The organism is Pseudomonas sp. KCJK8993 (assembly GCF_046230915.1).
Taxonomy (GTDB): Bacteria; Pseudomonadota; Gammaproteobacteria; order Pseudomonadales; family Pseudomonadaceae; genus Aquipseudomonas; species Aquipseudomonas piscis.
Genome location: NZ_JBJJLO010000019.1, coordinates 1 through 54778 on the forward strand (window position 1 = coordinate 1; position 54778 = coordinate 54778).

Consider the following 54778-nt stretch of genomic DNA (forward strand, 5'->3'; position numbering starts at 1 on the left):
CGAACGGCTGCGCGATGAAGTTCCGGACCTGCAGATCCAGGCCCTGGTGGATGGCTTGAAAGCCGCGTACCGCGGCAAGCCGCTGGCGCTCAAGAGCGAGCGCATCGAGCAGATCCTCGCCCAGCACGACGCGCAGATCAGCGAGCAATCGGCCAAGTCGCAGATCGAAGCCGCACTGGAAAACGAACGACGCTTTCTCGACGAGGAAAAGGCCAAGCCGGGGGCCCGCCAACTGGCGGACGGCATCCTGCTCACCGAGCTGGCTCCCGGCAATGGTACAAAACCCAACCCCAACGGCTCGGTCCAGGTGCGCTACACCGGCCGCCTGCCCGATGGCACCGTGTTCGACGAAGCCCGGCAGCCACAGTGGTTCCGCCTGGACAGCGTGATCGCTGGCTGGCGCAGCGCCCTGGCGCAAATGCCTACCGGCGCCCGCTGGCGCCTGGTGATTCCATCCAGCCAGGCCTATGGCACCGAAGGCGCCGGCGACCTGATCGCGCCCTATACACCCCTGGTATTCGAGATCGAGTTGCTGGCGGTCGCCGACTGAAACCCGGAAACGAAAACGGCACGCCTTGGCGTGCCGTTTCATGTACCACCGGACCGGCTCTCAGGCCTGGGCCACCGTCTCCTGCTTGTGAGCGTTGTGCAGCACTTCGATCAGGCAATCTTCAAGCTCGAAGCGCTCGTGCAGCAGGCCACCCAGCTCCTTGAACTTTTGCGCCACGCACTGTCCGGCGTCGCACAGGTCGTTGAACGCCAGGAGTTTCTCGGTGATCACGTCGATGCGCGGGTAGAGGGTGTCGGCCAGCTCGAGACCGCGCTTGTCGCCAAAGGCCTTGGCTTCGCTGGTCAGCTGTTCGTAGATCTCAAAATGACCGGCGGAGACATAATCCACCAGGATTCCACAGAACTCTTGCAGGGGTTTCTTGCTCTTGCTCAGCGCCTCGGGTTCGGCGCCCAGCACATCATAGGCTCGAACCAGTTCATGACGCGCCTGCAACCAGCGGTCGATCAACAGGTGAACTCCACCCCAGCGTTCCTGAGCATTCTGACAACTTTCGAGCATGGTGATCTCTCTTCCCTCAAGGGTCATGTCATTGACCGCCGTCCCCCATGGAGACCCTGGATCAGGTCAGGCGCAACAGCATCGAGCAAGCGAATTAGAGTGACAGGTGCGGGCCAGATTATGCCCGCTCGACAACAGCTTCAAGGTACGCAGGAGATAAAGTTCATACAAGCGTTTAATCCGTTGTGCCCCGCCAAACACTGACTCAGGGCAATGCCCCAGCCTGGCGCGCAGCCCGTAGCGAGCGCTGCAGGCGATAACCGCTCAAGGCCAGGAGCAGCAGGAAAAACAGCAGGCTCCACTCCGGCAGGCTCATGTCGAGCAGGGTCCAGGATACCTCCGCGCAGTCCGCCGTCCCCATGAAGACCAATTGCAACGCTTGCCACCAAGATAGGTGGCGCAGCATGAATGGCATGTCCGGCAGGCACGCCAGCAATTGCTCGGAAGGAATGTTCTGCAGCAGTACATGGCGCCCTGCGGTGATCACCCCCAATACCCCCAGCAGCAGGTTCAGCCCCCAGTACAAGGGGCGCCCCCAGCGCATGGGACCCTGCAACGCAGCCAGCAAGTTGGCGCCGGCGAGCAGCAGCATCAGCCCACGCTGCACGCCCCACAGCGGGCACGATTCCAGGCCACCCCCGGCTTGCAGGTTGAAGGCCGCCCACGAGGCAAAGGCCCCCACCAGGAACACTAGGGAGAACAGCGAGCGAGAGCCGGCCAGCGACATGGGATATCCGCAACGGAAGAAACAGGCAGCCACGGTAGAGAAAGCGCTCGCTCCTTTCAAGGAGCGCCAAGCCATGGCCGCTCGAAGACCGATCGGCCGTGGCTGGCCAAGCGGGGTATTAAGAAAGGCCGGTTGCCCGCGACGGGCAACCGGTCCAGGGCGCATCAGGCCCGTGCCGGAACCGGCAAGGGAGCGGCCAACAGGCGCTCGTCCAGTAATCCCAGGCCCTCCTGGAACAGCTGGTTGCTGCGCTCGGTATCTCCCAACTGAGCCAGCAGGCGGGCCAGTTCGGCGCAGGCTTCGGGATTGCGCTCCAGGCGCAGGCTGCTCTCCAGGTAGTCGCGGGCCTTGCCCCAGAGACTGTTCTGCAAGCTCAGGCGGCCCAGGGTCAGCAGCAACCCAGGATCATCCGCATGTTCCTTGAGCAAGTGCTCGGCCGTTTGCAGCTGACGTGCAGGGTCGCTGCCACGCACCAGGCCATATAGCCGGGCAAGGTGGCTTTCGTACTTGCGCTTGATCGCCGTGCGCAGCGTCTCCTCGGCTTCGGCCCCGGCACCCAGTAGACGCAACTGCTCGGCATAGGCCAGCACCAACTGCGGCTCTTGGCGTTGGGCGGCGGTCAATTGCTGCCAGGAGCGGTTGAGCGACTGCAACGACGTGGCCTGGTCTTCTTCGCGGCGCGCGGCCAGTCCCAGGTTCTCACCCCAGGCGCGGCGCTCCAGCTCCTGCAACTCGCTGGCCGGCAAGGCCTTGCCTTTGCGCAACTCCGGCAACAGGCGGATCAGCGCTGGCCAGTCGCCACGCTGTTGATGCAGGCGTTGCAGTTGACGCAAGACCTGGACGCTATGGGGATGGCGCTCATGCATGGCTTGCAGGGTGGTCAGCGCACCTTCGGTGTCGCCACGGTCGGTCTGCAATTGGGCGTGGCTCAGAGCGACGGCCAATTCAGCCTGGGGCTGACGGGTGAGCGCCCGCTCCAGCAGGCTATCGCACTCTTCGTAGTGGCCCTGTTCGTTGGCCGCCCGGGCCGCGCCGAGGTAATACAACAGCGGTTGGCGCTCGGCCTCCGCGGCACGGTGCAGGTGCTTCTGGGCGCTGGCCCAGCGTCCTTCGGCAAGGTCCATCTGGCCTTGCTCGATGGCGATCTGCACCCGGCGGCTGCGATTGCGGCGCGACCATGGATTGACCACGCCGCCGGAAACCATCACCAGCTCCACCAGCAGCTTGATGCCCCAGATCACCAGCCACACCAACGCTACCAAGGCCAGGGTCGCCCACAGGCTCGATTCATAGCGGAAGTTGCTGTAGGCGATCAGCACGTAGCCTGGGTGTTCGGCGATGGCCAATCCCAGCAGGCCGATGGCGGCGATCAGCAGCAGGACGATCACATAGGCGCGCTTCATGGACTGGTCTCCCGGGCGGTATTCGCCGCAGGCTTGGCCAGGGGCTTGACCGATTCTTCGACGCTGAGGCTACGCCGCTCCAGATAGGCCTGGACCGTGCTCAGGGTCTTGGCCAGGTCCGGGGTGACCACGGTCACCGGCTGCTTGCTCAGTTCGGCCAGGCGCTCGAGCATGAGCTTGCTCTGCGGATTGTCCTGGTTGAAGTGGCCGGTCAGCACGTCACGAGCTTCGGTCAGGGCCTGGGTATAGACCGCTGCCTGGCCGTTGAGCGCCGCCCATTGCGCCTGCTCCAGCGCCAGGCTGAGGGCCAGGCGTACCTGGGTCAGGCCCTGGCCGGCCAGCAGCGGACGGATGTTCTTGTCGGCATTGAAATCGATGCGGAAGTAGCGGGAAACCTGATCCCACCACTGCGCCCAACGGCTGGCGCCGTCGCCGTCGGCGGTGAGGCCCAGTAGCGAATCGCCCCGGTCCTTGTATTCCGGCGCCACGGCGCTGAGTTCCAGGACCTGGTCACGCAGGGCACCCAATTGCAGGAACAGGCCCGTACGGTCCGGCTGCTCGGTGCTGCGCAAGGCCGCCAGGCTCTTGGCCAGTTGCTCGCGGGCAGCGAAGGCGCCCGGGTCGTTCTGCTCGCGCAGGATATCGTCGGCACCCTGGACCAGGGCCTGGGCACTGCTGATGTCCTGCAGGGCCGACAAGCGCAGGCTGGCCAGGCGCAACAGGTGCTCGGCCTCGGCCAGGCGCCAGTCCTTGCGGCTGGCGCCGAGCACTGTCTCCAGGCGCTGGCTCAGGCGCTGCTGGTCGCCTTGCAACTGCGCTACCAGGCGGCGGCGGTCTTCCAGCTCATCGGCCGCGGGCAGTTGTTCCAGTCGTGAGCTCAAGCGCTGCTCACTGAGCTTGAAGCTCTGGGCCTGGTCGCCCAGTGCCTGCAATTGGCTCAACTGTTGTTGGTTGCTGGTCTGCAGGTTGCGCACCTGCCAGACTCCCCAGCCACCGACAGCGACCCCTGCTGCCCCCAGCAGCAGGGCCAGTATCGCCAACCCGTTGCCACGACGCTCGACGGTTGGGGTCGTGGGTTGCGCCGGCGTCTCGGGCACCGGCTGGAGTTCATCTTTAGGCAAGGCTGTTTCGCTCACGTATCCATCCTTTGCGTTTAGAGAACGGGCACGGGATGCTCCCGTAACGCCGTTAGCAAAGCCGCGGCACTGGCGCCGCGGCAATCCACAACTATTTCCGCCCCGGCGGCGCGCGCCATGTCGGCGACCCGAGGGCTTGGAACAAACAACGGCATCTTCGCCAACTGCGGCCAGGCCTGGCCGGCCAACTGCTGCAGGTGACTGAAACCCTGTCCACTGCTGACCACCAGCCCGTTCAAGCGTTCCCCCTGGATCCGCCGCCGCAGCACATCCTCGGCATAGTGCGGCAGGCAACGGCGGTAGAGCTCCAGATAATCGACACTAGCACCTTGGCTGCGCAAGCGCTCGGAGAGCAGTTCGCGACCACCCTCGCCCCGCACGATCAACACCCGGGGTTCTGGCTGGCCGATAGCCTCGCGCAACTGGGGAAGGTCAAGCAAGGCTTCGCTGTCGTCGCCGGCCTGGGGATAGAACACCGGCAGCCCGGCATCCGCGAGAATCTGGCCGGTGCCGGCACCCACGCAGAACCAGCTCTGGGCCGGAGGCTGCGGCCAATACTGACGCAGCAGTTCAAGACCAAGCTTGGCCGCCGGCTTGCTGACCACGATCACCGCACAATAACGATCCAGCTCGAGCAGGATCGACCGCCGTGCCTGGGTCACGGGCAGGGGCTGGATCGCCAGCAACGGCAGGCTGGCGCTGGCCACTCCGGCCTCGGCCAAGGTCGCCGCCAGTGCAGCGCAATCCTCGGCTGCCCGGGTCAGTAGCAGGCGCCAACCGGTCACTCCTGCCCCGCCTCGCCATAGACCGCGCGCAGGATATCGCCGGCGCCCTGGGCCAGCAGTTCGTCAGCCACTTGCACGCCCAACTGGGCCGCACTGGCTCGCGGAGCCCGGGCCTCGGCGCTGAGCAACACGCCACCACTGGGCTCGCCCACCAGGCCACGCAGCCAGAGCTGGTCGCCTTCGAGCACGGCGTAGCAGGCGATCGGCACCTGGCAGCCGCCATTCAAGTGCTTGTTCAACGCACGCTCGGCGGTCACCCGGCTGGCGGTGTCGGCATGGTGCAGGGGCGCCAGCAGCGCATGGATTTCGTTGTCGGCGCTACGACACTCGATGCCGACCGCGCCCTGGCCACCGGCGGGCAGGCTGTCTTCGACGCTGATGGAGGAACGGATGCGGTCTTCGAAGCCCAGGCGGATCAGGCCCGCAGCGGCCAGGATGATCGCGTCGTACTCGCCGGCATCCAGCTTGGCCAGGCGGGTATTGACGTTGCCCCGCAGGAAGCGGATCTGCAGGTCAGGCCGACGGGCCAGCAACTGGGCCTGGCGGCGCAGGCTGGAGGTGCCGACCACACTGCCGGCCGGCAGTCGCTCGAGGCTGGCGTAGGTATTGGAGACGAAGGCATCGCGCGGGTCTTCACGTTCGCAGATGCAGAACAGGCCCAGGCCTTCGGGAAAGTCCATGGGCACGTCTTTCATCGAGTGCACGGCAATATCGGCCTGGTTCTCCAGCAGGGCGGTCTCCAGCTCCTTGACGAACAGGCCCTTGCCGCCGATTTTCGACAGCGGCGAGTCCAGCAGCTTGTCGCCACGGCTGACCATGGGCACCAGGGTCACGACAAGACCTGGATGGGCCTCCTGCAGACGGGCTTTGACGTATTCGGCCTGCCACAAGGCCAAGGCACTTTTGCGGGTAGCGATGCGGATTTCGCGAGAGGACATGGATCAATCCGTACTGAATAAATACGGCAGATGATAACAGCTCAGCCAAAGCAGCTTTGACTTGTATCAGGTACCCGGTGCCCTCCCGCTGCCAAGCTTCCTCGCTGGCAGGCCTCGTCCCGCGCCCTAGAGCTGCTGCATCATCTTGCGCACGCCAGCCACATGGCGCCGACTGACGATCAGCGCGTCACCATTGAGCCCCTTGAGGTACAGCTGGAAGTGCCCCAGGGGCGTTCGTTGCAAGCGCTCGATACGCTCGCGGGCCACCAGGGCATTGCGGTGGATACGCACGAAGCGCTCGCCGAATTCGTCTTCCAGGGCCTTGAGCGGTTCATCCAGCAACACTTCGCCGCTCTCGTGGCGCAGGGTCACGTACTTGTGGTCGGCAATGAAATACACCACCTGGCCCAGGGGAATCAGCTCGATGCCCTTGCGGGTACGCGCACTGATATGGCTTCGCGGGCCACTGCCGGTTTCCGCCGCAGGCCGGGTCAGGGCAGCCAGCTGCACGCGGGTGGGTTTCTCGGCCTTCTTCAACGCTTCCAGCAACAGCTCGGAGCGTACCGGCTTGACCAGGTGGACCACGCTGCTGTCATTGAACGCCTCGAGGGCGAATTCATCCGCAGCCGTGCAGAACACCAGCGCCGGAGGCGTTTCGCGCTCGCACAGCTTGCCGGCGACCTGCAGGCCATCCAGGCCTGGCATGCGCACATCGAGCAGGACGATATCCGGCTTCAGGCTGTCGATCAGGCTCAATGCCTCTTCGCCATTGGTGGCGCTGGGCTCCAGGACACTGTACCCCTCGAGTTCGCCGACCATACGGCTCAGGCGCTCGCGGGCTTGGGGTTCGTCATCAACGATCAGGACATTCATATTGCGCTGGATTCCTGCGTGAGTCTCGCACAAGGATAGCGTAGACAGGTGGAGTGACGTCCGTCACGGCGATCCACGCTAAGACTAGTGCGAAGGTCAAAAAGTGCCGCAAGTCGGGCACCAATATTTACCCGTACCTGCCCGGTGCCGCGTCGGGCCGCTGGATGCGCGACAAGGTCGCAGGGAATGCTGGAACTCAACACTAAGCCTCCCTCGTTTATGGCTGGCGTCCAACCTGGCCACGCCCGCCTGGTTTCCTGGACGGGTTGCATGGCCCTGCGCGGTATGAAATCGATGGCCAGCCCATCGCGGCGCCCCCAGGGTTGCCACACGATTGCGCCGTGCCTCTTGTCCAACTGTAGACGGTTGCCAAGACGATATTGCTCAATCGATAAATATCGTTTGATCGATATCATCTTCGGCACTCAGGCAACCGACCTCGCCCAGGCGCGCCGGTTCCAGTCTCCGCGCCGCCAGGACCAGCACCACGCACTCTCGCAGTCGCGGGCCAAAAGCTGCCGACCAGTGCCAGCGACAGCCCGGGCAACCCTGCTATCATCGACGCCTGTTTTTTCACGCCATCTTCCTTCAGCAGATCACGAGCGAATTCATGAGCACTGACAAGACCAATCAGTCCTGGGGCGGCCGCTTCAGTGAACCCGTCGACGCCTTCGTCGCCCGCTTCACCGCCTCTGTCAATTTCGACCAGCGCCTGTATCGCCACGACATCATGGGCTCCATCGCGCACGCCACGATGCTGGCCAAGGTCGGTGTACTCACCGACGCCGAGCGCGACAGCATCATCGACGGGCTGAAGACCATCCAGGGCGAGATCGAAGCCGGCAGCTTCGACTGGCGCGTGGACCTGGAAGACGTGCACATGAACATCGAGGCGCGCCTGACCGACCGCATCGGCATCACCGGCAAGAAACTGCACACCGGCCGTAGCCGCAACGACCAGGTGGCCACCGATATCCGCCTGTGGCTGCGCGACGAGATCGACCTGATCCTGGGCGAGATCACCCGCCTGCAAAAAGGCCTGCTGGAGCTGGCCGAGCGTGAAGCCGACAGCATCATGCCGGGCTTCACCCACCTGCAGACCGCCCAGCCCGTGACCTTCGGCCACCACATGCTGGCCTGGTTCGAAATGCTCAGCCGCGACTACGAGCGCCTGGTGGACTGCCGCAAGCGTACCAACCGCATGCCCCTGGGCAGCGCCGCACTGGCTGGCACCACCTACCCGATCGACCGCGAGCTGACCTGCCAGTTGCTGGGCTTCGAGGCCGTGGGCGGCAACTCCCTGGACAGCGTGTCGGACCGTGACTTCGCCATCGAATTCTGCGCCGCCGCCAGCGTGGCGATGATGCACCTGTCACGCTTCTCCGAAGAGCTGGTGCTGTGGACCAGCGCCCAGTTCCAGTTCATCGACCTGCCCGATCGCTTCTGCACCGGCAGCTCGATCATGCCGCAGAAGAAGAACCCCGACGTGCCGGAGCTGGTGCGTGGCAAGAGCGGGCGGGTGTTCGGCGCGCTGATGGGCCTGCTGACCCTGATGAAGGGCCAGCCACTGGCCTACAACAAGGACAACCAGGAAGACAAGGAACCGCTGTTCGACGCCGCCGACACCCTGCGCGATTCGCTGCGGGCCTTCGCCGACATGATCCCGGCCATCAAGCCCAGGCACGCCATCATGCGCGAAGCGGCGCTGCGCGGCTTCTCCACCGCCACCGACCTCGCCGACTACCTGGTACGCCGCGGGCTGCCGTTCCGTGACTGCCACGAAATCGTCGGCCATGCGGTGAAGTACGGGGTAGACACCGGCAAGGACCTGGCCGAGATGAGCCTGGAGGAACTGCGCCAGTTCAGCGACCAGATCGACCAGGACGTGTTCGCCGTGCTGACCCTGGAAGGCTCGGTCAACGCCCGCAACCACATCGGCGGTACCGCACCGGCCCAGGTGCGTGCCGCCGTGGCTCGCGGCCAGGCCCTGCTGGGCAGCCGCTAAGCCCCCCGTGCCGCCCTGGCCAGCGCCCGGGCGGCACGCCTTCAGCTTCTTCGCGCGGCCATCAGCGCCGCCTTGTCGGCGGCGATGCGCCGGGCATGGGGGCGTTGCTCCAGGCGCTGCAACAGCGCCCTGGCCTCGGGCATCCGGGCCAGGAAATCGATCCCGAACACCTTGTCCCCAACCACCAGGGCAAGGCTCACGCTGTACTGGAAATACAGATCGGCGATGCTCAAGTCGCTGCCCGCCACATACGGATCGAACCGGGCATGGCGCTGTAGCGCGGCGAAACCCTGCAGCAGTTCGATCCCGGCCTTCTCCTTGATCGCCTCGGGCACGCCCACGCCAAAGAACGCTTCGGGAAAACAGGCACGCGCCGGCAACTCGATGTACAACTCGATTTCCCGGGCCAGCGAAAGCACCCTGGCCCGCTCGAAAGGCTCCTTCGGCACCAGCGCGGGTTCGGGCCGGACCTGCTCCAGGTAATCGAGGATCACGCTGGTCTCGCTGATGAAACCCTGCTCCACCTCCAGCACCGGCACCTTGCCCCGGGGGCTGATGGCCAGGGCCTCGGGACTCTGTCCGGCGTAGAACAGCACCTCTTCGAAGGGCAGGCCCTTTTCCAGCAGCGCCAACTTGACCATGTTGTAGTAGTTGCTGATGGCGAACCCATAAAGCTTGAACATTCCATTGCCTCCAGGCCGCGCGGGGTCGGCTGTTTTATAGAAGCTTAACCCTCCGGCCGCCAAGCACCCGGCCCCGGAATCCGGGTAGACTGGCGCCTTTCCTTGAGGAGCCTGCCATGAGCGAGCCAACCGATATCGACAACGACGAAGAAGAGTTCGCCGAAAACACCCTGATCGAGGCGATCGAGAACCAGATCGCCAGCGACAACCCGCCAGCGGCCAAGGCCACGTTCAACAAGCTGACCCTGGTGGGCTACGAGCGCGAAGAAATCCTCAACCTGATGGCCCATGTCCTGGCGATCGAGATCGATGCGATCCTCGAAGAAGACCGCCCCTTCGACACCCAGTGGTACGAAACCGCCCTGCGGGCCCTACCGCAGCTGCCTCCCGAGAAGCAGTGACCCTCGCTTGCCGGGGCGCCACCTCATGCGGTGCCCCACCCACCCTCCAGCCGCTGGCTACACTGCAACCACCCTGCGGCCAAACACCGCTGTCCCGGGCCGCAAAAGAACTCAGCGAACGCTGGACACACCGCCGCCGTGCGGTCACCTTAAGAACGCTGACCTTTCATTCCTAGAAAGTCTGGAGTCCTTATGTCGTATACCCCTGAGTTGGTTGCCGAACTGGAAATCCTCGCACTGTTCAACCTGGACAGCTCCCAGGAAGGCCTGAAGATCCATCAGACCGCCGCCCCTTCCGCCATCGCTGCCGCCCAGCGCCTGTACACCAAGGAGCTGATCACCCAACCCGATGGCGGCTACCTCACCAGCCTTGGCCGCGACGCCGCCGAGCATGCCCAGGGCCTGCTGACCATCCTCACCGTCGCTGAAACCGCCTGAAGTCTTCCCGGGCCTGCGGGACTCCCGTCTGTCGGGATTCCGTAGGCCGTCTCGCGCCAATGCGTTAGAAATCCGGCGTCAAAAAATAAAATCGGCTTAAGGCTCAACCCGTCTGCCGGTAAACTGCCCCGACCCTGAACCTCGCCACGTTCGAGCTCCGCTTGAAATGCCCCATACCCATGAAATCCGTCCCGACCTGGATGAAGGAATCGACCGCAAGGTTCTCAGTCAACTTCGCGCGCGCTTTCTGACCCTCAACGAAGGACGCATGGCCCGGGCGATGGAGGGGCTGTCGGCGCGCCAGCAACTGGTCCTCAACCTGCTGCCGCTGTTCTTCCACGTCAATCACCCGCTGCTGCCCGGCTACGTCTCCGGGGCGACGCCGGCGGGCTTGTCCAACTACGAACCCGCCCCCCAGGTACTGGCCGAAGCCCAGCGCCTGACTCGCTCCTTTTCCTACAAGGCCCGCCACGGCAACCCGCCGCGACCGATCCATGGACTGTTCCTGATGGGCAGCCTGGGCACCCTGGCCCAGGCCGACCAGAGCGACATGGACGTCTGGGTCTGCCATGCCCCGGACCTGGACGAGAACGAACTGGCCGAACTGCAGAAGAAGTGCCAACTGCTGGAGGCCTGGGCCGAAGGCCAGGGCGCCGAAGCGCATTTCTTCCTCATCGACCCAAGCCGCTTCGTGCGCGGCGAACGCGATACCCGACTGAGCTCGGACGACTGCGGCACCACGCAGCACTACCTGCTGCTGGACGAGTTCTATCGCACCGCCATCTGGCTCGCCGGACGTACGCCGCTCTGGTGGCTGGTGCCGGTGTACGAGGAGCCGCGCTACGAGCAGTACATCCATACGCTGTTGTCCAAGCGCTTCGTGTCCGCCGAGGAAAACCTCGACCTGGGGCACATGGCGCGCATTCCTCCGGGGGAGTTCATCGGCGCGGGGCTCTGGCAGTTGTTCAAGGGCATCGAGTCGCCCTACAAGTCGGTGCTCAAGCTGCTGCTGATCGAGGTCTACGCCAGCGAGCACCCACGGGTCCAGTGCCTGAGCCTGCGCTTCAAGCAGGCGGTGTTCGCCAACCGCCTGGACCTGGACGAGCTGGACCCCTACATCGTGGTCTACCGGCGTATCGAGGAATACCTCAAGGCCCGCGGCGAACCCGAGCGCCTGGAACTGGTACGTCGCAGCCTGTATCTCAAGGTCAACCGCAAGCTGACGACCGGCAACGGCGCCCGCAGCCCGAACTGGCAGCGGGCGCTGCTGGAGCGCCTGGCCGAGGAATGGGGGTGGGATCAGCGCCAGCTGGCCCTGCTCGACAGCCGCAGCCAGTGGAAGGTGCGCCAGGTCGGCGCCGAGCGGCGCTCGCTGGTCAACGAACTGAACTACAGCTATCGCTTCCTGACCCAGTTCGCCCGCACCGAACAGGCCGCCAGCCTGATCAACAAGCGTGACCTGAACGTGCTGGGACGGCGCCTGTACGCGGCCTTCGAACGCAAGGCCGGGAAAATCGAATTCATCAACCCGGGCATCGCCCCGGACCTGGCCGAAGACACCCTGACCCTGGTGCAGTCGCCGAATCGCAAGGAGCCCGGACAGACCCACTGGGGCCTGTACAACGGCAACCTGACGGCCCTGGAGTGGGAACACTTCGCGCCGATCAAGCGCAGTCGCGAGCTGGTGGAGTTGCTCACCTGGTGCCATCGCAACGGCGTCATCGACAGCAGCACCCGCCTGGCCCTGCATCCCGGCAGCAGCGACCTCAGCGAGTTCGAACTGTTCAACCTGCTGGGCAGCCTGCAACAGACCGTGGCCCTGCCGCTGAACACGGTCAGCGAGGACCAGTTGCTGCATGCCAGCGTCCCCAGCGAGGTGCTGGTGCTGGTGAACGTCGCGGTGGACCCGCTCAAGCACCATCGCGAGCTGAACATCCACATGACCACCGAGCGCACCGACTCACTGAGCTATGCCGGGGTGCGCGAGAACCTGGTGCTGACCCTGGACCAGGTCACCCTCAACAGCTGGAACGAGGTCATGGTGGGCCGCCACGATGGCGAACATGCGCTGCTCGAGTGCCTGCGCGACTACCTCAACAACCTGCCGTCGGGCCCCCAGCCACGGCTGCGGGTCCGCTGCTTCTGCCACAACCGCGCACAGTTCATCGCCCGCCGGGTGGAGGAGTTGTTCGAGACCGCGCAGGACCTGCTGCTCAGCCAGCTCAACTACCGCTACCTGATCCAGGTGCAGCAGCACTACCACGTCCTCGAACTGCTGCCTGGGCAAGTCCGGCATCGGGCCATGGCCAGCCCCGCGGCACTGCTGGAGTACCTGGGGCAGGAGCAAACCCGCTACAGCCCGCTGCACCTGGACCCCATGGCCCTGGAGGAACACGACCTGGCGCTGGTCCTGCCCATGGGCCAGCCGGACTGCATCCAGGTGTTCTACCGGATCGTCGAGGGCCAGGCCGAGCTGTATGTCCTGGATGAGCACAACGCCCTGTGGCAGCAGACCCTGCCCTACCACGATGAACAGAGCTTGCTGGTCCCACTGCAGCGCTTCTTGCAGTCGATCCTCTACCGCCGCGAGGCCCTGTTGCCCATGGTCAACAGCCCCGGCGAGAAACCTCTGGATACACGCTATTTCCAGATACTGCCGTCAGGCACTGGCCGGGCGCGCCGGGTGGAGTCTCGACCCGCCCCGCTGACCCCGATCGACAAGGGGTTCTACGACGTACAGGCGATCATCGGCAAGGCCGCACCGGGACAGGTGCAAGTCTCGCTGTACTGCAATCAACGGGAGTTTTCCGAACTGGAATATGGCGACCAGTTGTTCAGTGCGGTGGTCCGGGAAATCGTCGAGCAACGTCGCGAACCGGAGCGCTACCGCTGCTACATCACCGACCTGGACCTGTCCGGCCTGCTCGGTGATGGGCAAAGCTCGAGCATTCTCTACCTGCGTTACAAGGCCAGCCTGGAGCGGGCCCTGAACGAGGCGCTGGAGCAGGTCTAGGCAGGTATCAGAGGTGGAAGTCGCCTGCGGCTTCCGGCTGGTATTCGACTTCCAGCAAGGTCAGTTTCAGGGTCTTGCCGCCCGGGGCCGGCCAGTCGATGTATTGACCGACCTGCAAGCCCAGCAGCGCGCTGCCCACCGGCGCCAGGATAGAGATCTTGCCTTCGTCGGCATTGGCATCCTGTGGATAGACCAGGGTCAGGTGATAGTCCTTGCCACTGCTTTCTTCACGGCAGTGCACCCGCGAGTTCATGGTGACGACACCGGCCGGAACCTCATCGTGCCCCACCAGCGTTTCGGCGCGATCCAGCTCGGCTTGCAGGGCAATGACGCCTGGCAGCGAGTCGTCCAGACTATCGATCAGGCGCTCCAGACGCTGCACGTCAAGGCGGGTAAGGATGATGGATGGTGCAGTACTCATGATCCTGGCTGACTCCTGTTTTTTCTGCACAAAAAAGCAAAACCCCGCCAAATAAGACGGGGTTCTCACCGGCCTCGAGGTAGCGAGGCGAAGTCGGACACTATCACAGCATTGGCAATAAACAAACTGTGCGGATAGGCGCTACAGGTCCCTCGATGCCGCGGCCTGTTTGCGCTGCAGCGCCTGGGCGCAGATCACCCGGCGACGCTCGTCGTCGGCCGAGCGCCATTCGCGGATGTCCTCCACATGCCGGAAACAGCCGCGGCAGACCTTTTCTTCATCGAGACGGCACAGGCTGATGCACGGCGAACCCACGGCAGGACTGACGTTGCTGTAGAGCGGCTTGGGCGGACGAACCGCGGGACTCTGGCTCACCACTCAGAGCCCGTCGAACTCGAGCTTGATGTCGGCCTGCTCGAAGACGATGCGCTCAAGCATCTCGCCCAACTGCTCGGCACTCTTGTCGCACACCCAGCGCTCGCTTTCGTCGTCGTAGTCGAAGTGGAAACCACCGGAGCGCGCGGCCAGCCACAGCTGGCGCAAGGGCTCCTGGCGACTGAAGATCACCTGGCTGCCGTTGTCGAACTTGACGGTGAGCACGCCGGCCGAGCTTTCCAGGTCGATGTCCAGGTCGCTCTCGTCGAAAATATCCTCCAGCGCCTGCTGGGTGGCGTCCACCAGGTCGTGGAAACGGGCTTCGGTCAAACTCATTGCGGGAACCTCGAAAAGTGTCTAGTCACGCTCAAGCACCGCAAGATACGGGCGCCACCCGGTGAATGCAAAGGATACAGAACCGGCGGCCACCCGGGACAAGCAATCCGCCGGCAAGCCCCGCAGCCATTGACGAAGGCTCTCCAGGCGGGATTTGCCTTGCATAGGCAAGCTGCCGGGTGGCCGGTATACTCGGGCGCAATTTACGCATTCTCAAGGATTTCGCCATGAAGCGCCTGATCTCCGCCCTTGCTGCGCTCGTCGCGGTTGCCTGCCTTGTAACCGCCTGCGGCCAGAAAGGCCCGCTTTACCTGCCTGACGACAGCAAATCCCCTGAAGAGCAGTCCAAGGCGCACAAGCACGACACCTACGATACCTACTAAGGGCCCGCCATGGACGCTTTCAACTACCGCGACGGCGAGCTGCTCGCGGAAGGCGTAGCCCTGTCCGCCATCGCCGAGCGTTTCGGTACGCCCACCTACGTCTATTCCCGGGCGCATATCGAGGCCCAGTACCAGGCCTATGCCGACGCTCTTGCCGGCATGCCGCACCTGGTCTGCTTCGCGGTGAAAGCCAACTCCAACCTGGGTGTGCTCAATGTCCTGGCGCGCCTGGGCGCCGGCTTCGACATCGTCTCCGGCGGTGAGCTGGAACGGGTGCTGGCTGCCGGTGGCCAGGCCGACAAGGTCGTCTTCTCCGGCGTCGGCAAGACCCGTGACGACATGCGCCGGGCCCTGGAAGTGGGCGTCCATTGCTTCAACGTCGAATCCGCCGAGGAGCTGGAGCGCCTGCAACAGGTGGCCGCCGAGCTGGGCGTGCGCGCCCCGGTGTCGCTGCGGGTCAACCCCGACGTCGATGCAGGTACTCATCCGTACATTTCCACCGGACTCAAGGAAAACAAGTTCGGCATCGCCATCGCCGCCGCCGAGGATGTGTACATCCGCGCGGCACAGCTGCCCAACCTGGAGATCATCGGGGTCGACTGCCACATCGGTTCGCAACTGACCACCCTGGCGCCCTTCATCGACGCCCTGGACCGCCTGCTGGACCTGGTGGATCGCCTCGCCGAATGCGGCATCTACCTGCGCCACATCGACCTCGGTGGCGGCCTGGGCGTGCGTTACCGCGACGAGGAGCCGCCGTTGGCCGCCGACTACGTCAAGGCGGTACGCGAGCGCCTGGCCGGTCGCGACCTGGCCCTGGTGTTCGAGCCGGGCCGCTTCATCGTCGCCAACGCCGGCGTGCTGCTGACCCGCGTGGAATACCTCAAGCACACCGAACACAAGGACTTCGCCATCGTCGACGGCGCCATGAACGACCTGATCCGCCCGGCGCTGTACCAGGCCTGGATGGATGTCAGCGCCGTCCGGCCCCGGGATGCCGAACCCCGTACCTACGACATCGTCGGCCCGATCTGCGAAACCGGCGACTTCCTCGCCAAGGAACGTTCGCTGGCCCTGGCCGAAGGTGACCTGCTGGCCGTGCATTCCGCCGGCGCCTATGGTTTCGTCATGAGCTCTAACTACAACACCCGCGGCCGTGCCGCCGAAGTGCTGGTCGATGGCGACCAGGCTGTGCAAGTGCGTCGCCGCGAAACGGTGGCCGAGTTATTCGCTGGCGAAAGCCTGCTGCCGGAGTAAGACCATGCTGCTGCGTTTTACCAAGATGCACGGCCTGGGCAATGACTTCATGGTTCTCGACCTGGTCAGCCAGCACGCGCATATTCAACCCAAGCACGCCAAGCAATGGGGGGATCGCAATACCGGGATCGGTTTCGACCAGTTGTTGATCGTCGAGGCCCCGACCAACCCGGACGTGGATTTCCGCTATCGGATCTTCAACTCCGATGGTTCGGAGGTGGAACAATGCGGCAACGGTGCGCGCTGCTTCGCACGGTTCGTACTGGACAAGCGCCTGACCACCAAGCGTCGGATCCGCGTGGAGACCAAGAGCGGTGTGATCGAGCTCGATGTGCGCAACGACGGCCAGATCAGCGTCGACATGGGTCCACCACGCCTGGTGCCGGCCGATATCCCGTTCCAGGCACCAGCCCAGGCCACCAGCTATACCCTGGAGGTCGACGGACGCCAGGTCGAGCTGGCCGCAGTGTCCATGGGCAACCCCCATGCCGTGCTGCGGGTCGATGACATCAACAGCGCACCGGTCCACGAGCTGGGCCCGAAGATCGAGCACCACCCGCGCTTCCCGGCCCGGGTCAATGTCGGTTTTCTCCAGGTCCTGGACCGTCAGCGCGCGCAATTGCGGGTGTGGGAACGCGGCGCCGGGGAAACCCAGGCCTGCGGAACCGGCGCCTGTGCAGCCGCAGTGGCCGCGATCAGCCAGGGGTGGATGGATTCGCCGCTATTGATCGACCTGCCGGGCGGACGCCTGTCCATCGAGTGGGCAGGCCCTGGCCAACCGGTGCTGATGACCGGCCCGGCAGTACGCGTATACGAAGGACAGGTGCGTCTATGAGTGAGCGAAATCCATGACCGACCAGCCGCAGGTTCCCAGCACAACGCCCGACGAATCCCCCACCCAGAACCTGGAAGCGGCAGCCGTCGCCGCCTACCTGGAGGCGCATCCGGACTTCTTCGTCGCCCACGAAGAACTGCTTGCGGCCTTGCGCATTCCCCACCAACGCGGCGATACCGTCTCGCTGGTGGAACGGCAGATGAAGATCCTGCGCGAGCGCAACATCGAGATGCGCCATCGCCTGTCGCAACTGATGGACGTGGCTCGGGACAATGACCGGCTATTCGACAAGACCCGGCGCCTGATCCTCGCGCTGCTGGACGCCACCAGCCTCGAAGAAGTGGTAATGAGCGTCGAGGACAGCCTGCGCCAGGAGTTCCAGGTGCCTTTCGTCAGCCTGATCCTGTTCAGCGACAACCCCATGCCGGTGGGCCGCTGGGTATCGGCAGCCGAGGCCCAAGGCGCCATCGGCGGCTTGTTGTCCGAAGGCAAGAGCATCAGCGGCAGCCTGCGCGAGCATGAGCTGGACTTCCTGTTCGGCGAAGAACAGCGCAAGCAGATCGGCTCCACTGCAGTGGTGGCCCTGGCGCACCAGGGCATGCACGGCGTACTGGCCATCGCCAGCCGCGACCCACAGCACTACAAGAGTTCGGTGGGCACTCTGTTCCTCAACTACATCGCCGAAGTCACCGGCCGCGTGCTGCCGCGCTTCACCCACTCCCTGCGCTCGGTCCGCTGAGCATGCAAGGACAACTGGACGCCTACTGCGCTCACCTGCGCAGTGAGCGCCAGGTGTCGCCCCACACCCTGGAGGCCTACCGCCGTGATCTTGGCAAGGTGCTGGGGTTCTGCGAGAAGCAGCAGATACGCAGCTGGGCCGACCTGGATATCCAGGGCCTGCGCAGCCTGATCGTACGCCTGCACCAGCAGGGCCAATCCTCCCGCAGCCTGGCCCGGTTGCTATCCGCGGTACGCGGGCTGTATCACTACCTGAACCGCGAAGGGCTATGCGATCACGATCCGGCCAATGGCCTGTCCCCGCCCAAAGGCGAACGACGACTGCCCAAGACCCTGGATACCGACCGCACCCTGCAACTGCTCGACGGCGCAGTGGAAGACGACTTCCTGGCTCACCGCGACCAGGCCATCCTGGAGCTGTTCTATTCCTGTGGGCTGCGCCTCTCCGAGTTGACCAGCCTGAATCTCGAACAACTGGACCTGGCCGATGGCCTGGTGCAGGTCCATGGCAAAGGCAGCAAGACCCGGGTCCTGCCGGTGGGCCGCAAAGCCCGCGAGGCCCTGGCCTCGTGGCTGCCATTGCGGGCCTTGAGCAACCCGCCGGACGGTGCCCTGTTCGTCAGCCAGAAAGGCCGCCGCCTCGGCCCCCGGGCCATCCAGCTGCGGGTCAAGGCCGCGGGCGAGCGCGAGCTGGGACAGAATCTGCACCCGCACATGCTGCGCCACTCCTTCGCCAGCCACCTGCTGGAGTCCTCCCAGGACTTGCGCGCCGTGCAGGAGCTGCTGGGCCATTCGGACATCAAGACCACGCAGATCTATACCCACCTGGACTTCCAGCACCTGGCCGCGGTCTATGACAGCGCCCATCCACGGGCCAAACGCAATAAAGGCGGTGAGTAATGACCATCAAGTTGATCACCTTCGACCTCGACGACACTTTGTGGGACACCGCCCCGGTGATCGTCAGCGCCGAGGCCACGCTGCGCCAGTGGCTGGCCGAGCATGCCCCGGACCTGGGCGGCGTGCCGGTGGAGCACCTGTGGGCAATTCGCGCGCAAGTGCTGGAGCGCGAGCCCGAACTCAAGCACCGGATCAGCGCCTTGCGCCGGCGCGTGCTGTTCCATGCACTGGAAGAAGCGGGGTATGAACAGGCTGAGGCCAGCCGGCTGGCCGCAGAGGGCTTCGAAGTGTTCCTGCATGCCCGGCACCAGCTGGACATCTTCCCCGAGGTGCAACCGACCCTGGAGGCCCTGGCCAATCACTTCGCCCTGGGAGTGGTCACCAACGGCAACGCCGACGTGCGTCGCCTGGGCCTGGCGGACTATTTCCAGTTCGCCCTGTGCGCCGAGGACATCGGCATCGCCAAGCCCGATGCCCGGCTCTTCCAGGAAGCCCTGCACCGCGGCGGCGCCAGTGCCGACACCGCGGTACATATCGGTGATCATCCGGGCGACGACATTGCCGGCGCCCAGCAGGCCGGCTTGCGCGCCATCTGGTTCAACCCGGGCGGCAAGGCCTGGGAAGCCGAGCGCGCACCCGATGCCGAGATCCGCAGCCTGACCGAGCTGCCCGCGCTGCTGGGACGCTGGAAATCCCTCTAGCCGCCCACCCGGCTTTTTGCATCGGCATGAAAAAACCCGCAGCGACGGCGGGTTTTTTCAGCAAGCAAGTAGCAAGGCTCAGATAGGCCGGCTGCCGTACTTGTTATCTGGCTTCTTGGGCGGGTCGGCGACCACGTTGGCCTCGACTTCCTGCACTTTGCCGCCACGGGCCAGGAACTCTTCCATGGCACGCGCCAGTGCATCGCGCTCCTTGTTCTTGGCTTCGACACTCGGCAGCTCGTCTACCGAGACAGCAGCCTTGGACTTGCCTTTGGCGGTCGGAGCGGGAACATCACCGCCATCGTCTTCCGCCACATCTTCGGCGGCCGCTTCAAGACCTTCTTCGGTATCGTCTTCGTCACCTACTTCGAGGTCGTCGTTTTCCAGATCATCGTCGCTCATGTTCTACCTCATGACTTGCGAAAAGCAGATTAGTTATAGCCCAGCTCGGCCATCTGTCGAAGGCTGCCGGAAAAAATCAACATCCACTGGTACTCAGCGGCTTATGCCTTATCACCCTGCAAGGTGACAAGGACTTTACGAGCACCGCCGTGATCACGGTGCTCGCCCAGATAAACACCTTGCCAGGTGCCCAATGCCAGCCGCCCCGCCGAGATCGGCAAAGTCAGCTGACAGCCTAGCAAACTGGCCTTGAAGTGGGCCGGGAGGTCGTCCGCGCCTTCGTCGTTGTGTTCGTACCCGGTCATGCCTTGGGGCACCAGGGTATTGAAGAAACGCTCGAAGTCGCGCCGGACCGCCGGGTCGGCATTCTCGTTGACGCTCAACGAGGCCGAGGTATGTTGCAGCAACAAATGCAGCAGCCCGACTCGATATGCCTTCAACTCAGGCAAGCCGGCGAGCAACTCGTCCGTTACCAGGTGAAAGCCCCGGGGCCTGGCCCGCAGGGTAATCAGGGTCTGTTGCCACATACCTATCTCCACGCTTCGGCGCGCATTCTAGCGCGCTCAGGAAAAAAACAAAGCGCCGAATAATCCTGCTTTAGTGTAAGCATTTGCCCTACGAAAAATCGTCTGGCAAACCTGCCAAGGCTCATCAGAAAAACCTTTCAGCCTTCCTCAATGACAAGCACCAGGCAAAAAAATGCCCGGCCGAAGCCGGGCTTTTTCGAGCAGGGTGCTTACAGGTTGTAACCGCGCTCATTGTGCTGGGCCAGGTCGAGGCCGACAGCCTCTTCTTCCTCGGTCACCCGCAGGCCGATGATCGCATCCAGTATCTTGAGGATGATGAAGGTCGCCACGGCGGTGTAGATCACGGTCAGGCCCACACCCTTGGCCTGGACCCAGACCTGCGCGGCGACGTCGGTCACGGTGCCGAAGCCACCCAGGGCCGGGGCAGCGAAGACTCCGGTCAGGATCGCTCCGAGGATGCCGCCAATGCCATGCACGCCGAAGGCATCCAGGGAGTCGTCATACCCCAGCTTGCGCTTGAGGCTGGTCGCGCAGAAGAAGCACACCACGCCCGCCGCCAGGCCGATGATCAGGGCCCCCATCGGGCCGACGGTACCGGCTGCCGGAGTGATCGCCACCAGGCCAGCCACCACGCCCGAGGCGATCCCCAGGGCGCTGGGTTTACCGTGGGTGAGCCACTCGGCAAACATCCAGCCCAGGGCTGCCGCCGCGGTGGCGATCTGGGTCACCAGCATGGCCATGCCGGCAGTGCCATTGGCCGCTGCGGCGGAACCGGCGTTGAAGCCGAACCAGCCGATCCACAGCATCGCCGCGCCCATCAGGGTATAGCCAAGGTTGTGCGGGGCCATCGGCGTGGTCGGGAAACCCTTGCGCTTGCCCAACACCAGGCAGCAGACCAGGCCGGCGATACCGGCGTTGATATGGACTACGGTGCCGCCGGCGAAATCCAGCACGCCCCAGTCGCCCATCAGCGAACCCGGACCGCTCCAGACCATGTGCGCGATGGGCGCATAGACCACGGTGAACCAGATGCCCATGAAGATCAGCATCGCCGAGAACTTCATCCGCTCGGCGAAGGCACCGACGATCAGCGCCGGGGTGATGATGGCGAAGGTCATCTGGAAGGTGACGAACACCGCCTCGGGGAATAGCGCCGCCGGACCGGTTACGCTGGCCGGGGTGATACCGGCGAGGAAGGCCTTGGACAGGCCGCCGACGAAGGAATTGAGATTGACCACGCCAGCTTCCATACCGCCGGTGTCGAACGCGATGCTGTATCCATAGATGAACCAGAGGATGGTCACCAGGCCAGTGATGGCGAAGCACTGCATCATCACCGAAAGAATATTCTTGGACCGCACCATGCCGCCGTAGAACAGCGCCAGCCCGGGGATGGTCATGAACAGTACCAGGGCGGTGGAGGTCAGCATCCAGGCGGTGTCGCCGGAATTGAGGACTGGAGCGGCCGCTTCGTCTGCCGCCATGGCCAGGCCAGGCATTACGAGGGGCAAAAGGGCTCCTAGCCCTGCGAATTTACGCAGAGTCATGTTGTTTTCTCCTGGGGCGTTGGGTTTGGGGCGGCTTAGATTGCGTCGGTATCGGTTTCGCCGGTACGGATGCGAATAGCCTGTTCCAGATTGACCACGAAGATCTTGCCGTCACCGATCTTGCCGGTGTTGGCAGCCTTGGTGATGGCCTCGATGACCCGGTCCAGATCCTTGTCGTCGATGGCGACATCGATCTTCACCTTGGGCAGGAAATCGACCACGTATTCCGCGCCGCGGTACAGCTCGGTATGGCCCTTCTGCCGGCCGAAGCCCTTGACCTCGGTGACGGTAATGCCCTGCACGCCGATTTCGGACAGCGACTCGCGCACGTCGTCCAACTTGAACGGCTTGATGATGGCGGTGACTAGCTTCATGAAACTCTCTCCCGAATTGGTGGACTTGCCCCAGGAAAACAAACCCGACTCAAGTCTAAGCGCAGTGCCTGGCTTTGTAACGCATCGTCGGCCCTCCTCAACCGGACCGACGCTAGCCGCCCTGACGAAACACTCCCCGCTTCGTCGGTCGCACTGCATTCGTCACAGCGACTGCATCAGTGCATGGGTCACCAGGGTCTAAGCAGAAAGCTTGCCAGGTCGGGAAATAGCAGCGATTTCATGAAGTTGCCGGCAGCCCGCGGCCAGGGGCGGGAAAACCCGCCACCGATACGCACGATAACGGTGCACGCGGTTGCGGCCCGATGCGCAAAAAACGTGCAGGCCGGACAGCGCCAAGCCCTCGGTTCGTGCGTGATACACTGCGGCCCATCAGCTATTCAGGACATTCCCATGCTCGCCCCCAAAGATCTCCTCGACGCCCTGAGCGGCCATGCCTCGCGCTTGTTCAGCGGCGAAACGCCCTTGCCGCGCAACGAAATCGAAAGCCAGTTCAAGGCCCTGCTGCAAAGCGGCTTCAGCAAGCTGGACCTGGTCAGCCGGGAAGAATTCGACAGCCAGATGGTAGTCCTGGCGCGCACCCGGGCCCGCCTGGAAAGCCTGGAAGCCAAGGTCGCCGAGCTGGAAGCCAGGCTTGAGCCGAAGGATCAATGAGCTGACCCCCTCTTCGTCGACCTGCCCTTCAGCACGGCTGAAGGACAGGCCGGCGACACATCCTGTCTGCATTGCCCAGCGCTCGCGCTGATCCTCTCGCCTATCCTTGCAACACCGCAGGACGCGGTTCCCACCGCTGCAAGGAAGAACGTCGCATGTCCCTGGCCATCATCCACAGCCGCGCCCAGATGGGCGTACAGGCTCCGGTCGTCAGTGTCGAAGTGCACCTGGCCAACGGCCTGCCGAGCCTGACCCTGGTGGGGCTGCCCGAGACCGCGGTCAAGGAAAGCAAGGACCGGGTCCGCAGCGCGATCCTCAACGCCGGCTTCGACTTTCCCGCCCGGCGCATCACCCTCAACCTGGCTCCCGCCGACCTGCCCAAGGACGGTGGACGCTTCGACCTGGCGATCGCCCTGGGCATCCTCGCCGCCAGCCAGCAACTTCCGGCCACGGCGCTGGGCAATATCGAGTGCCTGGGCGAGCTGGCGCTGTCCGGGGCCGTTCGTCCAGTGCGCGGCGTGCTACCAGCGGCCCTGGCGGCACGGGATGCTGGCCATGCCTTGCTGGTGCCCCGAGCCAATGCCGAGGAAGCCTGCCTGGCCTCGGGTCTGAGCGTGATCGCGGTCGACCATTTGCTGGAGGCGGCGGCCCATCTCAACGGGCAGGCGCCGATCCCGGCCTGCGCCAGCCAGGGCCTGCCCCATGACCGCGCGCCCTATCCCGACCTGCGCGACGTACAGGGCCAACTGGCCGCCAAGCGGGCCCTGCTGGTAGCTGCGGCCGGGGCCCACAACCTGCTGTTCTGCGGCCCACCCGGTACCGGCAAGACCCTGTTGGCCAGCCGCCTGCCCGGCCTGCTGCCGCCACTGCAAGAGCACGAGGCCCTTGAGGTAGCAGCCATCCAGTCGGTGAGCAGCCCCGCCCCGCTGGAACATTGGCCACAGCGTCCGTTCCGCCAACCCCATCACTCGGCTTCGAGCGCGGCCCTGGTGGGTGGCGGCTCGAAACCGCAGCCCGGGGAAATCACCCTGGCCCACCATGGCGTGCTGTTTCTCGACGAGCTACCGGAGTTCGACCGCAAGGTCCTGGAAGTCCTGCGCGAGCCCATGGAATCGGGGCAGATCGTCATCGCCCGGGCCCGGGAGCGGGTGCAGTTTCCGGCACGCTTCCAGTTGGTGGCGGCGATGAACCCCTGCCCCTGTGGATACCTGGGCGAACCCAGTGGCCGCTGCCGGTGCACGCCGGAGCAGATCCAGCGTTATCGCAACAAGCTCTCCGGCCCGCTACTGGATCGCATCGACCTGCACCTGACCGTCGCCCGCGAGGCCACGGCCCTGAACCCCTCGCCGCAGCCGGGCAACGACAGTGCCAGCGCCGCCGACCTGGTGGCCCGTGCCCGCAACTTGCAACTGCGGCGCCAGGGCTGCACCAACGCCCTGCTCGACCTGCCCGGCCTGGCGCGCCATTGCCGGTTATCCACAACCGACGAGCGCTGGCTGGAAGCTGCCGGCGAACGCCTGGGCCTGTCACTGCGCGCGCTCCACCGCCTGCTCAAGGTGGCGCGGACCCTGGCCGACCTGCAATCGGCCGATGCCATCAACCGCGAGCACCTGGCCGAAGCACTGCACTATCGGCCTGGTAGCGGTTGACGCCTCACTGCTGGCTCAGGTCCACCAGTGGAGTCGACCGCACTTCGGTCGGCCGCCCAGCCTGAATCTGTCCGACACGCTCCAGGGCCTTGTCCACAGCGGCCTTGTCCGCCAGCAGGCTGTAGCGGATCTGGAATTGCCGCTGCTCCTTGGCGTCTATGGTCGGCACCAGACTCAACGGACGCTGATAACGTCGGTTGTAGGAAAAGCTGGTGCCCGGCTCCAACCCGGTCACATAGCCTTGGCCCTGGGTATCGGTGTTCTTCCACAGCGAAAACACCGGCAGCTGCCGGATATTGAAGCCCAGTGACACGCCGCGGCTGCCGGCCTTGTTGTGCAGCACCGCCAGGGTCTCGCCCTGGGCATCGGCATAGGGCACGACGTTGTAGACGGTTTCGTCATAGTCGCGGGTTGGCCCGCGATAGGTCCGCCAGTCCGCGAGATCGGCCCTGGCCTTGTCGTTGAATGGCGACACCTGCTGCACCGGCGCGGCGAACTGCGCGCCCTGTTCCAGGAGCGGCGGACCGAAGTTGCTGTGATACAGCGCCTGGTACTCCTTCGGGTAGTCGCCGTTGTTGGTCAGGCGATCGTTGAGGGTGAAACTACTGCTGCCGGGCTCGGTGACCAGCTCGGTAGCGATGCCGAAATCGACCTTCTTGAACGCCTGCTCCTTGAGCTCGCCACGCAGGCGAATGGCATGGGGCGGGGCCTCGTCGATATGCAGGGTGACCTTGCTGGCAGGGATGTTCGCCGCCCGGCCGTGCAGGGTCAGCAGCTCGCCGTTGTCCATGCCCGGGTGCCCGACCCACTCGTAGCCACAGCGGGTCACCAGTTCGTTGAAGCCTTCCAGCCAGCCCAGGCCGCCACGGCCGTTGAGCTCGATAAACGCTGGATTGACCACCTCCTTGACCGGCGAATCCCAGCCCAGGCGCACATTGCCCACCGAGGCCTGCAACACATTCATGCCGCGGGTCGGCACCACCGAGAGTTTCATCAGACCATTGTCGATCTCGATGATGCTCACCCCTTCCTGGCGCCCGCCGTGCAGGGTGCGCACGGTTACGGAAAACGGCTGCTTGGTCTTCAGCCCCAACTGTTCACTGCTCAGGTGCAAGTTGTCGGGGGCCTTGTCGGTATCGAGCAATACGTAGTCCCAGGCCACGGCGTGGGACGCGGCGCTCAGCGCACCGAGGGTGACCAGCAGTTTCAGCGAAGTCATGGAAAGAAGCCTTTTTTGGAGTTGTGCAGTTTTTATAGCGCTGAAGAATCGTTTCAGCAAGCAACAAAACCTGGCTAATCGCACAATTCCGACACAACCCGCTGTTCGCCTTCAGCCTTCGAAGCCGAGCAGCAGGCCGGCCACTTCCATGACTTCCTGCAACGCCGCCCGGGCAGACTCGGGGCTAGCCCGCAACAGCAGGTCATCGGCGTAACCCATGGTCTGGGCGAACAGCTGCCTTGCCGCGCGCTCGGGGCTGGCGCAGCGGAAAGCCCCGGCCCGGACCCCATCGGCAATGATCGTCGCCAGCATCTTGCGCCACTCGCCGTTGATCCTCAGGTAGGCCTGCGCCAGCTCGGCGTCGTGCATGGCTTCATCCCAGGCATCGAGCCACAGAGCCCATCCGGCTTCGGCGGAATCGGGCAGGCAGTCCCGGAGAAATCCCTGCAGGGCATCCATGGGCGCGGCACCGCGCAAGGGTTCACCCACCGCCTCCAGCTGTTCATTGGCAAAACGCACGAATGCTGCGCGGCGCAGCTCCTTCCAATCGCTGAAGTAGTGATAGACGTGGCTGCGGGACAGACCGGCATGCTCGGCCAGGTCACGGGTGGAAACCTCGGCGAAACCCTTGCTGTGAAACAGTTCCAGGGCTGCGCCGATGATCTGGTCCTTTCGGTCGTTACGGGACATAGGCAATCGAACCTCTTGGTGCCGGAATGACCGGCCCTTGCGCTTTGAGCGATCGCTCAAGGACAATTGAGCACTCGCTCAATATTAACCGTTATCCCATCTGTGGTGCAGTCATGCCTGTCGTCACTCGTCCCGCCATCGCGGATCCAACCCAGAAACTCGGCCAGCAATCCGCCGGCCAGACCCTCAAGGCCATCGCTCGCGCATACCCGGGCAAGCTGTTCGTCACCTTGTCGCTGGTGGCCCTGGAGAATGCCCTGCTGCTGGCCTATCCGCTGTTCGCCGGGTTCGCCGTGGATTCGATCCTGCGCGGTGACACCGCCCATGCGCTGGTCTACGCCATGGTGGTGCTGGGTTTCTGGATCGTCGGCGCGGCACGGCGGGCCGTGGATACCCGGACCTTCACCCGCATCTATGCGGACCTGGCCGTTCCGGTGATCCTCAACCAGCGCCAGCAACAGCAGAACACCTCGACCGCGGCGGCGCGGGTGGTACTGGCCCGGGAATTCGTCGACTTCTTCGAGAAGCACGTGCCGGTCATCGCCACCGCACTGGTCTCGATCATCGGTGCCGCGGTGATGCTGCTGGCCATCGAACCCTGGATCGGCCTGGCCTGCCTGGCGACGCTGGTGCTGTGCGTGGTGTTGCTGCCGCGTTTCGCCCGGCGCAACCAGCAGTTGCACGAACGCCTGAACAATCGCCTGGAAAAGGAAATCGGCCTGGTGGCCAAGGTCGGCGCCCACTCCCTGCAGCGCCACTACCGCCTGCTGTCGCGGCTGCGGATCTGGCTCTCGGACCGCGAAGCCACGGCCTACCTGTTCCTCGGCGTGGTGGCGGCGGTGCTGTTCGTGATCGCCATCACCCAGCTGTCACTATCGCCCGAGATCAAGGCCGGCCATGTGTATGCGGTCATGACTTACTTGTGGACCTTCGTCAGCAGCGTCGACGAGGCACCGAGCATGATCGACCAGTTGGCGCGCCTGCGGGATATCGGCCAGCGCGTGGACCCGGGGCTTGGCGATACTGCCGAGCCCCGGTGAACGTCAGAACGGCCGAATGCGGAAACCGCCAGCCCCCTGCTCGGCGAACTTGTAGTACGCCGACAGGTTGATCTGTTCAGCGATGTGCTGGGCGAACGACACACCGTCATCGCCCCAGACCCGACCGATATGGCTATAGGCAAAGGCTTGGGTCGCCCATTTCTTGTCACCCTTGCCCATGTTGTTCATGGCCACATAACCCGATGACTGGGCAGACATGCCACTGACCTCGCCACTGACATCGTTCTGGCCGTTGGTCACCGGCGAGATGAACACTTTGGCGCTGGAGGTCCGGGCTTCGGCGTACTGCGAGAGTTTCTGGTTCTCCGAATGGTTGAGTACCAGCAGGACCTTGCCCTGCAACTGGCTGGCGGTGGGCCAGGACTTGCCCTTGAGGTTGCTCTGCAGGGCTCCGGCACTGCTGCCGATATGGCTCGCAAGCTCCTGGGGGGTATACAACTTGCCCTGGAAAATCCGGCTCACCAAGTCATCGAAGTCCTGCGGCGTGCGTCCCGAGCTGGCTTTTGACCAACCCTGCTTCTTGTCCAGGATCACGGTGATGGGGAAATGCCCCGGGTGGCCGTCACTCCAGTGCTTGATGTCGTTCAGGCAGGCTTCCAGATCGTTCTTGCCGGTGCCGTCGCCCGTGCAGTTATTGTCGTTGCCGGACTGGAACAGGGTGCCCGCGTCGTGCCGTACGAACCAATGCCGGGGCGACCCGCCGGTCGCGGCATCTTGCTGGTCCCAAAAATCCAGCTCCAGGGTGCGCACACTGTCGAGCACGCTGCTGAAGGTGCGGGCGTACTGCTTTTCATAGCAGTTGTGGCAGGCCACTTGGGCAATCCGGTTGAACGGGGTATTCCAGGACGCCGGGTCGATGAACGCCGGGCTTTCCTGGCCGAAGGCTGCCTGGCCGAGCAAAAGCGTCGACACAGCCAATAGAGGGGGAACGAAACGGGATAGACGAGTCATGCTTGCTCCTGCTGAAAGGTCAGTCCTTGAAGGGCAATCAACCGCTCATCTGTTTTAGTCCAATCATGCGTCATTGCAACCAGCGCCCTCCAACGCCGGGCCGGAGGGCAGGTGCCGTCAACGGAAGCGATCGACCTCGTGGCGCAGGTCGGCGGCCAGGGCCTCCAGCTCGCGCGCGGTGACGGCCAGGTTGGACACCACCTCACGCTGCTCGCTGTTGGCCTGGGCGATGCTCTGCAGGTTGCGGCTCAGGACCGTGGCCGTGCTGCTCTGCTCCTGGGTCGCGGTGGTGATGGCGGCGAATTGCTCGCCGGCGCTCTGGCTCTGCTCGTCGATCAAGGCCAGCGCCGCGGCCACTCCGGCGTTGCGTGACAAACCTTCCTGCATCAGGCGGTTGCCCTGCTCCATGGTCTGGATGGCATTGCCGGTTTCCTGCTGGATGCTGTTGATCATCTGCGAGATTTCCGCGGTGGCCTCGCGGGTGCGCGATGCCAGGTTGCGCACCTCGTCGGCCACCACCGCGAAACCGCGACCCTGCTCCCCGGCGCGGGCCGCCTCGATGGCCGCGTTGAGGGCCAGCAGGTTGGTCTGGTCGGCGATGGCGGTGATCACCCCGACGATCCCGCCGATTTCCTGGGAGCGCTGCCCCAGGGTATCGATCACCGCCGCCGTGCTGCCCAGGGCACCGGCGATCTGTTCAAGCGACGAGGAAGCCTGCTCCATGGACTCGCGGCCGATGTGAGTCTGCTCGGCGTTTTCCTGGGCCAGGCGCTGGGTGCTACCCATGTTGTCGGCGATGTTCAGCGAGGTGGCGCTGAACTGCTCGACCGCCCCGGCCATGCTGGTGATTTCCCCGGATTGCTGCTCCATGCCTTCGTAGGCACCGCTGGACAGCCCGGACAACGCCTGGGCCCGGCCACTGACTTCAGTGGCGGAGCGGCGGATGTGCTCGACCATGGTCGACAAGGCCTCGCCCATCTGGTTGAAGCTGCGGGCCAGCTGGCCGATCTCATCGTGGCTGGACACATTCAAGCGCGCGCTCAGGTCGCCACCGCCCAAGGCCTGGGCCTGGCGCACCAGGTCGCCCAGGGGCGCCAGCTTGCTACGCAGCAACCACACCGTGGCGCCTACCGCCAACAGCATCGCCAACAGGCTGCCGATCACCAGGCGTAGCCCCACGCTCCAGGTCACCTGGCGGATCTCGGACTTGGGCATGCTCGCCACCACCGACCAGGGGCCGTCGGCGAAAGGCATCGCCAGGCTGTAGAAGTCCTCGCCACCATCGCTCCAGAAGCGCCCCTTGCCCGGCTCCTTCGCCGCGTCCACCAGAAGCTGCGCCGCCTGATCCAGGGCCTGCACGCCGGCCGGCGGCACCAACCACTTGTGCTGTTCGTCGAGCAGGGCCAGGGAACCGCTCTGGCCGATGCGGAAGCGCTTGAGGTTGGCGAACTGGGCGTTCTGCGCGTCGGTGTAGTCGAAACCCACGAACAACACCGCGATTACCCGACCACTGCGGTCCATCACCGGGGTGTACTGGGTCATGTAGAAACGCTCGAACAGCAGCGCGCGGCCAACGTAGCCCTGCCCGGCCATGAGCTTCTGATAGGCCGGATGGGCATGATCGAGCAGGGTGCCGATGGCGCGGCTGCCATCCTGCTTGCTCAGGGAAGTGCTGACACGGATGAAGTCGTCCCCGCTGCGTACGAACAGGGTCGCGACCCCGGCGGTCATCTGCTTGAACTGGTCCACTTCATCGAAGTTGTTGTTCAACACCACGTTGCCCAGGTGCAAGCCAGGCGTCTGCACCCCGGCGACCGTCACCGGCTCTTCGGGATGCACGCTCAGTCCGCTGCGAAAGCGATTCTCGAACAGGCCGCTCAGGCGCTGGGTGCTCTCGCGCAGGCTGCCATGGAAGGTGTTGAGTTGGTCGGCCAGCAGGCGGGCTTCGCTGGCCAGGTGTTCTTCGCGGGTATCGAGGTTCGCCGAATCCAGCGAACGCAAGGCAAACAGGGTGCTGCCGCTGATCACCAGGGCGAGGACCAGGGCAAGGGCGAGCCCTAGCTGGGAGGCTATCCGGGCACGGGGTTGGGACATGATGGCTCCTGGCCGAGAAGGCGGATCATCCTGATCACGTGGCACGCTCGGCAGCAATAATTCCAAGGTTTTCTAGTGAGTCAGGACCTTCCTGGACGCTGGTTCCATATCCCAGGATTCGGCGGCGCCCGGCAATACTTGAGCGGTTTGCAAGGATATATCTCCAGCCCCGTCAACCGGGAGCTTCAACGTTTCAGCCCAGACGCTCCACCTGGGGCAATCGCATGGCCGCGACCTCCCCTTGCAAGAAGTCGCTCAGGCGCCGCAGGCGCTCGCCGCCGGGCCGGGTCCTGGGCCACACCAGATAGTAGTTCAGGCCGCTGGCCACCGCTGTCGGCCAGGGCAGGCTCAAGCGTCCCTGGGCCACGTCCTCGGCCACCATCAGCAGATCGCCGATGGACACGCCGTAGCCCCGTGCCGCAGCGATCATCCCCAGCTCCAGGGTGTCGAACACCTGCCCGCCCTTGAGCGAAACCTGGCCGGCCAACCCCATGTGTTCGAGCCAACTGCGCCAGTCGCGACGGTCCGGGGTCGGGTGCAGCAACTCGGCGCTCGCCAGGCGCGCCGCATCCCAGGGCTGGTCGTGGAGCAGGTTCGGCGCCCCTACCGGAATCAGCAGTTCCGGGAACAGGTAGCTGGACTCCCAGTCCGCGGGAAAGTGGCCGTTGCTCAGCAGGACCGCGCAGTCGAAAGGCTCCTGGTTGAAATCCACCGAGTCCACATCCATCCAGGCGCTGGTGAGCTGCACTTCGTTGCCCGGCTGCAAGTGGCGGAAACGACTGAGCCGCGCCAGCAACCAGCGCATGGTCAGGGTCGATGGCGCTTTCATGCGCAGGATGCCGTCTTCACCGTGCAGGATGCTGCACGCCCGCTCCAGGGCGCCAAACCCTTCACGCACGCCGGGCAACAACAGGCGGGCCGCTTCGGTCAACAGCAGGTTGCGTCCGCTACGCTGGAACAACCGGCAGGCGAAGTGTTCTTCCAGGGTACGGATGTGCCGGCTGACGGCGCTCTGGGTGATCGACAGTTCCTCGGCAGCCCGGGTGAACGAACTGTGCCGGGCGGCGGCTTCGAAGGCCCGCAGGGCGTAGAGAGGGGGTAGACGGCGGGACATGCTCAGGCTCCGGTAGCGCAATGACGCCACGCTACCAGAAAGCGCTTCGCATGAGTTTTTATCATGCCAGCAAGTATATTTATCGCTTTGTGCAACGAGCCAAGAGCGCCGAGAATCAGCGCTCCTACCGATATCCACCTGATCGAGCCTGATGACCATGCAGCATCCTGCACGTACCGAACTCTGGGCCATCCTGCGGCTGGCGGGGCCGTTGATCGCCTCGCAGCTGGCGCACATGTTGATGGTTCTCACCGACACCCTGATGATGGCTCGCCTGAGCCCCGAGGCCCTGGCCGGCGGCAGCCTGGGCGCAGCCAGTTATTCCTTCGTCTCGATCTTCTGCATCGGGGTGATCGCCGCGGTGGGTACCCTGGTAGCGATCCGGCATGGCGCCGGCGATATGGAGGGCGCCACGCGCCTGACCCAGGCCGGCGTGTGGCTGGCCTGGCTGATGGCCCTGGTGGCCGGCCTGCTGCTGTGGAACCTCAAGCCAGTGCTGTTGCTGTTCGGCCAGACCGAGAGCAACGTCCAGGCCGCCGGCCAGTTCCTGTTGATCCTGCCCTTCGCCCTGCCCGGCTACCTGAGCTTCATGGCCTTGCGCGGCTTCACCAGCGCCATCGGCCGGGCCACGCCGGTGATGGTCATCAGCCTGTGCGGCACGGTGGCCAACTTCCTGCTCAACTACGCGCTGATTACCGGCATGTTCGGCCTGCCCAAGCTCGGGCTGGTGGGTATCGGCCTGGTCACCGCCATCGTCGCCAACTGCATGGCCGTGGCCCTGGCCTGGCACATCAAGCGCCACCCGGCCTATGCCGCCTACCCGCTACGCCAGGGGCTGTCGCGGATCAGCACCCGCTACCTGCAGGAACTGTGGCGCCTGGGCCTGCCCATCGGCGGGACCTATGCCGTGGAAGTCGGGCTGTTCGCCTTCGCCGCGCTGTGCATGGGCACCATGGGCAGTACCCAGCTGGCGGCGCATCAGATCGCCCTGCAGATCGTCTCGGTGGCGTTCATGGTCCCGGCGGGAGTCTCGTACGCCATCACCATGCGCATCGGCCAGCACTACGGGGCCGGGCAACTGCTGGACGCGCGCCTGGCGGGCAGGGTCGGCATCGCTTTCGGCGCAGTGGTGATGCTGGGATTCGCGGCGGTGTTCTGGCTGCTGCCGAACCAGCTGATCGGTCTGTTCCTCGATCACAACGACCCGGCCTTCGCCCCGGTGATCCATCTGGCGGTGAGCCTGCTGGCGGTGGCGGCCTGGTTCGAGCTGTTCGACGGCACCCAGACCATTGCCATGGGAGCGATTCGCGGCCTCAAGGATGCCAAGACCACCTTCCTGGTGGGCCTGGGCTGCTATTGGCTGATCGGCGCGCCTTCGGCCTGGCTGATGGCCTTCACCCTGGGCTGGGGGCCGACCGGCGTCTGGTGGGGCCTGGCCCTGGGGCTGGCTTGCGCCGCCATCAGCCTGACCCTGGCGTTCGAGTGGCGGATGCGGCGCATGATCAAGCGCGAGGGGGCGGCACCGGCCATGGACCTGCAGCCCGAGTGAGCCCCAGGCTCAGACCACCTCTTCGCGGAACGCGCGCTGGCTGTTGCCGAAGGTCAGGTATTCCACCAGCTCGGCCAGCGGCAGCGGCTTGCTGATCAGGTAGCCCTGGGCCTGGTCGCAGCCGAAGTCGCGCAACAGCGCCAGTTGCTCGGCGGTTTCCACGCCTTCGGCCACCACCTCCAGGTTGAGGTTATGGGCCAGGTTGATCATGGCATGGACCAGCTTGCGGTTTTCCTCGCGCTGCTCCATGCCACCGACGAAGCTCTTGTCCACCTTGAGCAGGGCGATCGGCAGGCTGTTGAGGTGCACGAACGAAGAGAAACCGGTGCCGAAGTCGTCCAGGGAAAAGCGCACGCCCAGGCGCCCCAGGGCGTCCATGGTCTGCTTCACCAGGTCGCTGCGGCGCATCACGGCGGTTTCGGTCAGCTCGAACTCCAGCCACTGCGCCTCCACCCCACGTTCGGCGATCAGCCGGCCCAGCGTCGACAGCAGCTGGCTGTCCTGGAACTGGCGGAACGACAAGTTGACCGCCATGTGCAGCGGCTCCAGCCCACGCTCGCGCAAGGCCTGCATATCCCGCAAGGCGCGGGAAATGACCCAGTAGCCCAAGGGGACGATCAACCCGCTCTGCTCGGCCAGGGGCACGAACTCGCTGGGCGGCAGCAGGCCGCGCTCGCCATGGCGCCAGCGCACCAGGGCCTCTAGGCCGACGATCTTGCCGTCATGCAGGTTCAGCCGCGGCTGGTAGTGCAGCTCCAGCTCATCGCGGCGCAGCGCCCGGCGCAACTCGCTTTCCAGGTCGGCCAGGCTGCGCGCGTTGCGGTTGATCCGCTCGTTGAAGACATGAAAGGTGCAACCCTGGGTGCTCTTGGCCTGCTGCATGGCGATGTGCGCATGCCACATCAGCGGGTCGGCACCGGCGTTGGCGCGGGCGTGGGCGATCCCCAGGCTGCAGCCGATCAACAGGCTTTCACCATCGATCCAGTAGGGTTCGGCCATGGCTTGGGTGATGCGCTCGGCCATCCATTCGGCGCGCTGTGGGGCGCGGCGGGTATCGATCAGCAAGGCGAACTCATCGCTGCCCAGGCGCGCCAGCTGGTCGCCGGCCTCCAGCTGGCTCTTGAGCCGCGAGACCACCTGCAGGATCAGCCGGTCACCGGCCTGGTGGCCCAGGGCATCGTTGGCGTGGCGAAAGTTGTCCAGGTCCAGGTGGCCCAGGGCCAGGCCGCGTCCGTCGTTTTCCGCCAGACGCGCCGCCAGCAGCGTCTGGAAACCCTGGCGGTTGGCGATGCCGGTCAAGGGGTCCTGCTCGGCCAGGCGCTGCAAGGTGCTCTCCAGCACTCCGCGCTCGCGCACATGGCGCAGGCAACGACGCAAGGCATCGGTGCTCAGGCTCGAACCCACCAGCCAGTCGCTGGCCCCCGCCGGCGTCACCGTGGGCTCCTGGTCCAGCAGCAAAATCGTCGGCAGGCTGCAACGCCCGGGTCCGGGCTGCAGTTGTGGAATGGTCAACAGGACCGCGTTGCGATCATTTTCGAACAGTCGGCTGACCGACTCCCAGCTGGGAGCGTTGATCAATACCACCGAGTCCCCCAACGGAGCGACACACTCGCGCAACAACGCTGTCCATACCGGCTCGAGGGCCAGTAGCAGCACACGCAAGGGTTCGACAGGCTTGGACAAGCTAGCTCCCTAGACTCTGCAAAAAAGTTGGCGGCGGGCATTATGGCGCGCGAAAGGACAATATCAATTGATATTAATTATCATACGCAACTTCTTGTACCGCTCTGATGCGAACGTTAGACGCATATTTAGCGCGCATCCTGCGGGAAAGTATCAAAACCGGCAAATTTAGATAGCGTTATGCGTCACAAGTCGGAGAGACGCAGCAGAATCCGTTCATCCTGTTAAAATGCCCGCCCTTTTCGCAACCGACCCCTTTTTTCCGTCATGTCCCGACTCAATCCCCGGCAGCAAGAAGCCGTGAACTACGTCGGCGGCCCTCTTTTGGTGCTCGCCGGTGCAGGCTCCGGCAAGACCAGCGTGATCACCCGCAAGATCGCCCACCTGATCCAGAACTGCGGGATCCGCGCCCAGTACATCGTCGCCATGACCTTCACCAACAAGGCGGCACGGGAAATGAAGGAACGGGTCGGCACCCTGCTGCGCAGTGGCGAGGGTCGCGGCCTGACCGTATCGACCTTCCACAACCTGGGCCTGAACATCATCCGCAAGGAACATGTGCGGCTGGGCTACAAGCCGGGCTTCTCGATCTTCGACGAGACCGACGTCAAGGCCCTGATGACCGACATCATGCAGAAGGAGTATTCCGGGGACGACGGCGTCGACGAGATCAAGAACATGATCGGCGCCTGGAAGAACGACCTGATCCTGCCGGCCCAGGCCCTGGAAAACGCGCGCAACCCCAAGGAACAGACCGCGGCCATCGTCTACACCCACTACCAGCGCACGCTCAAGGCGTTCAACGCGGTGGACTTCGACGACCTGATCCTGCTGCCGGTGAAGCTGTTCGAGGAGCACGCCGACATCCTCGAGAAGTGGCAGAACAAGGTGCGCTACCTGCTGGTGGACGAGTACCAGGACACCAACGCCAGCCAGTACCTGCTGGTGAAGATGCTCATCGGGACGCGCAACCAGTTCACCGTGGTAGGCGACGACGACCAGTCGATCTATGCCTGGCGCGGCGCGCGCCCGGAAAACCTGATGCTGCTCAAGGACGACTACCCGTCATTGAAAGTGGTGATGCTGGAGCAGAACTACCGCTCCACCAGCCGCATCCTGCGCTGCGCCAACGTGCTGATCTCCAACAACCCCCACGAATTCGAAAAGCAGTTGTGGAGCGAGATGGGCCACGGCGACGAGATCCGCGTGATCCGCTGCAAGAACGAGGACGCCGAGGCCGAGCGGGTGGCCATGGAAATCCTCACCCTGCACTTGCGCACCAACCGTCCCTACAGCGATTTCGCGATCCTCTACCGGGGCAACTACCAGGCCAAGCTGATCGAGCTGAAGCTGCAGCACCACCAGGTGCCTTATCGCCTGTCCGGTGGCAACAGCTTCTTCGGCCGCCAGGAAGTGAAGGACCTGATGGCCTACTTCCGCCTGATCGTGAACCCCGATGACGACAACGCGTTCCTGCGGGTGATCAACGTGCCACGTCGGGAAATCGGCTCCACGACCCTGGAGAAACTCGGCAACTACGCCACCGGACGCGGTATCTCCATGTACGCCGCCACCGAGGAAATCGGCCTGGGCGAGCACCTGGACAGCCGCTTCACCGACCGCCTGGCACGCTTCAAGCGCTTCATGGACCGGGTCCGCGAACAATGCGCCGGCGAGGATCCGATCGGCGCCCTGCGCAGCATGATCATGGATATCGACTATGAGAACTGGCTGCGCACCAACAGCTCCAGCGACAAGGCCGCGGACTACCGGATGGGCAACGTCTGGTTCCTTGTCGAGGCCCTGAAGAACACCCTGGAAAAAGACGAAGACGGCGAGATGACCGTCGAGGACGCCATCGGCAAGCTGGTCCTGCGCGACATGCTGGAACGCCAGCAGGAAGAGGAAGACGGCGCCGAAGGGGTACAGATGATGACCCTGCACGCCTCCAAGGGCCTGGAGTTTCCCTACGTGTTCATCATGGGCATGGAAGAGGAGATCCTCCCCCACCGCTCCAGTATCGAAGCCGATACCATCGAGGAGGAGCGACGCCTGGCCTACGTGGGCATCACCCGCGCGCGCCAGACCCTGGCCTTCACCTTCGCGGCCAAGCGCAAGCAGTACGGCGAAATCATCGACTGCGCGCCAAGCCGCTTTCTCGACGAACTGCCTCCGGACGACCTGGCCTGGGAAGGCAACGACGACACGCCGACCGAGGTCAAGGCCGTTCGCGGCAACAACGCTTTGGCCGATATACGCGCGATGCTAAAGCGGTAAAATCGACTATTTTTCAACAGACCCTTGGCCCCAAAGCGGCCAATAGAGGAAGCTCCGTGGAAGCACTGCACCAGAAAATTCGCGAAGAAGGCATCGTGCTTTCCGATCAAGTACTGAAAGTCGATGCCTTTCTGAACCATCAGATCGATCCGCAATTGATGAAATTGATCGGCGACGAATTCGCCAGGCTGTTCAAGGACTCGGGCGTCACCAAGATCGTGACCATCGAGGCCTCCGGCATCGCTCCTGCGATCATGACCGGCCTGAACCTGGGTGTACCGGTGATCTTCGCCCGCAAGCACCAGTCCTTGACCCTGACCGAGAATCTGCTCTCGGCCACCGTCTATTCCTTCACCAAGCAAGTGGAAAGCACCGTGGCCATTTCGCCACGGCACCTGACCAGCAGCGACCGCGTGCTGGTCATCGACGACTTCCTGGCCAACGGCAAGGCCTCCCAGGCCCTGATCTCGATCATCAAGCAGGCCGGTGCCACCGTGGCCGGCCTGGGCATCGTGATCGAGAAATCCTTCCAGGGCGGCCGCGCCGAACTGGACGCCCAGGGCTACCGCGTGGAATCCCTGGCGCGGGTCAAATCCCTTTCCGGCGGCGTGGTCACTTTCATCGAGTGACCCGGCGCCAGGCTCACGGTTGACGGGTGGCCTGCAGGCCGGCCAGCAACAAACGCTGGTACAGGTCCTCACGCAGGCCCTCGGGTTGCTCCAGCCCCATGCGCTCCAGGTGCTCGGGAAATGCCCCGGCCTCCGGCGCGTCGAAGGCCGCCTTGCCCAGCTCGAGGATCTCGCTGAGCTTGAACTTGCTCTTGAGCCAGTTCAGCGCCCGCAGCAAATCGCGCTCCTGGACGGTGAAGTCACTGCCCAGCGGATATTCGGGGAACAGATGGCGATGGCGCGCCTGTATGTCCAGCAAGCGCTGCGGGCTGTTATCGGCAAAACGCGGTTCCAGGCGGAAGTCCCTGGGCAGCTTGCCGGCTTTCTGAGCCTGTTCAATCAGACCTGGCTGGAAGCGTGAGTCGCTGATGTTGAGCAGCGCCTCGATCACCTTCGCATCGGACTTGCCCCGCAGATCGGCGATCCCGTACTCGGTGATGACGATGTCCCGCAGGTGCCGCGGGATGGTGCAATGGCCGTACTCCCAGACGATGTTGGAGCTGACCTCCCCTGCCGACTCCCGCCAACTGCGCAGGATCAGCACCGAACGGGCATCCGCCAGGGCATGGCCCTGGACCACGAAGTTGTACTGCCCGCCTACGCCGCTCAACACCCGCCCACCCTGCAACTGGTCGGACACCGCGGCGCCCAGCAGGGTCATGGTGAACGCGCTGTTGATGAAGCGCGCATCGCGACGCTGCAGGCGCTTGAGTTCCTCATGGCCATACAGCTCGTTGATGTAGCTGATGGCACTCATGTTGAACTCCGCCAACCGCTCCTTGGGCAGCTCGCGCAAGCGCTGGTAGAAACTGCGTGGTCCGAGGAAGAAGCCGCCATGGATCGAGACCCCGCCCGGCGTGGCCGGGTCCAGGGTGCCGGCATTGGCCTGGCCCTGCAGCTCCAGGCTCGGGTAGACCTTGCGCCGCACGATCCCGGCATCGGCCAGGGCCAGCAAGCCGTTGACGAACATCTCGCTGCAACCATAGAGCCCCTGGGCAAATGGCTCGACGCCGCCCTCGCGATCGATCAGCGGCTGCCAATGATCCACCTGCAAGTCCGCCAGCAAGGCACGGTAGCCCGGGTTGTCCGCCTGGCGTGCCAGCAAGGCGGCGGTCAGCGCATCGCCCATGGAGCCAATGCCGATCTGCAGGGTGCCGCCGTCGCGTACCAGGGTACTGGCATGCAGGCCGATGCAGTGGTCTTGCACGCCCACCGGCATGTTCGGCGTGGAAAACAGCGTGCTGCGCTCTTCTTCGTCGATCAGCAGGTCGAAATCCCTCGCCTGGACTTCAGCGTCGCCCGGCATGTAGGGCAGGTCCGCATGGACCTGGCCGAGGACCAGGATGGTCTCCCCGGCGGCGCGGCGCTTGGCGACCAGCGGCAGCATGTCCAGGGTGATATCCGGGTTGCAACTCAGGCTCAGCTGGCCAGGCCGCTGCGGATCGCGGGCCACCAGCTGGGCCACCAGGTTCAGGCCGGCGGCATTGATGTCCCGGGCCGCATGGCTGTAGTTGCTGCTGACGTAGTCCTGTTGCGCCGCCGCGCTGTGCAGCAGGCTGCCGGGCTGCATGAAGAACTGCTCGACGCGGATGTTGGCCGGCAGGCTGTCACGGTGCAGGTCGGCGAGGAAGTCCAGTTCGGGATAGTCGCCGAACACCCGCTCGACGAAGGGTTCGAGAAACCGCCGCTGCAAGCCGTCGCCCAGTGCCGGGCGCCCCAGGCTCAGGGCGGTGTAGATAGTCAGTTGGCGTTCGGGCAACTGGGCGATACGCCGGTACAGGGCATTGGCGAACCGATTGGGTTTGCCCAACCCCAGGGGCATGCCCATGTGGATGTGTTGCGGCAAGCGGGCGAGCACTTCATCCACCGCCTGCTCGATGGAACAGGATTGCAGCATCTGACCCTCCAGGAACCGTCCGTGAATAGGGGTTGGACCGAGCTTGCCGGGAGTTTGCTGCATTGAACAGGGCGCAGGTCAAATCGCGCCCACAAAAAAGCCGCTCGCAAGCGGCTTTTTCGCTGCAGATGACCGCTTATTTCAGGCCGGACATCTTCCGGATCGCGCCCTTGAGTTCCTCATCGGAGCAATCGGCGCAGGTGCCTTTAGGCGGCATGGCATTGATGCCGGTAATCGCCTTGGCCAGGATGCCATCGAGGCCGCCCTGGTGATCGGCACGCTCCTTCCAGGCAGCGGTATCGCCGATCTTCGGCGCGCCCAGCAGGCCGCTGCCGTGGCAAGCGTTGCAGTGCTTGGCGATCACGTCGTCCGGCGACTTGGCGCCACCGCCACCGCCTGCGGAGGCAGCGACTTCCATCCCCTTGCATTCCTGACCCTGGACACAGACCTGGCCAACGGGCTCGAGGCGCTTGGCGATATCGTCATTGGTCGCAGCTTGAGCGCTGACTGCCCAAAGGGCCAATACGGTTGCTGGTGCGGCCAGCATTTTCATAATTAGGTTCACGCGTACACCCTCAATGGTGGCTAGTCACGCCTGCGGCCACGGTTTCGCAGGCGGGCGAAAGTATAACGGTTAGCCCGTCACACTGAAACAACCCCAAAGTCGAAGGGGTCTTGATCGCGGCGAAATGTCGCTGGGGCCTCGCTGCAAGCCTTGCGGGACGCCTCTTGGCCTAGAAATTCGCTGGGGTAGCTGCGCTGATTAGTCGCGCCGGCACATCGAACGGATTACGGAAACGATGGGGCTTGGTGCTTTCGAAATAGTAGCTGTCACCGGCCTCGAGGATGAAGGTTTCCAGGCCTACCACCAGCTCCAGGCGACCTTCGAGCAGGATCCCGGTTTCTTCGCCGTCATGGGTGAGCATCTCCTCACCGGTGTCGGCGCCCGGCGGGTAGATCTCGTTGAGAAAGGCGATGGCGCGGCTCGGGCGTGCACGCCCCACCAGCTTCATGGTCACGGCGCCATCGGAGATGTCGATCAGTTCGTGGGCTTTGTAGACGATCTGCGAAGGAGTCTCCTGGAGGACCTCCTCGGAAAAGAACTCCACCATGGACATGGGGATGCCGCCCAGCACCTTGCGCAACGAGCTGATCGAAGGACTGACGCTGTTCTTCTCGATCATTGAAATGGTGCTGTTGGTGACGCCCGCACGCTTGGCGAGTTCACGCTGGGACAAACCCTTCAGTTTACGGATGGATTGCAGTCGCTCACCGACGTCCAATACGGCAGTCTCCTAGGCGGGAATCAGGCGTTGTTGTAATCGAGCGTTATCATGGCGACAGCGTTCAGTATTTACAACACTTGCCCCGGATTCCCCCAGGATAGGCGACTTTCGGTACGGCCCGCGGGCTCTCAGCCCTCGCTGTACACCAGCGGCACCCGCCGCAGGTTGCAAAAGAACTGGTAGGGGATGGTGTCGGCCGCCAGGGCGACCTCGCTGGCCAGGATGTTCTTGCCCCACAGCTCCACGGTCGAGCCCAGGCCGGCCTCGGGCACGTCCGTCAAATCGACACACAGCATGTCCATGGAAACCCTGCCCAACAGGCGGCTGCGCCGGCCGGCCACCAGTACCGGGGTGCCGGTGGGTGCATGGCGCGGGTAGCCGTCGGCATAACCCATGGCGACCACGCCGATCCGCATCGGCTTGTCGGTGATGAACTTGGCGCCGTAGCCGATGGGTTCGCCGGCAGGCAGCTCACGCACGCAGATGACCTTGGACTCCAGGGTCATCACCGGTTGCAGGCGCTCGGCCAGCGAGTTGGCTTCTTCGAACGGCGTCGCCCCGTAGAGCATGATGCCCGGGCGCACCCAGTCGCTGGGCGCGCTGGGCCAGCCCAGCAACGCCGGCGAGTTGCGCAGGCTGACCTCGGCCCCCAGGCCCTGGCGGGCCGCTTCGAACACCGCGATCTGCTCGGTGCTGCTGGTGCAATGCAGTTCGTCGGCACGGGCGAAGTGGCTCATCAGCACGATCTTCTCGACCTTGCCGCTGGCCTGCAGCCGCTGGTAGGCGCCCTGGTAGTCCTTGGGGTGCAGACCGACCCGGTGCATGCCCGAGTCCAGCTTGAGCCAGACCGTCAGCGGTTTGGCCAGGCTCGCTTGCTCGATGGCCTCCAGCTGCCACAGCGAATGCACCACGCACCACAAATCATGCTCGATGATCAGCGCCAGCTCCGACGCCTCGAAGAACCCCTCCAACAACAGCACCGGCGCGCCAATGCCCGCGGCGCGCAGCTCCAGGGCTTCCTCGATGCAGGCCACGGCGAAACCGTCGGCGCAATCCTCCAGGGCCTGGGCGCAGCGCACCGCGCCATGGCCATAGGCATCGGCCTTGATCACCGCGAGGGCACGGGCACCCGAGACTTCGCGGGCCAGTTGATAGTTGTGACGCAGGGCTTGGAGATCGATCAGGGCACGGGCAGGACGCATGGCGGCGGACTTCTAGGCGGTCATGGGAATAAAAACCGGTGCTGGATGGCGCAGAACCACCACCGGCACCGGGAGAGGGATCTTTTCGTTTAAGGCAGGGCGGCCACTACCGACAGCTCGACGAGGATTTCCGGCTCGCAGAGCTTGGCCTCGACGGTGGCCCGGGCCGGTGCCACGCCTTTGGGCAACCACTGGTCCCAGACACTGTTCATGCCTTCGAAATGGGCATCGATGTCCTTCAGGTAGATGGTCACCGACAGCAGCCGGGTCTTGTCGGTGCCGGCCAGGTCCAGCAAGCGCTCGATGCTGGCCAGGGTTTCCCGGGTCTGTTGCTCGATCCCGGCCTGCAGGTTGTCGCCGACCTGTCCGGCCAGGTAGACGGTACCGCCGTGGACAACGATCTGGCTCATGCGCTCATTGGTGAGCTGGCGCTGGATTGACATGTTTAGCTGACTCCTGGGGGTTGCCATAACGGGAAATGTCGAGGCCTTCGGCACTGATCTGCGGCTTCTTCCTGGCCATCAGGTCCGCCAGCAGGCGGCCCGAACCGCAGGCCATGGTCCAGCCGAGCGTACCGTGGCCAGTGTTCAAGAACAGGTTGCGATACGGCGTGGCGCCGACGATCGGTGTGCCATCCGGGGTGGTGGGACGCAGCCCGGTCCAGAAGCTGGCCTGGGACAGGTCGCCGCCCTGAGGATAGAGGTCGTTGACGATCATCTCCAGCGTTTCACGCCGGCGCGGGTTCAACGACAGGTCGAAACCGGCGATCTCGGCCATGCCGCCGACCCGGATACGGTTGTCGAAACGGGTGATCGCGACCTTGTAGGTTTCGTCCAGGATGGTGGACGTCGGGGCCATCGCCGAGTTGGTGATCGGCACGGTCAGGGAGTAGCCCTTGAGCGGATACACCGGCGCCTTGATGCCCAGTGGCTTGAGCAATTGCGGCGAGTAGCTGCCCAGGGCCAGTACGTAGCGGTCGGCGGTTTCCAGCTTGCCGTCGATCCACACGCCGTTGATCCGGTCGCCGGCGAAGTCCAGGCGCTGGATGTCCTGGCCGAAACGGAATTCGACCCCCAGCTTGACGGCCATTTCCGCCAGGCGGGTGGTGAACATCTGGCAGTCGCCGGTCTGGTCGTTGGGCAGGCGCAGGGCACCGGCGAGGATGTTGGTGACGCTGGCCAGGGCCGGCTCGACCCGGGCGATGCCGTCGCGGTCCAGCAGTTCGAAAGGCACGCCGGACTCCTTGAGCACGGCGATGTCCTTGGCCGCACCGTCCAGTTGCGCCTGGGTACGGAACAGCTGGGTGGTGCCCAGGCTGCGACCTTCGTAGGCGATGCCGGTTTCCGCCCGCAGTTCGTCGAGGCAGTCGCGGCTGTATTCGGACAGGCGCACCATGCGCTCTTTGTTCACGGCATAGCGGCTGGCGGTGCAGTTGCGCAGCATCTGCGCCATCCACAGGTATTGATCGACGTTGGCGGTGGCCTTGATCGCCAGCGGGGCGTGGCGTTGCAGCAGCCACTTGATGGCCTTGAGCGGAACGCCCGGGGCGGCCCATGGCGAGGCATAGCCAGGCGATACCTGGCCGGCGTTGGCGAAGCTGGTTTCCATGGCAACGGCAGGCTGACGGTCCACCACGGTCACTTCGAATCCGGCTTGAGCCAGATAATAGGCACTGGTGGTTCCGATAACGCCACTGCCCAAGACCAGAACGCGCATTTTCATATCCTCATCGCGGCTGACCGCCGCCGGTTGTTATTCGAAGCAAAGATGCGCGCAGTGTAAGAAACATCAGGCAGTGATTTTCACTATATAACCGCCTATATTTGGCGAGAATTCTCGGCAATATCGCTTTTCACGGAGGGGCATCCCCTATGAGAACCAACCACCAGACCCGCCGCGCCCTGGACAAGATCGACCGCAACATCTTGCGCATCCTGCAGGCCGACGGACGCATTTCCTTCACCGAGCTGGGGGAACGGGTCGGCCTCTCCACCACCCCCTGCACCGAGCGGGTAAGGCGCCTGGAACGCGAAGGGATCATCATGGGCTACAACGCCCGCCTCAACCCGCAGCACCTGAAGGGCAGCCTGCTGGTCTTCGTCGAGATCAGCCTGGACTACAAGTCCGGCGACACCTTCGAGGAGTTCCGCCGGGCGGTACTCAAGCTGCCCCACGTGCTGGAGTGCCACCTGGTCTCCGGCGACTTCGACTACCTGGTCAAGGCACGGATCTCGGAGATGGCCTCGTATCGCAAGCTGCTGGGCGACATCCTGCTCAAGCTGCCCCACGTGCGCGAATCCAAGAGCTACATCGTGATGGAAGAGGTGAAGGAAAGCCTGAGCCTGCCGATTCCCGACTGAAGAGGGCTAGACCAGCACCTGGCGCTGGCTGGCCATGTAGTCGTGGATCTGCTTCTCGACCTGCGGATGAATCAGCTCCACCGGGCGCCGGCCATTGGGGCACGGCAGGCTCAGGGTGGTGCCGAACAGGCGGCAGATCAGCGGTCGCTCGTCATACACCGTGCACCCCTCGGGGCCCAGGTGCACACAGTCCAGCGCCGCCATGGCCGCGTCCTGCTCGGCAGCGGTCTTGCGCGGCAAGCGGGACATTTCTTCCGGCGACGTGGTGACCGGGCCACAGCAGTCGTGGCAGCCGGGCACGCACTCGAAGGAGGGAATCTGCTGGCGCAGGCTACGGACGATCTGGCGGTTACAGCTCATTAAAAGGCCTACAGGCGCGTGGACGGCCGTGGATTCTGCCTCAAATCCCCGCGCCAGGTCAGCGCCGACCGCCCTGCGGTTGCCCCGCCGGAAAGGCGCGGATTATCCTCCGTGCATTTTCCAGACCCGATCAGGACGACGCCCTTCATGCCCGCCAGCCTCCAGCACGCCGCCAGCGACCGGCACCCCGCTTCCTATTACGCCGCCAGCAGCCTGCCGCAACCGGACTATCCGGCCCTGGCTGGCGAGCAGGTCGCGGACGTATGCGTGGTCGGCGGCGGCTTCTCGGGGCTCAACACCGCGCTGGAACTGGCCGAGCGCGGGCTCAGCGTGGTTCTGCTGGAAGCCCGGCAAATCGGCTGGGGCGCCAGCGGGCGCAATGGCGGGCAGTTGATTCGCGGCGTCGGCCACGGCCTGGAACAGTTCACCAAGGTGATCGGCAGCGAAGGCGTGCGGCAGATGAAACTCATGGGCCTGGAGGCGGTGGAGATCGTGCGCCAGCGCATCGAGCGCTGCCAAATCCCTTGCGACCTGACCTGGGGCTACTGCGACCTGGCCAACAAACCCGCCGAGCTCGAAGGCTTTGCCGAAGAAGCCGAGGAACTGCGCAGCCTCGGCTATCGCCACGAGACCCGCCTGCTACAGGCCAGCGAAATGCACAGCGTGGTGGGCTCCAAACGCTACGTCGGAGGCCTGGTCGACATGGGCTCCGGCCACCTGCATCCGCTGAACCTGGCCCTGGGCGAGGCCCAGGCCGCCCAACGGCTGGGAGTGCGCCTGTTCGAACATTCGTGCGTGACCCGCATCGACTACGGGGCCGAGGTCAAGGTGCATGCGGCCCGCGGCACGGTGCGCGCCAAGACCCTGGTGCTGGGCTGCAACGCCTACCTCAACGACCTCAATCCGCAACTGGGCGGCAAGGTACTGCCGGCCGGCAGCTACATCATCGCCACCGAGCCCCTGAGCCCGGACCAGGCCCAAGAGCTGTTGCCACAGAACATGGCCGTCTGCGATCAGCGGGTGGCCCTGGACTACTACCGGCTCTCGGCCGACCGGCGCCTGCTGTTCGGTGGCGCCTGCCACTACTCCGGGCGCGACCCCAAGGATATCGCCGCCTACATGCGACCGAAGATGCTGGACGTGTTCCCGCAGCTGTCCGCCGTGAAGATCGACTACCAGTGGGGCGGGATGATCGGCATCGGCGCCAACCGCCTGCCGCAGATCGGCCGGCTCAAGGACCAGCCCAATGTGTATTACGCCCAGGCCTACTCGGGCCATGGAGTGAATGCCACGCACCTGGCGGGCAAGCTGTTGGGCGAAGCCATCAGCGGCCAGCACGGTGGTGGCTTCGACCTGTTCGACAGGGTGCCGCACATCACCTTCCCCGGCGGCAAGCACCTGCGCTCGCCGCTGCTGGCCCTGGGCATGCTCTGGCATCGCCTGAAAGAGCTGGCCTGAGTACCAATAACCTTCTCTGCTGCCAGGGCCCGACGACCCTGGCAGGCAAGCTCCGCTACCGCCGCCAGAAGGGCTTGAGCCCTTCCTGCCGGGCTTCGTCAGGGCTCAGACCGATATCCCGCAATTGTTCGGCCGGCATCTCCAGCAGGGCCCTGCGCGTGCTCAGCCGATGCCAGTACAAGCCCCAGCGGCCGAGGCCGGAAGGCGCGGAACGGGACGATGCTCGCTCCACTGCCTGTTCCTGCTCCGCCACCAGTTCCTGACCGTGTAACGACAGCCGCACATCGCTCAAGCCGTTCATCTGCATCGCTCCTGTTGCTCAAGTTGCCATGAGCCGACATGATGCGTGTCAAGCGAAAACCAATACAGAGCCAAAGTATCTGTATTAACTCCATACAGATTTAGCCAAAATCCTGCTGAATCCTGGATTTTTTGCCGATCTGTACCGGTCCTCACGCCTACCACTACGAGGCAACAGCATGACCCTCTATGTGAATCTCGCCGAACTTCTGGGCACCCGCATCGAACAGGGCTTCTACCGCCCCGGTGACCGGCTGCCGTCGGTGCGTGCCTTGAGCCTCGAGCATGGGGTCAGCCTGAGCACGGTGCAGCAGGCCTATCGCCTGCTCGAGGACAACGGCATGGCGATGCCCAAGCCCAAGTCGGGCTATTTCGTTCCGCCCAGCCGCGAACTGCCGGCCCTGCCCGCAGTGGGCCGCCCGGCTCAGCGGCCGGTGGAGATTTCCCAGTGGGACCAGGTGCTGGAACTGGTCCGCGCGGTGCCGCGCAAGGACGTGGTACAGCTGGGACGCGGCATGCCGGATATCACCACGCCGACCATGAAGCCGCTGCTGCGGGCCCTGGCCCGGCTCAGCCGCCGCCAGGACATGCCCGGCCTGCATTACGACAACATCTACGGCGTGCTGGAGTTGCGCGAGCAGGTCGCGCGGTTGATGCTGGATTCAGGCTGCCAGGTGGGCGCCAACGACCTGGTGATCACCACCGGTTGCCATGAAGCGCTGTCCACCAGCATCCGCGCCATCTGCCAGCCCGGGGATATCGTCGCCGTGGACTCGCCGAGCTTCCACGGCGCCATGCAGACCCTCAAGGGCCTGGGCATGAAGGCCCTGGAAATCCCCACCGACCCGGTCAGCGGCATCAGCCTGGAAGCCTTGGAACTGGCCCTGGAACAGTGGCCGATCAAGGCCATACAGTTGACCCCGAACTGCAACAACCCCCTGGGCTACATCATGCCCGAGCAGCGCAAGCGCGCCTTGCTGACCCTGGCCCAGCGCTTCGACGTGGCGATCATCGAAGACGATGTGTATGGCGAACTGGCCTACACCTACCCGCGCCCACGGACCATCAAGTCCTTCGACGATGATGGGCGCGTGCTGCTGTGCAGTTCGTTCTCGAAAACCCTGGCGCCCGGCCTGCGCATCGGCTGGGTAGCCCCCGGGCGCTACCTGGAACGGGTGCTGCACATGAAATACATCAGCACCGGCTCCACGGCTCCGCAACCCCAGGTGGCCATCGCCGAGTTCCTCAAGGGCGGCCATTTCGAGCCCCACCTGCGCAAGATGCGCAACCAGTACCAGCGCAACCGCGACCTGATGCTGGACTGGGTCAGCCGCTACTTTCCCGCCGGCACCCGCGCCAGCCGCCCGCAAGGCAGCTTCCTGCTGTGGATCGAACTTCCCGAGCGCTTCGACTCTCTGAAGCTCAACCGGATCCTGCTGGACCAGGGGGTGCAGATCGCCGTGGGCAGCATCTTTTCCGCCTCGGGCAAATACCGCAATTGCCTGCGGATGAACTACGCCGCCAAGCCAACCCCGCAGATCGAGGACGCGGTGCGCAAGGTCGGCGCCGCGGCCAGCCAGCTACTCAGCGACATCCAGGACTGACGCCTGCCCCTTTCGTCCCAAGCCAGGCATGTACCCCGTGCAGTGATACGAGATGACCCGACTTGAGCCGTAAACAGGCGTTCTCCTTGCTTCTGCTGCTGGGCCTCGGGCTCGGCGGCTGCGCCACTCCACCAGCGCCACCCCGGCCCAGCCAGGCCCTGGCCGCCACCGACTCGGCGTTCGCCCAATCGATCAAGGCCCAGGCCGCTCCCTACCAAGGACGCTCGGGCTTTCGCCTGCTGCCCAACAGCACCGAGGCGTTCATCGCCCGGGCCGAATTGATTCGCCGCGCGCAAAGCAGCCTCGACCTGCAGTACTACATCGTCCACGACGGCATCAGCACACGGATGCTGGTGGACGAACTGCTCAAGGCCGCCGATCGCGGCGTGCGGGTGCGCATCTTGCTGGACGACACCACCAGCGACGGCCTGGACCAGATCATCGCCACCCTGGCGGCCCACCCGCAGATCCAGATCCGCCTGTTCAACCCCCTGCACCTGGGGCGCAGCACCGTCCTCACCCGCTCCATGGGCCGCCTGTTCAACCTCTCGCAGCAACATCGGCGGATGCACAACAAGCTGTGGCTGGCCGACAACAGCGTGGCCATCGTCGGTGGGCGCAACCTGGGGGATGAGTACTTCGATGCCGAGCCCAACCTGAACTTCACCGACATCGACATGCTCAGCGTCGGCCCGGTAGCCGAGCAGTTGAGCCACAGTTTCGATCAGTACTGGAACAGCGCCCTGAGCAAGCCGGTGGATGGGTTCCTGTCCCGAGCCCCGTCGGCCAGTGACCTGGACAATACCCGGCTGCGCCTGGAGCAATCGCTGCAAGACAGCCGCCGGCAGAACCAGGCGCTGTATCGACAGCTGCTGGCCTATCAGACCCAACCGCGCCTGGAGCTCTGGCGCAAGGAACTGATCTGGGCCTGGAACCAGGCCCTGTGGGACGCGCCGACCAAGGTCCTGGCCAAGGGCGACCCCGATCCGCAACTGTTGCTGACCACCCAACTGGCACCGGAACTACGGCGCGTGAGCCAGGAGCTGGTCATGGTCTCGGCCTACTTCGTCCCCGGCCAGTCCGGCCTGGTGTACCTGACGGGCCGCGCCGATGCCGGGGTCGCGGTGAGCTTGCTGACCAACTCCCTGGAAGCCACCGATGTCCCGGTGGTGCATGGCGGCTACGCGCCCTATCGCAAGGCGCTGCTGGAGCATGGAGTAAAACTCTATGAACTGCGACGCCAGCCTGGGAAGCATGGCGGCAGCGGGCCACGGCTGTTCCACAGCGGCGCCGTGCATGGCTCCGACTCCAGCCTGCACAGCAAGGCGATGATCTTCGACCAGCGCAAGAGCTTCATCGGCTCGTTCAATTTCGACCCGCGTTCAGTGTTGTGGAACACCGAGGTCGGGGTGCTGGTGGACAGCCCGGAGCTGGCCGGGCACGTGCGCGAGCTGGCCCGGCAGGGTATGGCCCCGGCCCTGAGCTACGAGGTCAGGCTGGAGGGCGGCCAGCTGACCTGGGTCACCGAGGACCAGGGCCGGCTGCACAGCCTGGACCACGAGCCCGGCAGCTGGTGGCGCCGGATCAACGCCTGGCTGAGCACCCGCATCGGCCTGGAACGCATGCTCTAGCCACTACGACGGCTGGGCCCGGGGGCTACCGAAGGCGCCCGGGCACCGCAGCAGGAGCAACAATCCCAAGGCTCCGGCCGCCACCAGCAGCAACATGGCATGGCCGCTGACCCACTGGCTGCCCGCCCCCGCCACCAGGGGACCGACCAGACAGCCGATCCCCCAGAGCTGGGCCACGTGGGCATTGGCCCGCACCAGCGCGTCGTCGCGATAGCGCTCGCCGATCAGGATCAGCGACAGGGTGAACAAGCCACCGGCGCTCGCGCCGAACAGCACCCACAGCGGCCAGATCAGCCAGCGGTTATCCAGCAGCAGCGGAATGGCCAGGCTGGAACACAGCAGGATCACCGCGCAGCCGGTGAACAACCCACGCCGCGATATCCGGTCGGCCAGGGCGCCGATCGGCAATTGCAGCAGCGCATCGCCCACCACCACGGTGCTGACCATCGCCAGGGCGATCTCCTCGCTGAAGCCCTGGCTCAGGCAATACACCGGCAACAGGGTGAGGATCAGCGCCTCGAAGGTGGCGAACAGCGCCACCGCCCAGCCAATCGCCGGCAATGCCTGGCAGAAGAGCCAGAGGTCCTTCAGGGTCACGCTGCACGACTCGGTGGCCGGGGCGCCGCTGCGCCCCAGCAGGAGCAAGGGCGCCACCGCCAACAGGCCGACCGACACCCAGAAGCCGTAGTCATGCTCGGTGCCCAGCACACCCAGCAGCAAGGGTCCGGCCAGCTGGCTCAGGGCGTAGCCGCTGCCATACAGTGCCACCAGCCGCCCGCGCCACTGCTCTACAACCAGCTGGTTGATCCAGCTTTCCCCGAGCACGAAGATGATGGTCAGCACCATGCCCAGGACCAGCCGCAGCACCAGCCACACCGGGTAGCTGGGCAACAGCGCCAGCAAGCCGATGGACATCGCCCCGGCCCACAGGCACAGGCGCATCAGGCTGGCGGTGCCAAGGCGGGCCGCCAGGCGATTGGAAATCTTCGCCCCGAGCAATACGCCGATGGCCGGCATCGCCGCGACCACGCCGATGGCAAAGGGCCCGTAGCCCCAACCTTCGAGACGGAAGGACACCAGCGGCATCGTCATGCCCAGGGCCAGGCCCACGCTCAGGACAGCGGACAAAACGGCGAAATAGGTCGCCCAACGCATTTCCACGCTCCTGTGGATCATTGTTCTGCAAGGCACAGACAACACAGCCGGACTTCCCTTGCGGAAAGCCCGGCTGCGCTGCGATCGCCCGCCCCTTCAGGGACGGGCTGGAACAAGGGACTCAGAGCTTGATCCAGGTCGCCTTGAGCTCGGTGTACTTGTCGAATGCGTGCAGCGACTTGTCACGGCCGTTGCCCGATTGCTTGAAGCCACCGAACGGCGCGGTCATGTCGCCGCCGTCGTACTGGTTGACCCATACACTGCCGGCGCGCAAGGCCCGGGCAGCCTGGTGGGCCTTGGAAATGTTCGCGGTCCATACCGCTGCCGCCAGCCCATAGGGAGTGTCGTTGGCAATCTGGATCGCTTCTTCGGCGGTGTCGAAGGTGATGACCGACAGCACTGGGCCAAAGATCTCTTCCTGGGCGATCTTCATCGCGTTGCTGACGCCGTCGAAGATCGTCGGCTCGACATAGGTACCGCCGGTTTCCTCCAGGGTGCGCTTGCCGCCGACCAGCAGCTTGGCGCCGTCGGCATGGCCGGCCTCGATATAGGACAGCACGGTGTTCATCTGCTGGCTATCCACCAGGGCCCCGACATTGGTGGCCGGGTCCAGCGGGTTGCCCGGTTTCCAGGCCTTGAGGGCCTCGAGCACCATGGGCAGGAACTTGTCCTTGATGGAGCGCTCCACCAGCAGGCGCGAGCCGGCGGTGCAGACCTCGCCCTGGTTGAAGGCGATGGCACTGGCCGCGGACTCGGCGGCGGCCTGCAGGTCGGGGGCATCGGCGAACACGATGTTCGGGCTCTTGCCGCCGGCCTCGAGCCAGACGCGCTTCATGTTCGACTCGCCGGAGTACACCAGCAGTTGCTTGGCGATCTTGGTGGAACCGGTGAATACCAGGGTGTCCACGTCCATGTGCAGGGCCAGGGCCTTGCCGACGGTATGGCCGTAGCCTGGCAGCACGTTGAACACACCGGCGGGAATCCCGGCCTCCACCGCCAGGGCGGCGATGCGGATCGCGGTCAGGGGCGACTTCTCCGACGGCTTGAGGATCACCGAGTTGCCGGTAGACAGCGCCGGCCCCAGCTTCCAGCAGGCCATCATCAGCGGGAAGTTCCACGGCACGATGGCCGCGACCACGCCCACCGGCTCACGGGTGACCAGGCCCAACTGGTCATGGGGAGTGGCGGCGACTTCGTCGTAGATCTTGTCGATGGCCTCGCCACTCCAGCTCAGGGCCTGCGCCGCGCCGGGAACGTCGATCTCCAGGGAGTCGGTGATGGGCTTGCCCATGTCCAGGGTTTCCAGGAGGGCCAGCTCCTGGGCGTGCTGCTTGAGCAGGCCGGCGAAACGGATCATCACCGACTTGCGCTTGGCCGGGGCCAGGCGCGACCAGGCACCGGAATTGAAGGTGGCGCGGGCATTTTCCACGGCGCGCTGGGCGTCCGCCGCATCGCAGCTGGCGATGGTGGCCAGCACACGACCGTCTACCGGGCTGATGCATTCGAAGGTTTGGTTGGAAACCGAAGCGGTGTATTCACCGTTGATGTAGGCGCGGCCTTCGATCTTCAGTTCCCGGGCGCGTTGTTCCCAGTCGGCACGAGTCAGGGTGGTCATGCGAGTATCCTCCTCTTGTTGTGGATGCAAGCGCCGCGCGAACGACGCTGGCACTCTTGAAGAATTCTGCCCGGCCAGCCTGTCTTCGGCCCGAGGCACTCGCCACCCTAAACCAGCGGGACCGGTACTTTCAATATATTTGACAGAGCCCGGGCAAACCGGATTGCTATGTGCATTTTAATAAACATAGACTCTGCCCTTCATAGCCACTCGCGCCGTAATCACGGGGGAATCCAGCAATGAGCATCCACAACGTCGTCGACTTCAGCCAGGCCGCCACCGAGGTCGAACGCTATCGGCCCGCCGCAGAAAAGATCCTCAAGGGCGACCCCGAGCAAGCGGTGCTCAACCACTACGCCAGCCCCTGCGGCCAACTCAATGCCGGGATCTGGGAAGGCGCCGTAGGCCAGTGGACGGTGAACTTCACCGAGCATGAATACTGCGAGATCCTGCAGGGCGTGTCGGTCCTGCGCGACGACGACGGCAACGCCAAGACCCTGCGCGCGGGCGACCGTTTCGTGATCCCGGCCGGCTTCAGGGGCACCTGGGAAGTGCTGGAACCCTGCCGCAAGGTCTACGTGGCCTTCGAACAGAAAGCCTGAATCGCAGGCACAAAAAAACCCGCTTGAAGGCGGGTTTTTTTGTCAGAAGAAAAATCAATTACTTGATTTTGCCTTCTTTGTAGATCACGTGCTTGCGAACAACCGGATCGTATTTCTTGATCTCGATTTTGTCCGGAGTAGTACGCTTGTTCTTGTCGGTAGTGTAGAAGTGACCAGTACCGGCGCTCGAGATCAAACGAATCAATTCACGCATGATTAGCTCCCTTAAACCTTGCCGCCATCGCGACGGATTTCGGCCAGAACGGCGTCGATGCCGCGCTTGTCGATGATGCGCATGCCTTTGGCAGATACGCGCAGACGCACGAAGCGTTTCTCGGACTCAACCCAGAAGCGGTGATGCTGCAGGTTCGGCAGGAAACGACGACGGGTTTTGTTGTTTGCGTGGGAAATGTTATTCCCAGTCACCGGACCCTTACCGGTAACTTGACAGACTCTAGACATGCCTCAGCCCTCTAAAACCACATGCCCAACCCGGCATGGGTTGGCCGCTTAATCTCTCAGTCATTTGGCGCCAGGCGCCGCGTTTCTTTAGGGTCTTACCGGCTACGCCTGCAGGTGCAAGGAACCGGGCCCCTAGAAAAGAGCGCTGCTTTATACCAGAAAGACCCCATAGCAACAACAGCCGCTGTGCTCGGGATGATGAAAACTCCTGATTTTCTTGCGTCGGACGCCTGCGGCAAAGGCTATCGCAGAAAATGACCACTCGTCGCTGAATACTTTCCAGGCGCCGCCAACGCTGCAGGGCAACCCTCCAGCAGGTCCACAGACAGCCTCCTGGCGGCAGTTGGACAGTACGAAAGGGATAGTCATTTTCCCACGAGGTCACTAGGGTAAGGCAATTCCAGACTGCACTCGCAGATGGGCCTTCGATCTGCACAAGGAACCCGACCATGCGTCTCGCCGCCCTCCCGCTCCTGCTCGCCCCCCTCTTGAGCCCATTGGCCCAGGCCGCCGCGCTGAGCGTCTGCACCGAAGCCAGCCCGGAAGGCTTCGACGTGGTGCAATACAATTCGCTGACCACCACCAACGCTTCCGCCGACGTATTGATGAACCGCCTGGTGGAATTCGATGCCAGCAGTGGCAAGGTGGTCCCCAGCCTGGCTGAAAGCTGGGAGATTTCGTCCGACGGGTTGACCTATGTGTTCAAGTTGCATCCGAAGGTGAAATTCCACCGTACCGAATACTTCAGCCCCAGCCGCGAGATGACCGCCGAGGACGTCAAGTTCAGCTTCGAACGCATGCTCGACCCGGCCAACCCCTGGCACCAGGTGGCCCAGAGCGGCTTTCCCCACGCCCAGTCCCTGCAGCTTCCCGGCCTGATCAGGAAGATCGACGCCCTGGACCCGCTGACCGTGCGCTTCACCCTGGACCACGCCGACTCGACCTTCCTCGC

The 54778-nt window shown here is 64.3% G+C and carries 56 protein-coding genes and 1 pseudogene (1 of these 57 cut by a window edge); 23 read left to right on the forward strand and 34 right to left on the reverse strand.

Annotation, left to right across the window (positions count from 1 at the left end):
- A partial coding sequence (locus ACK6AU_RS08920; protein WP_409298878.1) for an FKBP-type peptidyl-prolyl cis-trans isomerase occupies window positions 1-550 on the forward strand: 550 nt, incomplete at its 5' end.
- Between the two features lie 60 nt (window positions 551-610).
- Here ACK6AU_RS08920 and ACK6AU_RS08925 read toward each other — a convergent pair.
- From ACK6AU_RS08925 to ACK6AU_RS08955, 7 genes are all read right to left on the reverse strand, one after another.
- Entirely contained in the window at window positions 611-1069 is a 459-nt protein-coding gene (locus tag ACK6AU_RS08925; protein ID WP_022641784.1) for an Rsd/AlgQ family anti-sigma factor, read from the reverse strand.
- 205 nt (window positions 1070-1274) lie between these two features.
- A complete protein-coding gene (locus ACK6AU_RS08930) occupies window positions 1275-1796 on the reverse strand; it encodes a disulfide bond formation protein B (RefSeq protein WP_409298880.1) in 522 nt (173 codons plus the stop codon).
- A gap of 164 nt (window positions 1797-1960) precedes the next feature.
- Window positions 1961-3199, reverse strand: coding sequence for a heme biosynthesis protein HemY (locus tag ACK6AU_RS08935; protein WP_409298882.1), 1239 nt, complete (start codon window positions 3197-3199; stop codon window positions 1961-1963).
- Window positions 3196-4335 (reverse strand): uroporphyrinogen-III C-methyltransferase, encoded by a 1140-nt coding sequence (locus ACK6AU_RS08940; protein WP_185696931.1) that lies wholly within the window; start codon window positions 4333-4335, stop codon window positions 3196-3198. Before ACK6AU_RS08940 ends, ACK6AU_RS08935 begins: the two co-directional genes overlap by 4 nt.
- A 17-nt stretch (window positions 4336-4352) precedes the next feature.
- Entirely contained in the window at window positions 4353-5120 is a 768-nt protein-coding gene (locus ACK6AU_RS08945; RefSeq protein WP_409298884.1) for a uroporphyrinogen-III synthase, read from the reverse strand.
- Entirely contained in the window at window positions 5117-6058 is a 942-nt protein-coding gene (hemC, locus tag ACK6AU_RS08950) for a hydroxymethylbilane synthase (RefSeq protein ID WP_409298886.1), read from the reverse strand. Before hemC ends, ACK6AU_RS08945 begins: the two co-directional genes overlap by 4 nt.
- A gap of 126 nt (window positions 6059-6184) precedes the next feature.
- Window positions 6185-6931, reverse strand: a complete 747-nt coding sequence (locus tag ACK6AU_RS08955) for a LytTR family DNA-binding domain-containing protein (protein WP_185696928.1) — start codon at window positions 6929-6931, stop codon at window positions 6185-6187.
- A gap of 610 nt (window positions 6932-7541) precedes the next feature.
- Here ACK6AU_RS08955 and argH point away from each other — a divergent pair.
- Window positions 7542-8936 (forward strand): argininosuccinate lyase, encoded by a 1395-nt coding sequence (gene argH / locus ACK6AU_RS08960; RefSeq protein WP_409298889.1) that lies wholly within the window; start codon window positions 7542-7544, stop codon window positions 8934-8936.
- Between the two features lie 41 nt (window positions 8937-8977).
- Here the strand turns inward: argH and ACK6AU_RS08965 are convergent, their stop codons facing one another.
- Entirely contained in the window at window positions 8978-9619 is a 642-nt protein-coding gene (locus tag ACK6AU_RS08965) for a glutathione S-transferase family protein (protein WP_185696926.1), read from the reverse strand.
- A gap of 116 nt (window positions 9620-9735) precedes the next feature.
- On the opposite strand from ACK6AU_RS08965, the gene ACK6AU_RS08970 reads away from it, so the two are divergent.
- From ACK6AU_RS08970 to ACK6AU_RS08980, 3 genes are all read left to right on the forward strand, one after another.
- The gene (locus ACK6AU_RS08970) at window positions 9736-10020 is read left to right on the forward strand and encodes a hypothetical protein (RefSeq protein ID WP_022641790.1); all 285 of its coding nucleotides are present in this window, start codon (window positions 9736-9738) and stop codon (window positions 10018-10020) included.
- A 192-nt stretch (window positions 10021-10212) separates the two neighbouring features.
- Window positions 10213-10458, forward strand: a complete 246-nt coding sequence (locus ACK6AU_RS08975; RefSeq protein ID WP_022641791.1) for a TIGR02647 family protein — start codon at window positions 10213-10215, stop codon at window positions 10456-10458.
- A 166-nt stretch (window positions 10459-10624) separates the two neighbouring features.
- Entirely contained in the window at window positions 10625-13471 is a 2847-nt protein-coding gene (locus ACK6AU_RS08980) for a class I adenylate cyclase (RefSeq protein WP_409298892.1), read from the forward strand.
- Window positions 13472-13478: 7 nt separating this feature from the next.
- On the opposite strand, the gene rnk is transcribed toward ACK6AU_RS08980, so the two are convergent.
- From rnk to cyaY, 3 genes are all read right to left on the reverse strand, one after another.
- Entirely contained in the window at window positions 13479-13892 is a 414-nt protein-coding gene (rnk, locus tag ACK6AU_RS08985) for a nucleoside diphosphate kinase regulator (protein WP_022641793.1), read from the reverse strand.
- Between the two features lie 141 nt (window positions 13893-14033).
- Window positions 14034-14267, reverse strand: coding sequence for a DUF1289 domain-containing protein (locus tag ACK6AU_RS08990; RefSeq protein WP_185696924.1), 234 nt, complete (start codon window positions 14265-14267; stop codon window positions 14034-14036).
- Between the two features lie 3 nt (window positions 14268-14270).
- The gene (cyaY, locus tag ACK6AU_RS08995) at window positions 14271-14603 is read right to left on the reverse strand and encodes an iron donor protein CyaY (protein WP_185696923.1); all 333 of its coding nucleotides are present in this window, start codon (window positions 14601-14603) and stop codon (window positions 14271-14273) included.
- A gap of 227 nt (window positions 14604-14830) precedes the next feature.
- Here cyaY and lptM point away from each other — a divergent pair, with 227 nt between their 5' ends.
- The 6 genes from lptM to ACK6AU_RS09025 are packed head-to-tail and all read left to right on the forward strand — an operon-like array spanning window position 14831 to window position 19417.
- Window positions 14831-14986 (forward strand): LPS translocon maturation chaperone LptM, encoded by a 156-nt coding sequence (gene lptM, locus ACK6AU_RS09000; RefSeq protein ID WP_022641796.1) that lies wholly within the window; start codon window positions 14831-14833, stop codon window positions 14984-14986.
- A 9-nt stretch (window positions 14987-14995) separates the two neighbouring features.
- Window positions 14996-16243, forward strand: coding sequence for a diaminopimelate decarboxylase (lysA, locus tag ACK6AU_RS09005; protein ID WP_185696922.1), 1248 nt, complete (start codon window positions 14996-14998; stop codon window positions 16241-16243).
- A gap of 4 nt (window positions 16244-16247) precedes the next feature.
- Entirely contained in the window at window positions 16248-17078 is an 831-nt protein-coding gene (dapF, locus tag ACK6AU_RS09010; RefSeq protein WP_185696921.1) for a diaminopimelate epimerase, read from the forward strand.
- A gap of 13 nt (window positions 17079-17091) precedes the next feature.
- Window positions 17092-17817: a DUF484 family protein gene (locus tag ACK6AU_RS09015; RefSeq protein WP_185696920.1), complete on the forward strand. Its 726-nt coding sequence runs from the start codon at window positions 17092-17094 to the stop codon at window positions 17815-17817.
- Between the two features lie 2 nt (window positions 17818-17819).
- The gene (xerC, locus tag ACK6AU_RS09020; protein ID WP_409298896.1) at window positions 17820-18716 is read left to right on the forward strand and encodes a tyrosine recombinase XerC; all 897 of its coding nucleotides are present in this window, start codon (window positions 17820-17822) and stop codon (window positions 18714-18716) included.
- Window positions 18716-19417 carry an HAD family hydrolase gene (locus tag ACK6AU_RS09025; protein ID WP_409298898.1) on the forward strand — a complete coding sequence of 234 codons (702 nt, stop codon included), beginning with the start codon at window positions 18716-18718 and terminating at the stop codon, window positions 19415-19417. Before xerC ends, ACK6AU_RS09025 begins: the two co-directional genes overlap by 1 nt.
- Before the next feature lie 78 nt (window positions 19418-19495).
- Here the strand turns inward: ACK6AU_RS09025 and sutA are convergent, their stop codons facing one another.
- The 4 genes from sutA to glnK all read right to left on the reverse strand — a co-directional run bounded on the left by sutA (window position 19496) and on the right by glnK (window position 22267).
- Window positions 19496-19819 (reverse strand): transcriptional regulator SutA, encoded by a 324-nt coding sequence (gene sutA, locus ACK6AU_RS09030; protein WP_185696917.1) that lies wholly within the window; start codon window positions 19817-19819, stop codon window positions 19496-19498.
- A gap of 101 nt (window positions 19820-19920) precedes the next feature.
- Window positions 19921-20346 carry a secondary thiamine-phosphate synthase enzyme YjbQ gene (locus ACK6AU_RS09035; protein WP_185696916.1) on the reverse strand — a complete coding sequence of 142 codons (426 nt, stop codon included), beginning with the start codon at window positions 20344-20346 and terminating at the stop codon, window positions 19921-19923.
- A 209-nt stretch (window positions 20347-20555) separates the two neighbouring features.
- The gene (locus ACK6AU_RS09040) at window positions 20556-21893 is read right to left on the reverse strand and encodes an ammonium transporter (protein WP_185696915.1); all 1338 of its coding nucleotides are present in this window, start codon (window positions 21891-21893) and stop codon (window positions 20556-20558) included.
- Window positions 21894-21928: 35 nt separating this feature from the next.
- Complete coding sequence (gene glnK / locus ACK6AU_RS09045; RefSeq protein ID WP_002555808.1) at window positions 21929-22267, reverse strand: P-II family nitrogen regulator; 339 nt, start codon at window positions 22265-22267, stop codon at window positions 21929-21931.
- A gap of 411 nt (window positions 22268-22678) precedes the next feature.
- Between glnK and ACK6AU_RS09050 the strand changes: the two genes are divergently transcribed.
- Together ACK6AU_RS09050 and ACK6AU_RS09055 are read left to right on the forward strand one after the other, a co-directional pair.
- Window positions 22679-22939 (forward strand): accessory factor UbiK family protein, encoded by a 261-nt coding sequence (locus tag ACK6AU_RS09050; RefSeq protein WP_022641805.1) that lies wholly within the window; start codon window positions 22679-22681, stop codon window positions 22937-22939.
- Between the two features lie 155 nt (window positions 22940-23094).
- Window positions 23095-24588 (forward strand): YifB family Mg chelatase-like AAA ATPase, encoded by a 1494-nt coding sequence (locus tag ACK6AU_RS09055; RefSeq protein WP_409298902.1) that lies wholly within the window; start codon window positions 23095-23097, stop codon window positions 24586-24588.
- Between the two features lie 4 nt (window positions 24589-24592).
- On the opposite strand, the gene ACK6AU_RS09060 is transcribed toward ACK6AU_RS09055, so the two are convergent.
- Together ACK6AU_RS09060 and ACK6AU_RS09065 are read right to left on the reverse strand one after the other, a co-directional pair.
- Complete coding sequence (locus ACK6AU_RS09060; RefSeq protein ID WP_409298904.1) at window positions 24593-25807, reverse strand: aldose 1-epimerase family protein; 1215 nt, start codon at window positions 25805-25807, stop codon at window positions 24593-24595.
- A gap of 111 nt (window positions 25808-25918) precedes the next feature.
- A complete protein-coding gene (locus ACK6AU_RS09065) occupies window positions 25919-26497 on the reverse strand; it encodes a TetR/AcrR family transcriptional regulator (protein ID WP_185696912.1) in 579 nt (192 codons plus the stop codon).
- 26 nt (window positions 26498-26523) lie between these two features.
- Here ACK6AU_RS09065 and ACK6AU_RS09070 point away from each other — a divergent pair, with 26 nt between their 5' ends.
- The gene (locus tag ACK6AU_RS09070; RefSeq protein ID WP_409298906.1) at window positions 26524-27537 is read left to right on the forward strand and encodes an ABC transporter six-transmembrane domain-containing protein; all 1014 of its coding nucleotides are present in this window, start codon (window positions 26524-26526) and stop codon (window positions 27535-27537) included.
- A 3-nt stretch (window positions 27538-27540) separates the two neighbouring features.
- Here the strand turns inward: ACK6AU_RS09070 and ACK6AU_RS09075 are convergent, their stop codons facing one another.
- The 4 genes and pseudogenes from ACK6AU_RS09075 to ACK6AU_RS09090 form a co-directional block, all read right to left on the reverse strand.
- Complete coding sequence (locus ACK6AU_RS09075) at window positions 27541-28509, reverse strand: Ca2+-dependent phosphoinositide-specific phospholipase C (protein ID WP_409298908.1); 969 nt, start codon at window positions 28507-28509, stop codon at window positions 27541-27543.
- A 117-nt stretch (window positions 28510-28626) separates the two neighbouring features.
- The gene (locus tag ACK6AU_RS09080; protein ID WP_409298948.1) at window positions 28627-29487 is read right to left on the reverse strand and encodes a methyl-accepting chemotaxis protein; all 861 of its coding nucleotides are present in this window, start codon (window positions 29485-29487) and stop codon (window positions 28627-28629) included.
- A gap of 42 nt (window positions 29488-29529) precedes the next feature.
- Window positions 29530-30603 (reverse strand): annotated as a pseudogene (locus tag ACK6AU_RS09085) (Cache 3/Cache 2 fusion domain-containing protein); the annotation flags it as partial.
- Window positions 30604-30796: 193 nt separating this feature from the next.
- Window positions 30797-31717, reverse strand: a complete 921-nt coding sequence (locus tag ACK6AU_RS09090) for a LysR substrate-binding domain-containing protein (protein WP_409298910.1) — start codon at window positions 31715-31717, stop codon at window positions 30797-30799.
- 157 nt (window positions 31718-31874) lie between these two features.
- Between ACK6AU_RS09090 and ACK6AU_RS09095 the strand changes: the two genes are divergently transcribed.
- Entirely contained in the window at window positions 31875-33266 is a 1392-nt protein-coding gene (locus ACK6AU_RS09095; RefSeq protein WP_185696907.1) for a NorM family multidrug efflux MATE transporter, read from the forward strand.
- 9 nt (window positions 33267-33275) lie between these two features.
- Here the strand turns inward: ACK6AU_RS09095 and ACK6AU_RS09100 are convergent, their stop codons facing one another.
- Window positions 33276-34949, reverse strand: a complete 1674-nt coding sequence (locus tag ACK6AU_RS09100) for a putative bifunctional diguanylate cyclase/phosphodiesterase (RefSeq protein ID WP_409298913.1) — start codon at window positions 34947-34949, stop codon at window positions 33276-33278.
- Window positions 34950-35216: 267 nt separating this feature from the next.
- Between ACK6AU_RS09100 and rep the strand changes: the two genes are divergently transcribed.
- Both rep and ACK6AU_RS09110 read left to right on the forward strand, forming a co-directional pair.
- Window positions 35217-37226 (forward strand): DNA helicase Rep, encoded by a 2010-nt coding sequence (gene rep / locus ACK6AU_RS09105; protein ID WP_031320690.1) that lies wholly within the window; start codon window positions 35217-35219, stop codon window positions 37224-37226.
- Window positions 37227-37282: 56 nt separating this feature from the next.
- Window positions 37283-37855: a xanthine phosphoribosyltransferase gene (locus ACK6AU_RS09110; protein WP_185696905.1), complete on the forward strand. Its 573-nt coding sequence runs from the start codon at window positions 37283-37285 to the stop codon at window positions 37853-37855.
- Between the two features lie 13 nt (window positions 37856-37868).
- Here ACK6AU_RS09110 and ACK6AU_RS09115 read toward each other — a convergent pair whose 3' ends face one another.
- From ACK6AU_RS09115 to dadA, 6 genes are all read right to left on the reverse strand, one after another.
- Entirely contained in the window at window positions 37869-39791 is a 1923-nt protein-coding gene (locus tag ACK6AU_RS09115) for an acetyl-CoA hydrolase/transferase family protein (RefSeq protein WP_185696904.1), read from the reverse strand.
- A gap of 136 nt (window positions 39792-39927) precedes the next feature.
- Entirely contained in the window at window positions 39928-40344 is a 417-nt protein-coding gene (locus tag ACK6AU_RS09120) for a cytochrome c5 family protein (protein ID WP_185696903.1), read from the reverse strand.
- A 181-nt stretch (window positions 40345-40525) separates the two neighbouring features.
- The gene (locus ACK6AU_RS09125; protein WP_185696902.1) at window positions 40526-41074 is read right to left on the reverse strand and encodes a cupin domain-containing protein; all 549 of its coding nucleotides are present in this window, start codon (window positions 41072-41074) and stop codon (window positions 40526-40528) included.
- Window positions 41075-41205: 131 nt separating this feature from the next.
- Window positions 41206-42279, reverse strand: coding sequence for an alanine racemase (alr, locus tag ACK6AU_RS09130; protein ID WP_185696901.1), 1074 nt, complete (start codon window positions 42277-42279; stop codon window positions 41206-41208).
- Between the two features lie 89 nt (window positions 42280-42368).
- Window positions 42369-42722, reverse strand: a complete 354-nt coding sequence (locus ACK6AU_RS09135; protein WP_022641824.1) for a RidA family protein — start codon at window positions 42720-42722, stop codon at window positions 42369-42371.
- Window positions 42694-43995 carry a D-amino acid dehydrogenase gene (dadA, locus tag ACK6AU_RS09140; RefSeq protein ID WP_185696900.1) on the reverse strand — a complete coding sequence of 434 codons (1302 nt, stop codon included), beginning with the start codon at window positions 43993-43995 and terminating at the stop codon, window positions 42694-42696. Before dadA ends, ACK6AU_RS09135 begins: the two co-directional genes overlap by 29 nt.
- A gap of 155 nt (window positions 43996-44150) precedes the next feature.
- Between dadA and ACK6AU_RS09145 the strand changes: the two genes are divergently transcribed.
- The gene (locus tag ACK6AU_RS09145; protein WP_011064210.1) at window positions 44151-44639 is read left to right on the forward strand and encodes an Lrp/AsnC ligand binding domain-containing protein; all 489 of its coding nucleotides are present in this window, start codon (window positions 44151-44153) and stop codon (window positions 44637-44639) included.
- 6 nt (window positions 44640-44645) lie between these two features.
- Here ACK6AU_RS09145 and ACK6AU_RS09150 read toward each other — a convergent pair whose 3' ends face one another.
- Window positions 44646-44999 carry a YkgJ family cysteine cluster protein gene (locus tag ACK6AU_RS09150; protein WP_409298918.1) on the reverse strand — a complete coding sequence of 118 codons (354 nt, stop codon included), beginning with the start codon at window positions 44997-44999 and terminating at the stop codon, window positions 44646-44648.
- Between the two features lie 147 nt (window positions 45000-45146).
- On the opposite strand from ACK6AU_RS09150, the gene ACK6AU_RS09155 reads away from it, so the two are divergent.
- A complete protein-coding gene (locus tag ACK6AU_RS09155; protein WP_409298920.1) occupies window positions 45147-46457 on the forward strand; it encodes an NAD(P)/FAD-dependent oxidoreductase in 1311 nt (436 codons plus the stop codon).
- A gap of 55 nt (window positions 46458-46512) precedes the next feature.
- Here the strand turns inward: ACK6AU_RS09155 and ACK6AU_RS09160 are convergent, their stop codons facing one another.
- Window positions 46513-46758: a DUF1127 domain-containing protein gene (locus ACK6AU_RS09160; RefSeq protein WP_185696897.1), complete on the reverse strand. Its 246-nt coding sequence runs from the start codon at window positions 46756-46758 to the stop codon at window positions 46513-46515.
- Window positions 46759-46936: 178 nt separating this feature from the next.
- Between ACK6AU_RS09160 and ACK6AU_RS09165 the strand changes: the two genes are divergently transcribed.
- On the forward strand, window positions 46937-48361 hold the full coding sequence (locus ACK6AU_RS09165) for a PLP-dependent aminotransferase family protein (RefSeq protein ID WP_185696896.1): 1425 nt from the start codon (window positions 46937-46939) through the stop codon (window positions 48359-48361).
- A 62-nt stretch (window positions 48362-48423) separates the two neighbouring features.
- Window positions 48424-49992 carry a phospholipase D family protein gene (locus tag ACK6AU_RS09170; protein WP_409298923.1) on the forward strand — a complete coding sequence of 523 codons (1569 nt, stop codon included), beginning with the start codon at window positions 48424-48426 and terminating at the stop codon, window positions 49990-49992.
- Window positions 49993-49995: 3 nt separating this feature from the next.
- Here ACK6AU_RS09170 and ACK6AU_RS09175 read toward each other — a convergent pair whose 3' ends face one another.
- Both ACK6AU_RS09175 and ACK6AU_RS09180 read right to left on the reverse strand, forming a co-directional pair.
- The gene (locus ACK6AU_RS09175) at window positions 49996-51147 is read right to left on the reverse strand and encodes an MFS transporter (RefSeq protein ID WP_409298925.1); all 1152 of its coding nucleotides are present in this window, start codon (window positions 51145-51147) and stop codon (window positions 49996-49998) included.
- Window positions 51148-51268: 121 nt separating this feature from the next.
- Window positions 51269-52762 carry an aldehyde dehydrogenase gene (locus ACK6AU_RS09180; RefSeq protein ID WP_185696893.1) on the reverse strand — a complete coding sequence of 498 codons (1494 nt, stop codon included), beginning with the start codon at window positions 52760-52762 and terminating at the stop codon, window positions 51269-51271.
- A 239-nt stretch (window positions 52763-53001) separates the two neighbouring features.
- On the opposite strand from ACK6AU_RS09180, the gene ACK6AU_RS09185 reads away from it, so the two are divergent.
- The gene (locus ACK6AU_RS09185) at window positions 53002-53364 is read left to right on the forward strand and encodes a cupin domain-containing protein (RefSeq protein ID WP_185696892.1); all 363 of its coding nucleotides are present in this window, start codon (window positions 53002-53004) and stop codon (window positions 53362-53364) included.
- 58 nt (window positions 53365-53422) lie between these two features.
- Here the strand turns inward: ACK6AU_RS09185 and rpmG are convergent, their stop codons facing one another.
- Complete coding sequence (gene rpmG / locus ACK6AU_RS09190; RefSeq protein WP_003177274.1) at window positions 53423-53578, reverse strand: 50S ribosomal protein L33; 156 nt, start codon at window positions 53576-53578, stop codon at window positions 53423-53425.
- 11 nt (window positions 53579-53589) lie between these two features.
- Window positions 53590-53826 (reverse strand): 50S ribosomal protein L28, encoded by a 237-nt coding sequence (gene rpmB / locus ACK6AU_RS09195; protein ID WP_185696891.1) that lies wholly within the window; start codon window positions 53824-53826, stop codon window positions 53590-53592.
- Between the two features lie 449 nt (window positions 53827-54275).
- Between rpmB and ACK6AU_RS09200 the strand changes: the two genes are divergently transcribed.
- Window positions 54276-54778 carry the start of an ABC transporter substrate-binding protein gene (locus tag ACK6AU_RS09200; protein WP_185696890.1) on the forward strand. It continues 1081 nt past the right edge of the window, so only the first 503 of its 1584 coding nucleotides appear in the window; it begins with the start codon at window positions 54276-54278; its stop codon lies beyond the right edge, outside the window.

Coding starts and splice junctions, on each gene's coding strand:
- ACK6AU_RS08925 (WP_022641784.1), bottom strand. CDS start 1,069: ATGCTCGAAAGTTGTCAGAATGCTCAGGAACGCTGGGGTGGAGTTCAC.
- ACK6AU_RS08930 (WP_409298880.1), bottom strand. CDS start 1,796: ATGTCGCTGGCCGGCTCTCGCTCGCTGTTCTCCCTAGTGTTCCTGGTG.
- ACK6AU_RS08935 (WP_409298882.1), bottom strand. CDS start 3,199: ATGAAGCGCGCCTATGTGATCGTCCTGCTGCTGATCGCCGCCATCGGC.
- hemC (WP_409298886.1), bottom strand. CDS start 6,058: ATGTCCTCTCGCGAAATCCGCATCGCTACCCGCAAAAGTGCCTTGGCC.
- ACK6AU_RS08955 (WP_185696928.1), bottom strand. CDS start 6,931: ATGAATGTCCTGATCGTTGATGACGAACCCCAAGCCCGCGAGCGCCTG.
- argH (WP_409298889.1), top strand. CDS start 7,542: ATGAGCACTGACAAGACCAATCAGTCCTGGGGCGGCCGCTTCAGTGAA.
- ACK6AU_RS08965 (WP_185696926.1), bottom strand. CDS start 9,619: ATGTTCAAGCTTTATGGGTTCGCCATCAGCAACTACTACAACATGGTC.
- ACK6AU_RS08970 (WP_022641790.1), top strand. CDS start 9,736: ATGAGCGAGCCAACCGATATCGACAACGACGAAGAAGAGTTCGCCGAA.
- ACK6AU_RS08975 (WP_022641791.1), top strand. CDS start 10,213: ATGTCGTATACCCCTGAGTTGGTTGCCGAACTGGAAATCCTCGCACTG.
- ACK6AU_RS08980 (WP_409298892.1), top strand. CDS start 10,625: ATGCCCCATACCCATGAAATCCGTCCCGACCTGGATGAAGGAATCGAC.
- rnk (WP_022641793.1), bottom strand. CDS start 13,892: ATGAGTACTGCACCATCCATCATCCTTACCCGCCTTGACGTGCAGCGT.
- cyaY (WP_185696923.1), bottom strand. CDS start 14,603: ATGAGTTTGACCGAAGCCCGTTTCCACGACCTGGTGGACGCCACCCAG.
- lptM (WP_022641796.1), top strand. CDS start 14,831: ATGAAGCGCCTGATCTCCGCCCTTGCTGCGCTCGTCGCGGTTGCCTGC.
- lysA (WP_185696922.1), top strand. CDS start 14,996: ATGGACGCTTTCAACTACCGCGACGGCGAGCTGCTCGCGGAAGGCGTA.
- dapF (WP_185696921.1), top strand. CDS start 16,248: ATGCTGCTGCGTTTTACCAAGATGCACGGCCTGGGCAATGACTTCATG.
- ACK6AU_RS09015 (WP_185696920.1), top strand. CDS start 17,092: ATGACCGACCAGCCGCAGGTTCCCAGCACAACGCCCGACGAATCCCCC.
- xerC (WP_409298896.1), top strand. CDS start 17,820: ATGCAAGGACAACTGGACGCCTACTGCGCTCACCTGCGCAGTGAGCGC.
- ACK6AU_RS09025 (WP_409298898.1), top strand. CDS start 18,716: ATGACCATCAAGTTGATCACCTTCGACCTCGACGACACTTTGTGGGAC.
- sutA (WP_185696917.1), bottom strand. CDS start 19,819: ATGAGCGACGATGATCTGGAAAACGACGACCTCGAAGTAGGTGACGAA.
- ACK6AU_RS09035 (WP_185696916.1), bottom strand. CDS start 20,346: ATGTGGCAACAGACCCTGATTACCCTGCGGGCCAGGCCCCGGGGCTTT.
- ACK6AU_RS09040 (WP_185696915.1), bottom strand. CDS start 21,893: ATGACTCTGCGTAAATTCGCAGGGCTAGGAGCCCTTTTGCCCCTCGTA.
- glnK (WP_002555808.1), bottom strand. CDS start 22,267: ATGAAGCTAGTCACCGCCATCATCAAGCCGTTCAAGTTGGACGACGTG.
- ACK6AU_RS09050 (WP_022641805.1), top strand. CDS start 22,679: ATGCTCGCCCCCAAAGATCTCCTCGACGCCCTGAGCGGCCATGCCTCG.
- ACK6AU_RS09055 (WP_409298902.1), top strand. CDS start 23,095: ATGTCCCTGGCCATCATCCACAGCCGCGCCCAGATGGGCGTACAGGCT.
- ACK6AU_RS09060 (WP_409298904.1), bottom strand. CDS start 25,807: ATGACTTCGCTGAAACTGCTGGTCACCCTCGGTGCGCTGAGCGCCGCG.
- ACK6AU_RS09065 (WP_185696912.1), bottom strand. CDS start 26,497: ATGTCCCGTAACGACCGAAAGGACCAGATCATCGGCGCAGCCCTGGAA.
- ACK6AU_RS09070 (WP_409298906.1), top strand. CDS start 26,524: ATGACCGGCCCTTGCGCTTTGAGCGATCGCTCAAGGACAATTGAGCAC.
- ACK6AU_RS09075 (WP_409298908.1), bottom strand. CDS start 28,509: ATGACTCGTCTATCCCGTTTCGTTCCCCCTCTATTGGCTGTGTCGACG.
- ACK6AU_RS09080 (WP_409298948.1), bottom strand. CDS start 29,487: ATGGGCGAGGCCTTGTCGACCATGGTCGAGCACATCCGCCGCTCCGCC.
- ACK6AU_RS09090 (WP_409298910.1), bottom strand. CDS start 31,717: ATGTCCCGCCGTCTACCCCCTCTCTACGCCCTGCGGGCCTTCGAAGCC.
- ACK6AU_RS09095 (WP_185696907.1), top strand. CDS start 31,875: ATGCAGCATCCTGCACGTACCGAACTCTGGGCCATCCTGCGGCTGGCG.
- rep (WP_031320690.1), top strand. CDS start 35,217: ATGTCCCGACTCAATCCCCGGCAGCAAGAAGCCGTGAACTACGTCGGC.
- ACK6AU_RS09115 (WP_185696904.1), bottom strand. CDS start 39,791: ATGCTGCAATCCTGTTCCATCGAGCAGGCGGTGGATGAAGTGCTCGCC.
- ACK6AU_RS09120 (WP_185696903.1), bottom strand. CDS start 40,344: ATGAAAATGCTGGCCGCACCAGCAACCGTATTGGCCCTTTGGGCAGTC.
- alr (WP_185696901.1), bottom strand. CDS start 42,279: ATGCGTCCTGCCCGTGCCCTGATCGATCTCCAAGCCCTGCGTCACAAC.
- ACK6AU_RS09135 (WP_022641824.1), bottom strand. CDS start 42,722: ATGTCAATCCAGCGCCAGCTCACCAATGAGCGCATGAGCCAGATCGTT.
- dadA (WP_185696900.1), bottom strand. CDS start 43,995: ATGCGCGTTCTGGTCTTGGGCAGTGGCGTTATCGGAACCACCAGTGCC.
- ACK6AU_RS09145 (WP_011064210.1), top strand. CDS start 44,151: ATGAGAACCAACCACCAGACCCGCCGCGCCCTGGACAAGATCGACCGC.
- ACK6AU_RS09150 (WP_409298918.1), bottom strand. CDS start 44,999: ATGAGCTGTAACCGCCAGATCGTCCGTAGCCTGCGCCAGCAGATTCCC.
- ACK6AU_RS09155 (WP_409298920.1), top strand. CDS start 45,147: ATGCCCGCCAGCCTCCAGCACGCCGCCAGCGACCGGCACCCCGCTTCC.
- ACK6AU_RS09160 (WP_185696897.1), bottom strand. CDS start 46,758: ATGAACGGCTTGAGCGATGTGCGGCTGTCGTTACACGGTCAGGAACTG.
- ACK6AU_RS09165 (WP_185696896.1), top strand. CDS start 46,937: ATGACCCTCTATGTGAATCTCGCCGAACTTCTGGGCACCCGCATCGAA.
- ACK6AU_RS09175 (WP_409298925.1), bottom strand. CDS start 51,147: ATGCGTTGGGCGACCTATTTCGCCGTTTTGTCCGCTGTCCTGAGCGTG.
- ACK6AU_RS09180 (WP_185696893.1), bottom strand. CDS start 52,762: ATGACCACCCTGACTCGTGCCGACTGGGAACAACGCGCCCGGGAACTG.
- ACK6AU_RS09185 (WP_185696892.1), top strand. CDS start 53,002: ATGAGCATCCACAACGTCGTCGACTTCAGCCAGGCCGCCACCGAGGTC.
- rpmG (WP_003177274.1), bottom strand. CDS start 53,578: ATGCGTGAATTGATTCGTTTGATCTCGAGCGCCGGTACTGGTCACTTC.
- rpmB (WP_185696891.1), bottom strand. CDS start 53,826: ATGTCTAGAGTCTGTCAAGTTACCGGTAAGGGTCCGGTGACTGGGAAT.